Annotated in this window: 48 protein-coding genes (1 of these 48 running past the window's edge); 24 read left to right on the top strand and 24 right to left on the bottom strand. The window is 62.4% G+C overall.

What is annotated here, in order from left to right; translation table 11 throughout:
* The first annotated feature begins 179 nt into the window (after window positions 1-179).
* A complete protein-coding gene (locus ACUXUR_RS12990; protein WP_445502768.1) occupies window positions 180-1193 on the top strand; it encodes an MraY family glycosyltransferase in 1014 nt (337 codons plus the stop codon).
* Entirely contained in the window at window positions 1190-2131 is a 942-nt protein-coding gene (locus ACUXUR_RS12985; protein ID WP_445502767.1) for an NAD-dependent epimerase/dehydratase family protein, read from the top strand. Before ACUXUR_RS12990 ends, ACUXUR_RS12985 begins: the two co-directional genes overlap by 4 nt.
* Here the strand turns inward: ACUXUR_RS12985 and ACUXUR_RS12980 are convergent.
* From ACUXUR_RS12980 to ACUXUR_RS12970, 3 genes are all read right to left on the bottom strand, one after another.
* Window positions 2064-4028 (bottom strand): SDR family NAD(P)-dependent oxidoreductase, encoded by a 1965-nt coding sequence (locus tag ACUXUR_RS12980; RefSeq protein ID WP_445502766.1) that lies wholly within the window; start codon window positions 4026-4028, stop codon window positions 2064-2066. The two genes, ACUXUR_RS12985 and ACUXUR_RS12980, sit on opposite strands and share 68 nt — an antisense overlap.
* An 81-nt stretch (window positions 4029-4109) precedes the next feature.
* Window positions 4110-4904: an ABC transporter ATP-binding protein gene (locus ACUXUR_RS12975; protein ID WP_445502765.1), complete on the bottom strand. Its 795-nt coding sequence runs from the start codon at window positions 4902-4904 to the stop codon at window positions 4110-4112.
* Window positions 4901-5905 (bottom strand): FecCD family ABC transporter permease, encoded by a 1005-nt coding sequence (locus tag ACUXUR_RS12970; RefSeq protein ID WP_445502764.1) that lies wholly within the window; start codon window positions 5903-5905, stop codon window positions 4901-4903. Before ACUXUR_RS12970 ends, ACUXUR_RS12975 begins: the two co-directional genes overlap by 4 nt.
* Before the next feature lie 134 nt (window positions 5906-6039).
* Here ACUXUR_RS12970 and ACUXUR_RS12965 point away from each other — a divergent pair, with 134 nt between their 5' ends.
* The 3 genes from ACUXUR_RS12965 to ACUXUR_RS12955 all read left to right on the top strand — a co-directional run bounded on the left by ACUXUR_RS12965 (window position 6040) and on the right by ACUXUR_RS12955 (window position 9250).
* Complete coding sequence (locus ACUXUR_RS12965; RefSeq protein ID WP_445502763.1) at window positions 6040-7194, top strand: aminotransferase; 1155 nt, start codon at window positions 6040-6042, stop codon at window positions 7192-7194.
* 145 nt (window positions 7195-7339) lie between these two features.
* On the top strand, window positions 7340-8425 hold the full coding sequence (locus ACUXUR_RS12960) for a polyamine ABC transporter substrate-binding protein (protein ID WP_445502762.1): 1086 nt from the start codon (window positions 7340-7342) through the stop codon (window positions 8423-8425).
* Window positions 8426-8515: 90 nt separating this feature from the next.
* Window positions 8516-9250: an SIMPL domain-containing protein gene (locus tag ACUXUR_RS12955; protein ID WP_445502761.1), complete on the top strand. Its 735-nt coding sequence runs from the start codon at window positions 8516-8518 to the stop codon at window positions 9248-9250.
* Window positions 9251-9267: 17 nt separating this feature from the next.
* Here ACUXUR_RS12955 and ACUXUR_RS12950 read toward each other — a convergent pair whose 3' ends face one another.
* From ACUXUR_RS12950 to ACUXUR_RS12905, 10 genes are all read right to left on the bottom strand, one after another.
* Window positions 9268-11256 carry a methyl-accepting chemotaxis protein gene (locus ACUXUR_RS12950; protein WP_445502760.1) on the bottom strand — a complete coding sequence of 663 codons (1989 nt, stop codon included), beginning with the start codon at window positions 11254-11256 and terminating at the stop codon, window positions 9268-9270.
* Window positions 11257-11352: 96 nt separating this feature from the next.
* A complete protein-coding gene (gene ptsN, locus ACUXUR_RS12945) occupies window positions 11353-11811 on the bottom strand; it encodes a PTS IIA-like nitrogen regulatory protein PtsN (RefSeq protein WP_445502759.1) in 459 nt (152 codons plus the stop codon).
* A gap of 82 nt (window positions 11812-11893) precedes the next feature.
* Entirely contained in the window at window positions 11894-12469 is a 576-nt protein-coding gene (hpf, locus tag ACUXUR_RS12940) for a ribosome hibernation-promoting factor, HPF/YfiA family (protein ID WP_445502758.1), read from the bottom strand.
* Window positions 12470-12572: 103 nt separating this feature from the next.
* The gene (rpoN, locus tag ACUXUR_RS12935) at window positions 12573-13991 is read right to left on the bottom strand and encodes an RNA polymerase factor sigma-54 (protein WP_445502757.1); all 1419 of its coding nucleotides are present in this window, start codon (window positions 13989-13991) and stop codon (window positions 12573-12575) included.
* A gap of 175 nt (window positions 13992-14166) precedes the next feature.
* Window positions 14167-15021, bottom strand: coding sequence for an LPS export ABC transporter ATP-binding protein (gene lptB, locus ACUXUR_RS12930; RefSeq protein WP_445502756.1), 855 nt, complete (start codon window positions 15019-15021; stop codon window positions 14167-14169).
* A gap of 39 nt (window positions 15022-15060) precedes the next feature.
* Window positions 15061-15669 carry an LptA/OstA family protein gene (locus tag ACUXUR_RS12925; protein ID WP_445502755.1) on the bottom strand — a complete coding sequence of 203 codons (609 nt, stop codon included), beginning with the start codon at window positions 15667-15669 and terminating at the stop codon, window positions 15061-15063.
* Window positions 15666-16403, bottom strand: a complete 738-nt coding sequence (lptC, locus tag ACUXUR_RS12920) for an LPS export ABC transporter periplasmic protein LptC (protein ID WP_445502754.1) — start codon at window positions 16401-16403, stop codon at window positions 15666-15668. The genes ACUXUR_RS12925 and lptC overlap by 4 nt, the downstream gene beginning before the upstream one ends.
* Before the next feature lie 105 nt (window positions 16404-16508).
* Entirely contained in the window at window positions 16509-17123 is a 615-nt protein-coding gene (locus tag ACUXUR_RS12915; RefSeq protein ID WP_445502753.1) for a ribonuclease D, read from the bottom strand.
* Window positions 17124-17241: 118 nt separating this feature from the next.
* The gene (locus tag ACUXUR_RS12910) at window positions 17242-17742 is read right to left on the bottom strand and encodes a hypothetical protein (RefSeq protein WP_445502752.1); all 501 of its coding nucleotides are present in this window, start codon (window positions 17740-17742) and stop codon (window positions 17242-17244) included.
* A gap of 202 nt (window positions 17743-17944) precedes the next feature.
* On the bottom strand, window positions 17945-18337 hold the full coding sequence (locus ACUXUR_RS12905; RefSeq protein ID WP_445502751.1) for a response regulator: 393 nt from the start codon (window positions 18335-18337) through the stop codon (window positions 17945-17947).
* A 398-nt stretch (window positions 18338-18735) separates the two neighbouring features.
* Between ACUXUR_RS12905 and ACUXUR_RS12900 the strand changes: the two genes are divergently transcribed.
* Entirely contained in the window at window positions 18736-19287 is a 552-nt protein-coding gene (locus ACUXUR_RS12900) for a sigma-70 family RNA polymerase sigma factor (RefSeq protein WP_445502750.1), read from the top strand.
* A 136-nt stretch (window positions 19288-19423) separates the two neighbouring features.
* Here the strand turns inward: ACUXUR_RS12900 and ACUXUR_RS12895 are convergent, their stop codons facing one another.
* From ACUXUR_RS12895 to ACUXUR_RS12885, 3 genes are all read right to left on the bottom strand, one after another.
* Entirely contained in the window at window positions 19424-19798 is a 375-nt protein-coding gene (locus tag ACUXUR_RS12895) for a hypothetical protein (protein ID WP_445502749.1), read from the bottom strand.
* A 75-nt stretch (window positions 19799-19873) separates the two neighbouring features.
* A complete protein-coding gene (locus ACUXUR_RS12890; RefSeq protein WP_445502748.1) occupies window positions 19874-20398 on the bottom strand; it encodes an Hsp20/alpha crystallin family protein in 525 nt (174 codons plus the stop codon).
* 75 nt (window positions 20399-20473) lie between these two features.
* Window positions 20474-20938, bottom strand: a complete 465-nt coding sequence (locus ACUXUR_RS12885; protein WP_445502747.1) for an Hsp20 family protein — start codon at window positions 20936-20938, stop codon at window positions 20474-20476.
* An 81-nt stretch (window positions 20939-21019) separates the two neighbouring features.
* Here ACUXUR_RS12885 and ACUXUR_RS12880 point away from each other — a divergent pair, with 81 nt between their 5' ends.
* The gene (locus ACUXUR_RS12880) at window positions 21020-21331 is read left to right on the top strand and encodes a hypothetical protein (RefSeq protein ID WP_445502746.1); all 312 of its coding nucleotides are present in this window, start codon (window positions 21020-21022) and stop codon (window positions 21329-21331) included.
* On the opposite strand, the gene ACUXUR_RS12875 is transcribed toward ACUXUR_RS12880, so the two are convergent.
* On the bottom strand, window positions 21332-22237 hold the full coding sequence (locus ACUXUR_RS12875; protein WP_445502745.1) for a YihY/virulence factor BrkB family protein: 906 nt from the start codon (window positions 22235-22237) through the stop codon (window positions 21332-21334).
* 93 nt (window positions 22238-22330) lie between these two features.
* The gene (locus tag ACUXUR_RS12870; RefSeq protein ID WP_445502744.1) at window positions 22331-23095 is read right to left on the bottom strand and encodes a HugZ family pyridoxamine 5'-phosphate oxidase; all 765 of its coding nucleotides are present in this window, start codon (window positions 23093-23095) and stop codon (window positions 22331-22333) included.
* A gap of 182 nt (window positions 23096-23277) precedes the next feature.
* Between ACUXUR_RS12870 and ACUXUR_RS12865 the strand changes: the two genes are divergently transcribed.
* The 12 genes from ACUXUR_RS12865 (at window position 23278) to ACUXUR_RS12810 (ending at window position 33445) form a co-directional block, all read left to right on the top strand.
* Window positions 23278-25680 carry a heavy metal translocating P-type ATPase gene (locus ACUXUR_RS12865; protein ID WP_445502743.1) on the top strand — a complete coding sequence of 801 codons (2403 nt, stop codon included), beginning with the start codon at window positions 23278-23280 and terminating at the stop codon, window positions 25678-25680.
* Between the two features lie 202 nt (window positions 25681-25882).
* Window positions 25883-26497, top strand: a complete 615-nt coding sequence (locus ACUXUR_RS12860) for a Spy/CpxP family protein refolding chaperone (RefSeq protein ID WP_445502742.1) — start codon at window positions 25883-25885, stop codon at window positions 26495-26497.
* A 127-nt stretch (window positions 26498-26624) separates the two neighbouring features.
* Complete coding sequence (locus ACUXUR_RS12855; protein ID WP_445502741.1) at window positions 26625-26882, top strand: heavy-metal-associated domain-containing protein; 258 nt, start codon at window positions 26625-26627, stop codon at window positions 26880-26882.
* A gap of 99 nt (window positions 26883-26981) precedes the next feature.
* Entirely contained in the window at window positions 26982-27146 is a 165-nt protein-coding gene (locus ACUXUR_RS12850; RefSeq protein ID WP_445502740.1) for a hypothetical protein, read from the top strand.
* 585 nt (window positions 27147-27731) lie between these two features.
* Complete coding sequence (locus tag ACUXUR_RS12845) at window positions 27732-28052, top strand: hypothetical protein (RefSeq protein WP_445502739.1); 321 nt, start codon at window positions 27732-27734, stop codon at window positions 28050-28052.
* Between the two features lie 78 nt (window positions 28053-28130).
* On the top strand, window positions 28131-28421 hold the full coding sequence (locus ACUXUR_RS12840; protein WP_445502738.1) for a hypothetical protein: 291 nt from the start codon (window positions 28131-28133) through the stop codon (window positions 28419-28421).
* A 308-nt stretch (window positions 28422-28729) separates the two neighbouring features.
* A complete protein-coding gene (locus tag ACUXUR_RS12835) occupies window positions 28730-29536 on the top strand; it encodes a cytochrome c oxidase subunit II (protein ID WP_445502737.1) in 807 nt (268 codons plus the stop codon).
* A 60-nt stretch (window positions 29537-29596) separates the two neighbouring features.
* Window positions 29597-31375, top strand: a complete 1779-nt coding sequence (gene ctaD / locus ACUXUR_RS12830) for a cytochrome c oxidase subunit I (protein WP_445502736.1) — start codon at window positions 29597-29599, stop codon at window positions 31373-31375.
* A complete protein-coding gene (locus ACUXUR_RS12825) occupies window positions 31368-32072 on the top strand; it encodes a cytochrome c oxidase subunit 3 (protein ID WP_445502735.1) in 705 nt (234 codons plus the stop codon). Before ctaD ends, ACUXUR_RS12825 begins: the two co-directional genes overlap by 8 nt.
* Window positions 32073-32086: 14 nt before the next feature.
* Window positions 32087-32809 (top strand): heme-copper oxidase subunit III family protein, encoded by a 723-nt coding sequence (locus ACUXUR_RS12820; protein ID WP_445502734.1) that lies wholly within the window; start codon window positions 32087-32089, stop codon window positions 32807-32809.
* 10 nt (window positions 32810-32819) lie between these two features.
* The gene (locus tag ACUXUR_RS12815; protein WP_445502733.1) at window positions 32820-33167 is read left to right on the top strand and encodes a cytochrome C oxidase subunit IV family protein; all 348 of its coding nucleotides are present in this window, start codon (window positions 32820-32822) and stop codon (window positions 33165-33167) included.
* 32 nt (window positions 33168-33199) lie between these two features.
* A complete protein-coding gene (locus tag ACUXUR_RS12810) occupies window positions 33200-33445 on the top strand; it encodes a hypothetical protein (protein WP_445502732.1) in 246 nt (81 codons plus the stop codon).
* A gap of 22 nt (window positions 33446-33467) precedes the next feature.
* Here ACUXUR_RS12810 and ACUXUR_RS12805 read toward each other — a convergent pair whose 3' ends face one another.
* The 6 genes from ACUXUR_RS12805 to ACUXUR_RS12780 form a co-directional block, all read right to left on the bottom strand.
* Complete coding sequence (locus ACUXUR_RS12805; protein ID WP_445502731.1) at window positions 33468-34454, bottom strand: 2-hydroxyacid dehydrogenase; 987 nt, start codon at window positions 34452-34454, stop codon at window positions 33468-33470.
* 39 nt (window positions 34455-34493) lie between these two features.
* Window positions 34494-35210 carry a ribonuclease activity regulator RraA gene (locus tag ACUXUR_RS12800; protein WP_445502730.1) on the bottom strand — a complete coding sequence of 239 codons (717 nt, stop codon included), beginning with the start codon at window positions 35208-35210 and terminating at the stop codon, window positions 34494-34496.
* A 19-nt stretch (window positions 35211-35229) separates the two neighbouring features.
* A complete protein-coding gene (gene araD / locus ACUXUR_RS12795; protein ID WP_445502729.1) occupies window positions 35230-36966 on the bottom strand; it encodes an L-arabinonate dehydratase in 1737 nt (578 codons plus the stop codon).
* Between the two features lie 51 nt (window positions 36967-37017).
* Window positions 37018-37860 carry an ABC transporter permease gene (locus tag ACUXUR_RS12790; protein ID WP_445502780.1) on the bottom strand — a complete coding sequence of 281 codons (843 nt, stop codon included), beginning with the start codon at window positions 37858-37860 and terminating at the stop codon, window positions 37018-37020.
* A gap of 32 nt (window positions 37861-37892) precedes the next feature.
* Entirely contained in the window at window positions 37893-38654 is a 762-nt protein-coding gene (locus tag ACUXUR_RS12785) for an ABC transporter ATP-binding protein (RefSeq protein WP_445502728.1), read from the bottom strand.
* A 65-nt stretch (window positions 38655-38719) separates the two neighbouring features.
* Window positions 38720-39727, bottom strand: coding sequence for an ABC transporter substrate-binding protein (locus tag ACUXUR_RS12780; RefSeq protein WP_445502779.1), 1008 nt, complete (start codon window positions 39725-39727; stop codon window positions 38720-38722).
* 154 nt (window positions 39728-39881) lie between these two features.
* Between ACUXUR_RS12780 and ACUXUR_RS12775 the strand changes: the two genes are divergently transcribed.
* The 5 genes from ACUXUR_RS12775 to ACUXUR_RS12755 all read left to right on the top strand — a co-directional run.
* Window positions 39882-40604, top strand: coding sequence for a GntR family transcriptional regulator (locus tag ACUXUR_RS12775; protein WP_445502727.1), 723 nt, complete (start codon window positions 39882-39884; stop codon window positions 40602-40604).
* Window positions 40605-40856: 252 nt separating this feature from the next.
* The gene (acnA, locus tag ACUXUR_RS12770; protein ID WP_445502726.1) at window positions 40857-43574 is read left to right on the top strand and encodes an aconitate hydratase AcnA; all 2718 of its coding nucleotides are present in this window, start codon (window positions 40857-40859) and stop codon (window positions 43572-43574) included.
* 55 nt (window positions 43575-43629) lie between these two features.
* Window positions 43630-44595, top strand: a complete 966-nt coding sequence (locus ACUXUR_RS12765) for a Bug family tripartite tricarboxylate transporter substrate binding protein (RefSeq protein ID WP_445502725.1) — start codon at window positions 43630-43632, stop codon at window positions 44593-44595.
* Between the two features lie 131 nt (window positions 44596-44726).
* On the top strand, window positions 44727-45650 hold the full coding sequence (locus ACUXUR_RS12760; RefSeq protein WP_445502724.1) for a GntR family transcriptional regulator: 924 nt from the start codon (window positions 44727-44729) through the stop codon (window positions 45648-45650).
* A gap of 229 nt (window positions 45651-45879) precedes the next feature.
* A protein-coding gene (locus tag ACUXUR_RS12755) for an NAD(P)/FAD-dependent oxidoreductase (protein WP_445502723.1) crosses the window boundary here: on the top strand, window positions 45880-46696 show its 5' portion. The gene runs 545 nt beyond the window's last position; only the first 817 of its 1362 coding nucleotides appear in the window; its start codon is at window positions 45880-45882; its stop codon lies off the right edge, out of view.

Genomic DNA, 46696 nt, shown 5'->3' with positions numbered 1-46696 from the left:
AGACGCGCTCGGCAGGAAGGCGAACCGCATCGACGTGCCGCTGCCGCCGGGCGACGTGCTCGAGACGCGGGCGGACGTGACGGACCTGCGCCGGGATGTCGGCTTTGCGCCTTCAACATCCCTCAAGGACGGCGTCAACCGCTTCGTCCAATGGTACAAAGATTATCATAAGGCTTGAGATGATCATTGCCCTTTCCGTTATTTCAGCGGCAATCCTCTCAGCTCTTCTCACGGTTGCGTTGAAGCCATTGCTGATCCGTTATGCCTTGGCACGCCCCAATGCACGTTCGAGCCATAAGGCACCTACGCCGCAAGGGGCAGGCATCGCGGTTCTGGCCGCTGCCATCTTCGTGACCGGAGGTGCCGCAGTCTTTTTAACCCTGCCCCTTCTCGAGTTCCTGATGATTGTCGGCGGCGCAATAATCTTTGCTCTTGTTGGAATGGCCGACGATATCAAGCCAATGCCTGTGCGGCTTCGCCTCGCTATGCAGTTCACAGGTGTGATCCTCCTGGTCGGTCACCCAGACTCGCGTCTTTTTCCTGAGCCTGTGCCGTTTATTCTCGAATGGGCCCTCATCATCCTCGGCGGCGTGTGGTTCGTGAACCTTGTGAACTTCATGGATGGCTTGGACTGGATGACCGTCTCTGAAATTGTGCCCGTCACGGCATTCATCGCAGGGCTCGGTCTCGTTGATCTTCTGCCGATGTGGATCGCGGTTCTGGCTGCTGCGCTATGCGGCGCTCTGCTTGGGTTTGCCCCTTTCAACAAGCCGGTCGCCAGAGTCTTTCTCGGCGATGTGGGCTCTCTTTCCATCGGCCTTCTCGTCGGTTGGATGCTACTGCAGCTCGCAGGAGCAGGCGCACTTGTCGCGGCCATCCTCCTGCCTCTCTACTACCTGATGGACGCCACCATCACCCTCTTCCGCCGCCTCGCAAGACGCGAGCGGATATGGGAGGCGCATCGCAGCCATTTCTACCAGCGCGCCACCGACAACGGCTTTTCCGTCATGGCTGTCGTCACGCATGTCTTCATGCTCAATCTCGCACTCGCTGCCCTTGCGGCCATGACACTTGTTTGGCCCTCGAGCGTTGTGCAGGTTGCAGCCTTGGCTGCAGGACTTCTTCTCGTCGGCCTGGTTCTCCGGCGCTTTTCCCATCCCCGCGTGATGGCACCTGTGGAGGTTTCCCGATGAATGCACCCCTGATTGCGCTCACCGGCTCAACGGGATTCATCGGCCGTCATCTCCTCAACGCGCTGCCGAAACGCGGTTACCGAATCCGCGTGCTGCTGCGCCGCCCCTCAGACGTGCCGGAGGGCGCATCGAGCGCCGTGATCGGCGATATCGCCTCTCCGCAGAACATGACGGCGGCCTTGCGCGATGTGGACATGGTGATCCATTCCGCAGGTCTCGCGCATGCCATGACGGGGCAACCGGAGAACGATTATCGCAGCATCAACACGGAGGCGACGATCAAGCTCGCCCAGGCCGCGGAGCGCGCCGGCGTGAAGCGCTTCGTGTTTCTCTCCTCCATCCGCGCACAGAGCGGACCGGTGGCGGAAGGCGTTCTCACCGAGGAGATGGAGCCGAATCCCACCGATGCTTATGGACGCTCGAAGCTGGCCGCGGAACAGGGCCTGAGGGAGCTTAACATCGATTGGGCCGCGCTTCGCCCGGTTCTCGTTTATGGGCCCGGCGTGAAGGGCAATATGGCGGCGCTCCTGAAGCTCGCCCATTCTCCCTGGCCATTGCCGCTCGGCGGCTTGAAGGGAAAGCGCTCACTGCTCTCCCTCGACAATCTCACGGCGGCCCTCGACACGCTTCTGAAAGCGCAAGGACCTTTGAGGCGGCCCTTCATCGCAGCGGATCCGGAACCGGTGACGGTGCCTGAAATCATCACGGCTCTTCGCAAGGGCTTTGGACGCGGCCCGGGGATCATCCCCGTGCCGTCCTTCGCGCTGGGCGCTGCTGCTGCACTGATGGGGAAGGGAGAAGCCTATGAGCGTCTCTCAGGCTCGCTGGTGGCAAGCCCGGAATCCTTAAGGAAACTCGGTTGGCAGCCTGTTATCGAGACGCCAGACGGGCTGGCTGAACTGGCACGACAGGCTGCAGATTCTGCTGGCGACGCTTGAATTCGGGAATCGCATCCTCGAACACCCGCTCTGCCGTCGCGCGGTCTCCAGCGGCAATGGCCCTGGCCAGCGTTTTCAGCCATTGATCGACTTTGGCGCGATCCGCGAAAATGGGCTTGGCGGCCATGACGCCGTCGATGCCGATCTCGGTGCGGGGCTCTTCGCGGGCAAACAGGATTTCGTGCAGGCGCTCGCCGGGACGCGTGCCGGTCACGGAGATTTCGATGTCCTCACCAGGCTCATAGCCGGCCAGACGGATCATGCGCTCGGCAAGCTCATAGATGCGCACGGGCTGGCCCATCTTCAGAACATAGACGGAGGCACGTTCGTCGCTGTTCGACGTCTGCATGCGGATGCGGTCCTCGCCCGCATGGGAGGCGGAGGTGAGCACGAGATCGGCCGCCTCGCGCGTGGTCATGAAATAGCGCACCATGTCCGGATGCGTGACGGTGACCGGTCCGCCGCGGGCAATCTGCGTCTTGAACTTCGGCACGACGGAACCGGCGGAACCCAGCACGTTGCCGAACCGCACGGCGATGATGCGCGTCGCACCATTGCGGCCCATGAACTCGGCATCGAGTGCCTGGCCATACATCTCGGCGAGCCGTTTGGTCGCACCCAGCATCGAGACAGGATCGATGGCCTTGTCGGTCGAGATCATGACAATCTCGGAGACGCCAGCCTCGACCGCCGCATCGGCCACGTTCACGGAACCGAACACGTTGGTCTTGATGCCTTCGGCCCAGTTCCGCTCGAGATAGGGAACGTGCTTGAGAGCGGCTGCGTGGAAGACCACGTCGGGACGAAAATCATTCATCACCTCCTGCACCCGCTCGCGGTCGCGCACGTCGGCGATGACGCCGTCGACATGGGTGTCGCTGGAGAGAAGGGTGGGATTTTCCAGGATGTGGTGCAGGGACGGCTCGGAGCTCTCCAGGATCATCAGATCGCTCGCGCCGAAAGCCACGACGCGCATGCAGATTTCCGAGCCGATGGAGCCACCGCCGCCGGTCACAAGAACGCGCTTGCCGCGAATGAAATTTTCAAGCCGCTGCCGGTCGATCTGCACCGTGGGGCGTAAGAGGAGATCCTCGATCTCAAGCGGCGCCAGCTCCGCATCGCGCATGCCTTCACCAAGGCTGGTCACGCGCACTAGCGGAAGACCGAGACGGCGAGCGCGGGTGAGCAGCATGTCCGGATTGGCCTCGGGCACGAGGGCGCTCGGCGTCGCCACGAGACGGCGGATCGATTCACCCCGCTCATGGAAATCCTGCACCACCTGATCGAGATCAGCGAAGGTGCCCAGCACCGGCACGCCGCGAATCGACTGCCCGAGATCATCGATACGGTAGGACAGGATGCCCATAGGGCGCATTTTCTTGACCGTGCCCGTCTCGATGGCGCGTAGGATCACCTCGATATCGGTGCCGCGCCCCAGAAGCAGGATCGGCGTGTTCGAGTCGCGGCCGAGGGTATGGCGCGAGCGGGCATATTTGAAATAGCGGAAGGCTAGGCGGGGGCCGCCCAGCAGAAACATCTGGATCAGCCAGTAGAGGGCGATCGTGATTTTGCCGAAGAAGAACGAGCCGAAGAACTGCGGCGAGAGCACAATATAGTCGGTGATCAGCAACGCCAGCGCCAGGACGGTCGAGGCCCGGAAAATATTGAACAGATCAGGCAGGGAAGCGAAGCGCCATTTGGAGCGGTAGAGATGAAAGAACCAATAGACAGCGCCCGCGAAGGCGATGAAAGGTGGCAGGAAAATCGGCAGATAGACCAGGCGCTCCTGCAGAAGCGACCCCTCAAAGCGCACGCCGAATGTCGCGAGAACGGCAATACCCGTCATCACGAGATCATGCACGATGATAAGCGCTTTCTTGAATTCCTGCCGCTTCATTGCTTTGCCAAACTTTAAACCGGGGGTATCGGCCCGGCTCTCCCCTTTGTCAATGTAATATTATCGCCCGTCTCACGGCCCTCAGCCGCCGCGCCCGGGTTCCGCCAGCGGGCGGTCCGCCACCACGACGAGGTGCCCTCCGTCGTGGGAGACATGCGCCTGGATTCCGAAATTGGCGGCAAGCAGTTCCTCCGTCAAAACCCTTTCCGGCGGACCGGAGGCTGCGACAGTTCCTTGATTCAGCAGGATGATCTCATCTGCGAAGCGTGCCGCCAAGGTCAGATCGTGCATGATGGCCGCAACCGTCGTGCCGGCTCGGGCCTGCTTTTTAAGGACATCGAGAACGATGAGCTGATGGCGCGGATCGAGCGCAGCGACGGGTTCATCGGCGAGGAGAACCCGTGCCTGCGTCGCGAGAGCGCGGGCCAGGAGCACGCGGGCACGCTCGCCGCCCGATAATTCCGTGGCCGGCCGGTTCTCAAAGCCTTCGAGGTCGACCGCGTGGATTGCACTGGCCACAGCCTCTTTGCCCTTGAATGACAGGCCGTCGGGATTTTCGCCATGAGGCATGCGGCCGAGTGCAATGACCTCAGCTACGGGCAGCGGCCAGGCGACGCTTCCGCCCTGCGGGAGATAGGCGATGCAGCGCGACCGCTCCCGGGCGCTCATCCGTGGAACCGGCTGCCCATCGAGGGTCACCTGTCCTGCGGTCGGTTCGAGCAACCCGGCGAGGGTGCGCATCAGCGTGGTCTTGCCCGCGCCGTTGGGCCCCACGATCACGGTGAAACGGCCCGAGGGCAGCGTGAGATCGACGCGCGAGAGCGCATGGCGTCGGCCGAGATCGACGGCGAGCGAATGGGCGCGAAGCTCGGTCATACGGGCATCTCCGCGAGCTCGGCCTTGCGGCGGGCGATCACCCAAAGAAAGAACGGCACGCCAAGAATGGCGGTGAGCACACCGACCTTGATCTCCGTCTGGGACGGGATGAGGCGCACGGCGCAATCGGCGGCGAGCAGCAAGACCGCCCCTGCCAAGCCTGAGGGAACGAGGGTGCGAGCGGGATCATAGCCTGCGAAGGGACGCACCAGATGAGGTGCGACGAGGCCGACGAAACCGATGGAGCCCACGACCGCCACCGAGGCTCCGGTGCCGATGGCGGCCCCCGCCACCAGCAGAAGCCGCAGGCGCATCACGTTGACGCCGAGGCTCCGCGCGGTCTCCTCACCGAGAGCCAGCGCCCGCAAGCCCATCGAGGAGGAGAGGACGAGGACGGAGGCTGCAAGGATGAAGGGTGCGGCGAGCCAGACATGAATGATCGAGCGATCCTCGAAGGAGCCCAGCAGCCAGAACACGATCTCGGTGACGGCGAAAGGATTGGGCGAGAGGCTGATGGCCAGCGAAGTACCGGCACCCGCAAGACTCCCAACGGCGAGCCCCGAGAGTACGAGAACCACCACGGTGGCCCTGCGCCCGGCCACCGTCACCACGAGCGCGACGGAGAGAAGCGCCCCAAGGATCGCCGCAAAGGGCAACGCCCAGGAGAGGGCGCCCACGAGGCCGGAATAGAGCACCAGCACCGCGCCGAAGGCGGCGGCCTGCGGCGCACCGAACACCGCCGTGTCGGCGAGCGGATTGCGCAACAATCCCTGAAGGCCCGCTCCCGTGAGGCCGAAGATCCAGCCGATCAGGAGGGCGAGCAGCGTCCTGGGCAGGCGGATGTCGCGCACGACGATGCTCGTGCTGCCCTGATCCGAGACGAGCGCCGTCAACGCCCTGGAGGGCGTAATCGGGGCAGGCCCGATGACGAGGGAGGCGAGGCTCAAAGCTCCGATGAGGAGGATGAGACCGAGGATGAGAGGCAGCCGGGACGAGCGCATGAAGGAATTCGGTGTTGTCGCATCCGCGATAGCAACAGCATCGTCGGGTGTCACCCTATGTTACGGGTTCAACCCTGGCGCTCTTCCGTGATACGAACGCATTCACGTCATCGCCCACTGCTTGAGGAACCGGCATGAACCGTTTGTTCGCCAACCTGCCCACCACTGTCTTCGAGGTCATGTCGAGCCTGGCTCGGGAAACCGGCGCCATCAATCTCGGCCAGGGCTTCCCGGACGATCCGGGGCCGGAGGACGTGCGGCGCGCGGCGGCGGATGCGGTGCTCAACGGCTACAACCAGTATCCCTCGATGATGGGCATTCCGGAGCTGCGCTCCGCGATCGCTGCCCACTACAAGCACTGGCAGGGCCTTGATCTCGATGCGAACACCGAAGTGATGGTGACCTCCGGCGCGACGGAAGCGCTCGCCGGCGCGATCCTCGGCATCGTGGAGCCGGGCGACGAGGTGGTGCTGTTCGAGCCCATGTACGATGCCTATCTGCCGCTCGTGCGACTCGCCGGCGGCATTCCGAAATTCGTCACGCTCCAGCCGCCCCATTTCCGGCTGACGGAAGAAGCTCTGTCGAAGGCTTTCTCGCCGAAGACCAAGGCCGTGGTGTTCAACAACCCGCTCAATCCCACGGCGACCGTATTCTCGAACGAGGATTTGGGCCTTCTCGCGGAATTCTGCCGTAAGTTCGACGCCATTGCGATCTCGGACGAGGTGTGGGAGCACGTGGTGTTCGACGGTCGCAGGCATCAGCCGGTGCTGGGATTGGAGGGCATGCGCGACCGCTCGGTGAAGATCGGCTCGGCGGGAAAGATTTTCAGTCTCACGGGCTGGAAGGTGGGTTTCGTGGCGGCTGCACCGCACATCATGAAGGTGCTGGCCAAATCCCACCAGTTCCTCACCTTCACCACGGCCCCGAACCTGCAGGTCGCCGTGGCCTACGGCCTGGCCAAGGACGACAGCTATTTCGAGGACATGCGGAAGAATTTTGCCCGCAGCCGCGACCGCTTCACGGAAGGTCTGAGGACGCTCGGCTTCGACGTGATCCCGAGCCAGGGCACCTACTTCCTCAACATCGACATCACGCCGCTCGGCGAGACCGACGATGTCGCCTTCTGCCGCCGCCTCGTCATGGAGCACGGCGTCGCCGCTATCCCCGTTTCTGCCTTCTACGCGGAAGGGGCGGTGAAGAACGTGGTGCGCTTCTGCTTCGCCAAGAAGGATTCCACCCTCGACGCAGGCCTGGAGCGGCTGGCGGACATGGTGAAACGGGCGGCCTGAGAGGTGAAGACAAGCGTCTCCTCCACGTCCGCGCCGTCAACAGGCCCGTTCCGTACGGCCTTGACGCGAGAGAGAATAGGATTTCAAGTAACCGCCTAGCCGAGCACGGCTTTTTCTCTCTTTTCTCGAGGAGTTCCCACCCCTGATGATCCGTCTTCTCGCTTCGGTTGCTCTGGGCCTCGGCCTTGTCACCGCCGCCGCCGCTCAAGAGCGTGTGGTCAACGTCTATAACTGGTCCGACTATGTGGACCCCAAGGCGCTGGACGAGTTTACGAAACAGACCGGCATCAAGGTGGTCTACGATACCTACGACAACAACGAGATCGTCGAGACGAAACTGCTCGCCGGCAAGTCGGGCTACGACATCGTCGTGCCGTCCGGCCCCTTCGTGCAGCGTCTGATCGGCGCCAAGGTATTCCAGAAGCTCGACAAGTCGAAGCTTCCGAACCTCGCCAACCAATGGCCGGACGTCACGCAGCGCCTCGCCGTGTTCGATCCCGGCAACCAATATGCCGTGAACTACATGTGGGGCACCACCGGCATCGGCCTCAACGTCAAGAAGGTGAAGGACATCCTGGGGGACGTCCCGCTCAACACCTGGGATCTGGTGATGAAGCCGGAGATCTCCTCGAAGCTCAAGGCCTGCGGCATCTACATGCTCGACAGCCCCGAGGACCTCTTCCCCGGCGTGATGGCCTATCTGGGCCTCAACCCCGATTCTAAGCGCAACGAGGATCTGACCAAGGCGGGCGACGCCCTGTTCCGCATCCGCGGCAACATCCAGAAGTTCCATTCCTCCGAGTACATCAACGCGCTCGCCAACGGCGATATCTGCGTGGCGGTGGGCTATTCGGGCGACATGATCCAGGCCAAGAAGCGCGCCGAGGAAGCCAAGAACAATGTGGAGATCGCCTATGTGATCCCGCGCGAGGGTGCCCTCATGTGGTTCGACAGCTTCGTGATCCCGGCGGATGCCAAGAACGTGGCCGAGGCACACGAGTTCATCAACTTCATGATGAAGCCCGAAATCGCCGCCATGAACACGAACTACGTGTCCTATGCGTCGGGCAATCTCGCCGCCAAGCAGCATATCGATCCGGCGATCCTCAACGATCCCGGCATCTATCCGGACGAGGCCACCATGAAGCGCCTCTTCACCAACACAGCCTACGACGAGCGCTCGCAGCGCACCGTCACCCGCCTGTGGACCCGGGTAAAGACGGGCCGTTAATCGCCCGCTCAGGATTGATCCTGAATGATGTTACAGCCCACCGAGCTCCGCCCCCGGGCGGGGCTTTTGTTTTTGGAAGGATCTTCGACCATGCGCCTCGCCCTCGCAGCGGCTCTCGGCCTGGCTCTCGGCCTCGCCTCCCCGGCTCTTGCGCAGACCTCGGCTCCCCGTCAGCCGACGATCAGCGTGATGGGGACTGGCGAAGCCGAGCTGAAGCCGGATTTCGCGAATCTCTTCGTGAGTGTGGAAACCGAAGCGCCCACGGTGGCGCAAGCCTCCGCGGCCAACAGCGCTGCCACGGAGCGGGTCCTTGCGCGTATTCAGGGTCTGGGAATCAAGAAAGAAGACATCCAGACAGCCAATTTCCAGGTCTTCAAGATCGAGCCCCCGATGGAGAAGATGAGCCTCTCGAGGGATTCGAAGGATGCGCTGAAATTTGGGGCCACCCATCAGCTGCTAATCAAGACCCGTGATCTCGATGGCGTCGGAAAGCTCGCGGGCGAGATCCTCGCCAGCGGGGATATGACCTTTCAATCCGTGTCCTTCGGCCTCGATCGTCAGGAAGAGGGCGGGGACAAAGCCCGCGAGGCGGCCGTGCGCGATGCCAAGCGGCAGGCAGATGTCTATGCCGCCGCCGCAGGCGTTGCGCTGGGCCGCCTGATCGAAATCCGCGACGGCTCGGCCCAGCCCTTCGAGCCGCAGCCCGAGATGCGCATGCGGATGGCCGCCGCCAAGAGCGCTCAAGCCATTCCGCTCGTGCCCCCGGCCACGCTCCGCTACACCGCCAACGTGCAGCTCGTCTGGGAGCTGGCGCAGAAACCCTGACGAAGCTCCCGCCGGCGTCAGGCAGCCCTGACGCTGGCGAGGAACTGGTGGATCTCGCGGCCGAGGCGCTCGGCCTGTTGGTCCAGCGCGGCGGAGAGATTCGCCACGGCGCGGGCCGCATCGAGAGAGCGGATGGCGACCGTCTCGGTGGTTTCGATCGCCGAGGCTCCAGCCTGCGCTTCCGTCGACACCTGAGCGACGGAACGGGCGATGTCGGAGACCGCCACCGTCTGCTGGCTTACGGTGCCTGCGACCGTGGAGACCACGCCCGCAAGATCGTCCACGGAGGCCTGTACGGAACCGAGCGCCACGAGCGTCTCGCGGGAAGCGGCCTGCACCGCCTCGATCTGCCGTGCGATCTCCTCCGTCGCCTTGGATGTCTGGCCCGCCAGATCCTTCACTTCGCTTGCCACGACGGCGAAGCCCTTGCCGGCCTCGCCGGCGCGCGCCGCCTCGATGGTGGCGTTGAGCGCCAGCAGGTTCGTCTGCGAGGCGATGGTGCGGATGAGATCGGCCACCTGCCCGATATGGGAGGTCGCCTCCGCCAGAACCGTCATGCTGCTGGAGGCCTCGCGCGCCTCCGCTACGGCACGTTCGGAAGCCTGAGTCGAGGCGCTCGTCTGGGCCGCCACTTCGGCCAACGACGCGTCGAGCTCTTCCGCGGCGCTCGCCACGGCCGCCATGTTCTGCGACGTGCGCGACGAAGCCGTGCCGGCGACCTGTGCCTGCTGGGTGACCTGATTGGCTGACCCCTCCAGTTCTCCGGAAGCCGTCGTGAGATCACCGGTCGCACGGCGGACCTCGCCGAGGATCTGCTCCACGGACGCATCGAAGCTGGCGATCGCCTCGGCGATGGTCTGGGCGCGCCGCGCCTCGAAGGCAGCCTGCCCTTCACGCTCCTGCGTCAGCCGCTCGCGCTCGCGGGCGTTGTCGCGGAAGACCAGAACCGTGCGCGCCATGGCACCGATCTCGTCGGACGCGGTGGTCGACGGAACCTCGACGCTCGCATCGCCATCGGCCAGGCGCTTCATGGCCTGCTGCAAGCGAGAGAGAGGAAGGGAGATGGATCGGCCGACGAGGAAGTTCAGGGCCAAGCCCAGCAGCAGCGTGATGCCCATGGCCCAGAGAATCAGGGTGAAGGTGCGCTGCTGCGACGCCGTGAGAGCCTCAGCGGTTCTCTGTGCTTCGGTGTGAACCTTGGCCAGGAGCTGGTCGAGCACGGGCACGAGCAGATCGAACTGACCTTTCAGGCGCTCGCCCTGGCCTGCAACCTGCTGCTCCAGCTCCGCCCAGGAACTGAAGGCCTTCTGGTAAGCGTCGCCGGCTCCTTGAATCGACGCTTTTTCGGTGGCGATCTCCTCGGGAAGCTGCGCCAAGGCGCGGGTGAAGCGGCCCTGATCGACTTCGAAGGCGCCGAGCAGGCTCTCATCCATCACGAGACGGAAGCGGGCCTCCTGCCTGAACAGGCCCAGGGTCGCCGCCCATAAACGCAAAGAGGCCGCTTCGCCGTTTCCGGCAAGCGGCCTGACCAGTTTCTCCAGGTTCTCTTCCGCAGCCAGGAGGCTCCCCAGCGCCCCTTCATCCACCTTGTAGCCGATACCGGCATAGAGCTTGTCGAGGGCGGTGCCCTGCTCGATCAAAGTCGCTGAGCGGCCTTTAAGCTCCTTCACCTCCGCCTCGATCAGGGCGGCTCCTGAAGCGGAGCCCATTTCATCGAGTTGGGCAGCAAGAGCCTTGTGCTGGTCGAGAAAGGCTTGTCCATGATGGCCCTGGCGGGTTGCCGTCCATTCCAGGGTGACGGCCTTCAGAGCATCGGCCCGGCCGCGGAACTGATAGGCCTTCTCGGCCAGGGCCACGTAAGTCTGCTGCGTCTCAAGAGCCGCCTCCACTTCGCTCCGGCCCGCTTGAAAAACGGCGCCGATGACCGCGAATCCAACCACCATGACGCCGCTCAGGGTCGCCACACGCACCCTGACAGACGGCCAACGCAAGCCAACAAGAGACATTGTCCCGGTTCTCCCCCATTATTGGGGACACCCTAGCGAGGCTTGCTTGCGCGAAATTGGCGTCGCGGAATGAATACCTGACGATTGAGGGTGAGATCAGGCTGCCTTCGGCAGCTCGGTCATGATCGCGTAGAGCGCAGCCGCATCCTTCGTGGCGCGGACCCGCTCGATGAGACCGGGCTCGCGCAGCACCCGGGCCACGCGGGCGAGAGCCTTCAGGTGGTCCGCGCCTGCTCCTTCGGGCGCCAGGAGCAGGAACAACACATCCACCTGCTGGCCGTCGAGCGCCTCGAAATCGATTGGCTTCTCAAGCCGTGCCACCAGGCCGAAAATGCGAGTGAGGCCCGGAAGCTTACCATGGGGAATGGCAATTCCCTCGCCGATCCCGGTGGAACCGAGACGCTCGCGCTGGAGAAGGGCCTCGTAAATGGTGTTCTCAGGTAAGCTCGTGAGCCTGGCCGCATGGAAGGCCAACTCCTGGAGAGCCTGCTTTTTGCCGCTCACGCGCAGGGCGGGCAGAACGGCCTGAGGGTCTAGAAAATCCAGCAAGGGCATCGATCACGCTGCATTAAGATGAGAAGCCTCATGGCCTCACACCGTTCCAGGCAAAAACCAGGCCAAGAGGGGGTAACCCCCATCAAGGCTGAGCGGGCGGTGGGTCGACCCAACCGATCGCCCCGTCGCCGCGGCGGTATACGACGTTCACGCGGCCGGTGCTAGCGTGGATGAACACGAGAGCAACCGCTCCCGTCAGATCGAGCTGCATCACCGCATCGCTGACGGACAAGCGATGAAGCGGTTTCGTGGTTTCCGCAATAACGACAGGATGATAGCCCTCCTCCTCGACAGCCTCGTCGGTCGGCGATTCGAGCACCGAGTAGGGTGCCTCCAGACCGGTTTCGCGCTCATTGCCGGGAGCGGCATGCTCCTTCAGCCGCTGCTTGTAGCGGCGCAGGCGCTTTTCGATGCGAATCGCGGATTGATCGAAGCTGGAATAGGCGTCCTGAGCCGCACCCGAAGCCTCGATGGTCATGCCCGAGGTCAGATGGAGCACGCAATCGGTCCGAAAGCCGGTGCCGTCGCGAGCCACCGTCACATGGCCGGAATAGCCGCCATCGAAATATTTCGACATAGCTTCCGCCACACGCGCCTGAACCTGGGATCGAAGGGTCTCACCGATATCGAGATTCTTGCCCGAAACCCTCAGCGTCATGGCGATCTCCCTTAGAAGCGCCCATTTTTATGGGACTGGCTTTGAAGCCATCATGACCTTAACCTAGGGCAAAGCAAGCGCCATTGCAGGATGTCATGAGGTTCTAGAAGCGATGCCGTCTCCGGCGCTCCGCCGAAGAAGGAATACGCAAGGCTTCCCGGTATTTGGCGATGGTCCGGCGGGCGACATCGATGCCCTCGGCTTTCAATACTTGTGCAAGTGCCTCATCCGAGAGCACCTTGTGCGGCGCCTCGGCTTCGATCAGCTGCCGGATGCGGTGGCGGACGGCCTTGGCCGCATGCTCCCCCTCGCCTGTCGCTGCGTTCAGGAAGAACTTCATGGGATACGTGACGCCACCCGCGCCGATGGCCTTATTGGCGACGACGCGCGAGATCGTGGATTCGTGCATCCCAATGGCTTCGGCCACGCTTTTCAGGGTCATGGGCCGTAAAGCCGCGATACCTTCTCGAAAGAAGCCCTCCTGCTGGCGCACGATCTCGGTCGCCACCGTCAGGATGGTCTTGGCCCTCTGGTCGAGGCTGCGGGTCAGCCAGCTTGCCGTCTGCAGGCAATCGGAGAGAAAGCTCTTGTCCTCGGCCTTGCGCACGGCTTTCGCCACTTCCGTATAGTAGGTGCGGTTGAGCAGGACGCGCGGCAGGGTATCGGGGTTGAGCTCCACGATGAAGCTGCCATCGGCGGCCGGGCGCACGAGCACGTCGGGCACGAGTACGTCGATGGGTGCGACCGTGAAGGCAAGGCCGGGCTTCGGCTCCAGGTGGCGGATCTCGACGAGCATATCGACGAGGTCCTCGCGATCGACGCCGCAGAGTTTCTGGAGCGCTGCGAAGTCCTGTTTCGCCACGAGATCGAGACGCGAGAGAAGAATCTGCATGGCCGGATCGAGCCGGTTCCGCTCTCGCAGCTGGATCTCAAGGCACTCTCGTAAGTTGCGCGCACCGATTCCCGAGGGCTCGAAGTTCTGGATCAGTTTCAGGGCAGCTTCAGCCTGCTGCGGAGATACCTGAAGCCGATCGGCTACATCCTGAAGAGCCTCGGTGAGGTAGCCGGCCTCGTTCAGGTTATGAATCAGATGACGGCCGATCTCGCGCAGGGTGTGATCGGCAGAGGCGAGGTCGAGCTGCGCTTCGAGATGATCCGTCAGGCTCTGCGCACCAGCGAGCGTTGCTTCGAGCTCGGGCTTCAGCTCGGAATGAGCGGAAGCCGAAGCCTGAGACGAGGCTCCGGCAACGACCTCTCCCTGCGCCGGCGGCGAGCCGGGGATCATGCGCCCACCGGCATCGGCATATCTCTGCTTGGCACGCAGGAAATCGGCGAGGCTTGGAAGCCGCGCATCTCCATGCGCCTCCGCCTCCTGCAGGAGCGGATTGCGCTCGAGCTCCGCCTCCACATAAGCGGCAAGCTCCGCATGGGAGAGCTGCAGCAACTTGATGGATTGAACGAGCTGGGGAGTCATCGTCAAGGACTGGCCCTGGCGCAACTCAAGCCGTTGCATTGAACTCATGACGGCACCCAACGCATTTCAGGCACGTTTCTTGCATGCCTAATTCTTTTACTGCGATGTCTGCCGTGACGTCAAAAGGCAGATCGTCCTAGCGCATCGTGCGGAAAAGCGGACCCGGTTTTCCGCCCGAACGATAGGCTGCTCGAAAAGGGAGCACCTGCCTTCCGTTTGAGTTTTAAAGACGGAAATCTTCGCCGAGGTAGAGACGACGCACATCCTCGTTGGCAACGATTTCGTCCGGCGCGCCTTCCGTGAGCACGCGTCCGGAATGGATGATGTAGGCGCGGTCGATGAGGCCCAGCGTCTCGCGCACGTTGTGGTCGGTAATGAGCACTCCGAGGCCGCGGCGGGTGAGGTGCCGCACGAGGTTCTGAATGTCTCCCACCGCAATGGGGTCGATGCCCGCGAAGGGTTCGTCGAGGAGCATGAAGGTGGGTTCGCCCGCAAGGGCGCGGGCGATCTCGCAGCGACGGCGCTCACCGCCCGAAAGTGCGATGGAGGGCGCCTTGCGCAGGCGCGTGATGTTGAACTCGTCGAGCAGCGCGTCGAGCTTGCGTTCTCTCTCCTTGCGGCTCGGCTCCACGATCTCGAGCACGGCGCGGATATTGTCCTCCACGCTCAGGCCGCGGAAGATCGAGGCTTCCTGCGGCAGGTAGCCGATGCCGAGGCGCGCGCGGCGATACATGGGCAGGCCCGTCACGTCATGGCCGTCGAGACTGATGACGCCGCGATCCGCCGAGACGAGGCCCGTGATCATGTAGAAGATCGTGGTCTTGCCCGCGCCGTTGGGACCGAGAAGACCGACCGCTTCGCCGGCGCGCACATTCAGGCCCGCATCCTGCACCACCGTGCGGCCACGGTAGCTCTTCTGCAGACCCTTGACGGCGAGAATGCCCGGACCGCCGAAGACGCCCGTATCGTCCACGCGGCCGAACACATGCGGCACAGGCCCCGCCGGATGGCGGCCTAAGGTCGTCGTGTCCGCCGGAGCGGATTGGGGACGGTTGAAAAGAGTCTTCACGGAATCCATCGCCAAAAAGGAAAGAGAGGGCTGGCTCAGCCCAGGAACTTACTGCTTGGGCTTGGCATTGCCGGCACCTGTCGGAGCCGGTGCCCCATTGCCGGGCACGAAGAGCGCCCGCACGCGGCCGCCGGGCTTGGTGTCTATGCTCGCCACGCCCGTATTGATGTCATAGACCACGCGCTCGCCCCGGGTCACGTTGGGGCCGTCGCTCAGAGCGGCGTTGCCGGTGAGCAGGATCCTGTTGGCGCCCCGGTCAAAGGTGGCATTGTCGCCGGTGGCCACCTGCGTCTTGGAGACGATCGTGACCGGGCCCTTGCACTCGATCTTCTTGATCGCGCTCTCGCTAGGCCCCTGCGCTGTCGCGGCAGCGGGCTGTGCGCCGCCTTCACGGTTCTGCTGCTCGTAAAACACGGTCATGGCCGTGCACTTCATGGTGCTCTCGCCCTGGACGGCCACCACCTCGCCGGAAAAGACCGCTCGCCCTTCCTTGTCGAACACGTCCAGCTTGTTGGCATCGATCTTGATCGGCTCCTTGCTGGACCCGAAATTGCCGAAGCCGACCGCCCGCTCCTTCGAGGCCTGAGCCCAGGCAGCGGATGTCGCTGCGGGAAGGAAAAGCGCGAGAACGAGCGCGTGACGTGCGAGACTCATCATGGACGAACACTTGTCGGTTGGGCCGCCTTGGCGGCATCGGGAGAAGAAGCAGGAGCGGACGGGTCGGAGCTGCCGCCGGGCAGGAAGGTGGTGCGCACGCGCCCCTTGAAGCTCATGACCTTGCCATTGTCGGTGACCCTGAGGCCCTGAGCCTCGATCTGGCCATTGTCGCCGAGAATCACGGTGACAGGCTCGTTGGACGTCACCAAGCCAGCCTTGAAGTCCACGAAGGCGGAACGCATCTGGACCTCCTGGCCTGCATCGGTCCTGACCCGGACGTTCTGCTGCAGGTTCATCTGCTCCTTCTGGGTATCCAGCACGCCGACATTGGCCTCAAGCCTGGCAGCGCTGCCTTTGTCATCCGTGACAACGCGGGCTCTGAGGTCCTTCAACTCGACGAAATTCGGCTTGCGCACATCCTGCGTTGCCGCGCTGGCTGTTACCTCATAAGGCCGGTTGTCGTTCTTGAACCCGGTGAGCTTCGGGGCTTCCATGGTGACGTTGGTGCCGTTGACGCCAATGGAGCCGAAGCTCAGGTTCTGGATCTTCTTGAAGGGCTCGAAATAGGCGAAGAAACCCACGACCGCGATCGACAGGACAGACCCTAGTGGAATCGCGACCTTGGCAAAGCGCACCCAGCGGGAATGGCGCCGGGCCTTCTTGAAGGCGCGCGTACGCGCAGCCGGCCGTGATGCCGGGCCACCCTGTATCGTGGTGCCCTGAAGTCCCGCCACGTTCAATCCAATCCCTTCCGTCTCACTGCGGTCTGGCGCCATGCCTAGCGGTGATGGCGATGTTATGACGGACATGGGTTTTATGCGGGAAAGTTTAAGCCTGCGTCAACTATGCGCAAAAATATCGGTCTCGGACCAGCCAAGAAGGTCGAGCTGCGCCCGGGTCGGCAGGAACGAAAAGCATTGATGGGCAATGCCGAGGCGGTTTTCCCGCTCCAGCCTCTGATCCAGTTTTTCCTTCAGGGCATGCAGGTACAGAACGTCCGAGGCGGCATAATCGAGCTGGGCCGGGGTCAGCGTCTCCGCACCCCAATCGGAGGATTGCTGCTGCTTGGAAATCTCCACCCCGATGAATTCCCGCACGAGGTCCTTGAGGCCGTGCCGGTCCGTATAGGTGCGCACCAGTCGTGAGGCCACCTTGGTGCAGTAGACGGGCCTCGGCATTACGGCGAAGGCATGGAAGAGTGCGGCGAGGTCGAAGCGGGCATAGTGAAAGATCTTGAGCACGCTTTCGTCGGCGAGCACGCGGATCAGGTTCTCCGGCCGGGGGCCGTCTTTGAGGATCTGCACCACATCGGCCGTGCCGTCGCCCTTGGAGATCTGCACCACGCAAAGCCGGTCCCGGTGCGGGTTGAGGCCGAGGGTCTCGGTATCGATCGCAATCGCGGAGCCGGGCTGATAATCCGCGGGCAGATCGCCGCGATGAAAGCGCGCTGTCATGGAAAGCAAGTCACCTGAATAGGACGTTATCTTGGCTTAACCCGTCTCGGAACAGGCTTCAACGATCAAGAAAAGCCCCGCCGGAGAGCGGGGCTTTTTTGATGATGGATGGTGCGCCTCAGTAGCAGACCTCAACCCGCCGCCGGACATAATGGCCGTAGCGGTTGATCACGCGCCTGCGCTCGATCACGCACCGAGGCCCATAATAGGCGGGCCTGTAATAGGCAGGCCCGTATCCGTAGTAGGGATTTGCCAAGGCTCCGAGGGTCAAGCCTCCGATAAGTCCCGCAACGACAGCGCCGCCTCCATAGCCGCGACGATAGTAATGGCGGTAGGGATACCGGTAGTAACCGTAGCGGGGACCGTAGTAGCCATAGCGGCGAGGATAGTAAGCGTGACGGTAGCCGTAGTAGCGAGGGCCGAAATAAGCGCGGCGATAACCACCGTAATAGCGATTACCGTAGTAGCGGTTGCCGTAATATTGAGCAGCACGGTGGCGAGGGCTTGAAAAATAGTAGTCCCGCTCGCCGGTCTGCGCCGAAACCGTGCTCGGCTGGATCGCTGCGGCACTGCCAAAGATCAAGACCGCAGCCAGCAGGGTTTTGAACGATGCACGCATGGCACCCTCCAGGATACACTTTGCGAGACAACAGCAGAATGTATCCTGATGTTCCGCTTTTACCCCATGCCCCGGATGCCAAGACGCCATTCAATGAAAAGGGTTCTCAGCCTGCGGCAGGCTGCGGCGCAGTGATTCATCTAGAAACGAGGGTGCTCCATGCAGCTTTCGGGGGCTCTCATAGTCCACAGAGGCTTTTCGGCTATCCGCCAAGACAAATTTCGGTTTCCAGCACTGGAGGGCAATGCGGTCGGGCCAAAAGCTCCTCGAGAGTGGCCGCCAAGGTTTCGCGGCTGATCGGTTTCTCGAGCCACGGCACATTCTGCAGCTCGGCAGGGCCATCTTTTCTCGGGGGTAGCCCCGAATAGACTGCGAAGGGGATGCCCCGGCTCTTCAGCTCACGGGCGATCTCCAGCGATGTGCCATCCTTGATCATGATATCGAGCAGAGCAATGTCAGGCGCATCGTTTTCAAGCCAGCGCAAGGCTTGCGCGTTGCTCATGAAGGGGCCTTCCACCGCAAACCCGGCCTCTTCAAGAGAGGCCTCAAGCGACATCCCGATCAAAGCCTGGTCTTCAACAATCATGCAGCGCATTTGAGGCATCGAATCTGCTTTCGTGTCACGTTGCTTTGGGCGAGGGGCCGAGATCGAGGAAAGGGAGAGTTCTGCTCAGGAAGAGCGAATCATCCCGCCTGTTTGCGTGAGAAATATGCTTCAATGCGACCTGCCTCTCATTCACTCATGTAAATCTTGGCTTTACGGGGAAATTTAAGTTTTCGGTGACCGTTACTTTCGTAAGGTCAGCCATGTCATATTAGGCACTAAGGGAATTTTTATTACCATTATCCATCTGGGCCTTGCCGGGCTCGATTAGTGGACACAAATTCCTAGCCCGCAATTCCTCTGGGAAAGCTGTCCAGCTTCACATAGGTTAATGCGCCAGCCACTCAGGAGAGGTCTGCTGTTGTGTTCAGGATTCTGAAGGGATGCAAATGGCGGCTGAAACACCCTTGAAAGAGCAGATGCTGACCGCCATCCCTCATCTGCGCGCCTTTGCCATCTCTCTTTGTGGCAATGTGGACCGTGCCGACGACCTGGTGCAGGGCGCTCTCCTGAAGGGCCTGAGCAATCTCGACAAATTTCAGCCCGGCACGAGCATGCAGGCTTGGCTCTTCACCATCCTGCGCAACGACTTTCTCACCCAAGCTCGCCGCAGCAAGCGCGAGGTCGAGGATCCTGAAGGCGCTTGGGCCGAGCGCGTGGCCGTGCTGCCTGAGCAGGGATCGCGGCTCGACTTCGATGACATGCTGAAGGCGCTCAGCCAGCTTCCTCTCGACCAGCGCGAGGCGCTTCTTCTCGTGACGGCAGAGGGTCTGACCTATGAGGATGCTGCGCGAATCTGCGGCACCAATATCGGCACCATCAAGAGCCGCATCAATCGTGCGCGCCGTCGCTTGGCCGAGCTCATGAACTTCGACGCTCACGATGACCTCGGCCCCGACCGTCTCGTCAAGGCCGCTCTCTTCATGCACATGTCGGCTTAAGGCGAAACGCTAGAGCATCGGACGGAAAAGTGGACTTGCACTTTGGGATTGACCCGATGCTCCCATTCTAGAGAGCGCGTCGTGCGGAAAGCCGGGTCCCCATTTCGCTGACGCGGCCCTCGGTTCCGCACGTGCTTTAGCCACGACAAAACGGCCTGTGCGCCCGGATCGAGGCGATAGCAGCACGATACTCGGCAGCGGCCTGAGGATCGACCCGCGAAAGAGCGGCAATCACCCCATCGATCTGCGATTTTGGTTTCAGCTCGGGCAAGACGCCGTTGGCCACGCGCTCGAGCATGATCTCGTCCCGCGCCCAGGAAATCAGGATCGCGCGCTTTTCTTGCCCTGAGAGCAAGGGATGAGTGACGACCTGGGCAGGATGTTGGAATGCGCTTCTCGGATCGGCCAAGGCGTCTGCGAGCGCCGGCATGGAAAGGCAGGATGAATTGTTCGGCAGGGAATGCGTGTTGTGTTGGATATGATCGACATCATGAGCAATCGTCTGATTCATCGGACATCTTCTCCCGTGAACGGAAGTGAGCGCCCGGAGAACCGGGCGCCCTGCCATTGCGATGCGGTTTGAGATTTAGTGCTTCGTCGAATCCGCGTTGGCGTTGACGGCGATACGCTTCACATTCGGCTTGGCTTCAGCCGATTTGGGCATCGTGACCGTGAGTACGCCATTTCTGAAGGAAGCGTCGATCTTGTCCTCCTCCACGTCCCAGGCGAGCGGGATGCGGCGTTCGAAGCGACCGTAATAGCGCTCGCTGAAGGCGCGGTCCTTGTCCTCGATCTCGGATTTCTTCTCGCCGCGGATGGTGAGGACGCCGTCGCCCATCAGCACCTCGACGTCCTTGTCCTCCATGCCCGGCAACTCGGCCGAGACGCGCACGTCCTTGTCGGTTTCAATGACTTCCACATGCGGCCAGCCGCCCATGCGTCCCGCGCCACTGAACGAGCCGAATGGGGCGATCTCGAAATTGCGGAAGGCATCGTCAAAGAGCCGGTTCATCTCGCGATGAAGGGTCATGAAGGGATCGCCCTCCTCGCGGAAGCGGCTTGGGGTCATTTGGCTTTGGCGGCCCCAGGGGATCAAATCGCGCATGTTCATCGCTCAATCCTCCTTGTCTGCACAGGATTGGTGTGGTGCCGGTTCCCAACCGGCACCACGTCCGTCATTCATGCCTTAAGCGGCCTTGCTGTGTTCGATCTGCTGCGGCTGGGACTTAGCCGTCGTGATCTCGATCCGGCGCGGTTTCAGGGCCTCGGGCACCTCGCGCTTCAGGTCGACCGTCAGCAGGCCATTCTCGAGGCTTGCACCAGTGACCTTGACGTGGTCGGCAAGGTTGAAGGTCTGCTTGAAGGCGCGGGTCGCGATGCCGCGATGCAGATATTGCTTGCCTTCCTCCGAGCCCTTCCTCTGGCCCGAAACGACAAGCTGATTCTCTTTCTGCGTGATCTCGATCTCATCTGTCGAGAAGCCGGCAATCGCCATGGTAATGACGTACTGGTCCTCGCCCGCCTTCTCGATATTGTAGGGCGGCCAGTTCGTCATGGTGTCGATCTGCGAGGATTGATCGAGCAGATCGAACAGACGGTCGAAGCCGACCGTCGAGCGGTAGAGAGGAGAAAAGTCGAAAGCCGATCTCATAGCTACATCCTCCATATGAGCAACGTAACCATAAGGGCACCGGACACCTCCCGGCGCCCGTACGACCAAGCCTGAAAGGCCTTGGCAATCATGATGTTAGGTATTGCCTCTGGGATTTTCAAGAGGGCGCGGCAGACGTTTTTCAATCACGCGATTGCCATCGAAACGGACTGGCCACACCGCTCCCGCACCGCTAGCATCATGGCATCGATGAAGGAAGGACAGATGATGCTGCGCACAATCGCCCTCACCGTTTTGACGATCCTCTCCGCTCCGTCGTCAGCCATGCAGCTATCGGACGAAACCATCCTCGCCCAACAGCAGCAACAGCCGCCGCAACAGACCCCGAAGCGCGATTGCGAGAGGAATCGGGATGAGGGCGTCAGCGCCTGATCAGAGCTGAGGAGCGGAAGCAGGTTCCGTCGCCAGCGCCGGCAGGATCTGCTCACCCTTCATTGGCCTGCGCCGGCGCAGAGCGGCATTGAGTTCGGCGCCAAAGATGAAGATCGCGGAGGAGATCTGCAGGAAGATCAGCGCCGTAAGAATTCCGGCCAGCCCCGCATAGGTGGACTTGATATGGGCGACATTGGCCAGGAACTCGCCATAGAGCGTCGCCCCCGCAAGCCAGAGGACGAGCGTCGCCACGACGCCGGGAAGAACGTCCCTCAAGCTCGGGCGCGTATCCGGCAACCAGAGATGCGTAGCCGCCAGCCCGACGACGAGCACGATGGAAGCCAGCGCGTAGCGCACGAGATCGTAGGTAAGGCGTAACGATTTCAGATCCGTCATGTACGACACCGTGGTGCGCCAGATCGAGGGCCACAGCACCACGAGAACGGACGCCGCCACCAGCGCGCCCGCCCCCATCGCCACGAAGCCGATGCCGATGAGCCGCGCCTGCCACCAGGGCCTGAACCGCGCGACGCCGTAGGCGCGGCAGAGCGCAATGCGCAGGCTCTCGACGCCGTTCGTCGCAACGAGCAGCGTGATGATAACGGAGATGGTCAGCACATTGCGCTTCGGGATGAGAACCTTGCCGGCCTCGCTCGCCAGCGGACCCGCCACGCCTTCGGGCCAGAAATCGAAGAGCAGGTGGACGATGTGCGTGGAAATGCGCCCTGCGCCGAGAAAGGCCGCCAAAGCCGCCACGCAGATGAGAAACGGAAAGAGTGCGATGACGAGGGAAAGAGCCACATGGCTCGCCATGGCCAAGCCGTCGTTGCGGGCGAAGCTCACCCCGGCATCGGCAATGGCCGCGAGGATGGAGCGAGGGCGGGCAGGAAGGACGGCAAAGGGCATCGGGGCAAACGCTGGGATGGATCGGTCGACCGGGCCAGAGGTTTTGCGCGACCCTAATCTCTTGATGCTATCCGAGCTTGTCCATGGCAAGGCCTAAGATGCCTCAGCCGTTTTGCCCCGTGCTTCCCGGACGAGTTCCACGAGCCTCGGGCGCAGCTCCTCAGGGCCTTTCAGCGGCTGCGGGAAGGTGAGGCGCAGCAATTCATCGCCAAGCGCCAGCTGCAATCCTTCCGGATCGATGCCGATCAGCCGCCACGCCCCCTCCCGCGCCCCGCACAGCTTCGTTGCATAGAGCGCCACCGCCTCGGCATGGTCCTCGTTCATGTGCTCGACGGCTCCTGCCTCCAGCTCGGCAAAGCCGGGGAAGGTGGAGAGATCGGCGAGCAGATCCCCGGCAGCCATGCGATAGGCGCGGCCGAAGCCGCCGTTGAGGCTGCCTGAGGAGACGTTCAGTCGCCAGAATGCAAAATCGGGAAAGTCCACGTACAGAGCAGCCTTGGGGTGCTGCAGCAGGTAGCGCCGGCGCACGGCTTGAGCCTTGTCCGATCCGGGCTCCAGCCGCTCGGCTCGCGCCAGCAGGGTGAGACGGGGATGGGCGAGGGGATCGCCCTTGCCGATGGCGGAGAGCAGCAGCGAGCAGCGCGGGTCCATGCTGAGCAGGCGGGTATGGATCGAGAGCTGAGAGGTGAGGATCACGGGCGAGCCGTCAAGATCGGTACCGACCGCCACGAGGCTGGCGAAGGGCATGCCGTTCTCGGCTCCGTTCGTCGCCAGCGCCCCCGAGCGGGCAGTGCGCATCAGCGTCTTGGCGAGATGCCGTGCCTCGTCATCCACCGGCAAGGTCGGGTCTTTCGTCATGAATACGAACCTCTTCTCAGCACAGCCCTTATCCTTACACGCTCTCCATGGGTCACGCGACCATCAGGCAAGAGGCGCGTTTAAGGCTGCTCAAGCCTTCCTCATCCGAGACATGGGCTTGACCTTGCCACCATGGGAAGGTGGAGCATTCATTTCCTGCAAGAGTAAGGGCGAGGTCCGCCATGGCCGACAACCACACTGGCGACCCTCATCTCCGTGAGGGACAGGGGGGTCATCAAGCGCATTATGATCATGGTCATGAGCATCATCATCCGGACACCGCCGTAGATGCCGGGAAGATCAAGGACCCCGTCTGCGGAATGATGATCGACCCGCACGCGACACCGTACCGGACGCATTATCAGGGCAAGCCCTATTACTTCTGCTCCTCCGGCTGTCAGGCGAAGTTCCAGGCGGAACCTGCCAAATATGTCGAGCCGAAACCCGCCATGAAGGCGGAAGCCGTTCCCGAGGGCACGATCTATACCTGCCCGATGCATCCGCAGATCCGCCAGGTGGGGCCGGGTTCCTGCCCGATCTGCGGCATGGCGCTCGAACCCGTGCTGGCGACGGCGGAGACGGGACCCAGCCACGAACTCGTCGACATGAAGCGCCGCTTCTGGATCGGGCTTCTGCTCACGATTCCGGTTTTTGCCCTGGAGATGGGCAGCCATCTCATCGGGCTCGATCATCTCGTGCCGCGCGGGTCGTCCAACTGGATCCAGATGGTGCTCGCGACCCCGGTCGTCCTCTGGGCCGGCTGGCCCTTCTTCGTGCGCGGCTGGCAGTCGCTCGTGAACCGCAGTCTCAACATGTTCACGCTGATCGCGATGGGCACAGGCGTGGCCTGGCTCTACAGCATGATCGCAACATTCGCGCCCGAGATCTTCCCGGCGGCGTTCCGGGGGCATGACGGCTCCGTCGCGGTTTACTTCGAAGCCGCCTCCGTCATCACTGTGCTCGTGCTGCTGGGCCAAGTTCTGGAGCTGCGCGCCCGCGAGAGCACGAGCGGGGCGATCCGCGCCCTGCTCGATCTGGCGCCCAAGACGGCCCGCAAGATCCTGCCCGACGGCACCGAGCAGGAGGTGCAGCTCGATACCGTACAGGTCGGCGACCGCCTGCGCGTGCGTCCCGGCGAGAAGGTGCCTGTCGATGGCGCTGTGCTTGAGGGCCGCAGTGCGGTGGATGAGGCGATGGTCACCGGCGAGTCGATGCCCGTCACCAAGGAGGTGGGCGCGAAGGTGATCGGCGGCACGATGAACCAGTCGGGTGCGCTCGTGATCGAGGCGCAAAAGGTCGGGCGCGACACCATGCTGTCGCAGATCGTGCAGCTCGTGGCGGAAGCCCAGCGCAGTCGCGCGCCGATCCAGCGCCTGGCCGATCAGGTCTCCGGCTATTTCGTGCCGGCGGTGATCGGCGTGGCAGTGCTCGCCTTCATCGCCTGGGCGGTCTGGGGGCCCGAGCCGCGCTTCTCCTACGGTCTCGTGGCCGCCGTGGCCGTTCTGATCATTGCCTGTCCCTGTGCGCTCGGCCTCGCCACGCCGATGTCGATCATGGTCGGCGTCGGGCGCGGCGCTCAAGGAGGCGTGCTGATCAAGAACGCGGAAGCGCTCGAGCACATGGAGAAGATCGACTCGCTGGTCGTCGACAAGACGGGAACGCTGACCGAGGGCAAACCGGCCGTCACCGCTGTCGTGCCTGCACCGGGCTTCACGGAAGCGGACGTGCTGCGCCTGTCCGCGAGCGTGGAACGGGCGAGCGAGCACCCGCTGGCGGCGGCCATCGTGGCGGCGGCCGAGAGGCAGAACATCGCAACCGTTCCGGTCACCGACTTCGACTCTCCAACCGGCAAGGGCGCGCTGGGCACGGTGGAGGGCAAGCGCATCGTGCTCGGCAACAAGGCCTTCCTGGCCGAGCACGGCATTGACGTCTCTCCCCTGGCGCGGCAGGCCGACATGTTGCGCGAGGATGGCGCGACGGCGATCTTCGCCGGGATCGACGGACGCGTGGCCGGCGCCATTGCCATTGCCGATCCGGTGAAGGCCTCGACGCCCAAGGCGCTCGCCGGCCTCAAGGCTGAGGGCGTGCGCGTCGTGATGCTCACCGGCGACAACTGGACGACGGCGCGGGCCGTCGCTAAGCGCCTCGGCATCGAGGAGGTGGAAGCCGAAGTCCTGCCCGATCAGAAGAGCGCCGTGGTGGACAAGTTCAAGCGCGCGGGCCGGATCGTCGCCATGGCGGGCGACGGCGTGAACGACGCGCCTGCTCTTGCGGCGGCGGATGTCGGCATTGCCATGGGCACCGGCACCGATGTTGCGATGGAAAGCGCGGGCATGACCCTGCTGAAAGGTGACTTGACCGGGATCGTACGGGCGCGGCGGCTTTCGGCGGCAACCATGCGCAACATCCGCCAGAACCTGTTCTTCGCCTTCATCTACAACGCGCTCGGCGTACCTGTCGCGGCAGGGGTGCTCTATCCGATCTTCGGCATCCTGCTCTCGCCGATCATTGCAGCCGCCGCCATGGCCCTGTCATCGGTGAGCGTAATCGGCAACGCCATCCGCCTGCGCACCGTGAAGCTTTAACGTCCAGCAGGCCGGTATCCTTCGTTGCCGACCCTGCTCCAAAGAGCAACGCTGTCCATGAAACGGAAAACGTCTTCGCCGGTTGTTCAATCTCAGTGCACCCTGTGAAACCGGAGGGCCGCGTCAGCGAAAAATGGATCCGGTTTTTCCGCGCCAAACGATGAGACGCTCTAGCGGACCTCGTGCACCAAGGAGAATTGCCATGAAGATCTCTGCTCTCGCTGCGGCCCTGATCGCTTTCTCCGCTCCGGCGCTGGCTCAGACATCCCCGGCTCAACCAGGATCTCAGATGCCCATGGGCCAGATGATGCAGACCATGCCTCAGTCCCGCATGGACATGATGCACGGCCCCATGATGGGCGGGCCCGGCGGAGGCATGATGGGCCGCTTTTCGGCCGAGGATATGAGCGCCTTCGCCGACGCCCATATTGCGGCTCTCCGGGCCGGGCTGAGGCTTTCCGCCGAGCAGGAGAAGCTATGGCCTCCCGTTGAAGATGCATTGAGAAGTCTCGCCCGCCTTCACATAGCTCATATGCAGGTCATGCGGCAGAACCGGGACATGATGAGAATGGACCCTGTCGGCACGCTTCGCGCCATGGCCGACCACATGAGCCAGGGAGCCGATGCCATGCGAAAGCTGGCCGATGCGGCTGCTCCGCTCTATGCGACGCTGGATGAGGCTCAGAAGCGGCGGCTCCATATTCTCGTTCGATTAATGCCGCGAGCCATGATGGGTCGAGGGATGATGGGACCCGGCCGCCGGGCCATGATGCGTGACTGGGACGATGACGACGATGATGATCAGGACAATCGCTGATCCGGAAAATCCGATCTCATCCAGCATGCCCGTGGAACGATTTTAGCAACCTGCCTATGACACGCTTGACCTTGTCATGATGGGAGGGTGCATCGTCTGCTCATCGATACCCATCGGAGTTCGTCTCATGTGCGGATGCAGCATTCATCAGTCCCAAAACAGCAAAGCCGTCGAGCATGATTCCAATGCCTTGGCTCTCAAGGTGAAGGACATGACCTGCGGCCATTGCGTCAGCGCCATCACCAAAGCGATCGAAGGCGGCCTGCCAGGAACCAAAGTCGAGGCGGATCCGGCCTCGAAAATCGTTCTCGTTCGCGGCATCGCCGACCTCGCGGCGATCAACGCCCTCGTCATCGAGGCTGGCTACACCCCGAGCGCTGCCTGAACCACCCATGCTGTGCCCTCGAGCTGGGCGGAGCGTGGCTTGCGCTCCATCCATCCGCTCACGTGAAAACATTTCGGGATGAGAAGAGCATCGGGAATCATGGCGGAACGCAGGAAGCGAGGGTCGAAGGGGCCGCTCATCATCGGCGGCGGCGAGGACAAGGAAGGCGGTCGCACCATCCTCCGCGAGGGAGCCAAGCGCCGCCCCGCCGAAGTGCCGGACGTCACGAAAAGTCATGCCATCGAGATGCAGACGATAGGGTGATGCAGAAATTCACCCCCCGCTTTTTTAAAGCCAAGTTTTACCCAAGTGAATGAGGGATCGGCTCTCCAGCTATAAAAGGGTCGGTGGATGGTGATTGCATGTCATCATGCCTCCCTGGGAGCTCTGCCGGCTGTCTCCTCCGGCAGGGCTCTTTTGTCCTCAAGCCCTGGAGATCCGAGGAATGACCTCTCCCTGTTGCATGATCGTCGAAGACCAAGCACTGATTGGAATGTCTCTCGAAGCCTTCCTGGAGGAGGCCGGGTTTGCCGCGGCAGGCCCCTTTCTGTCCTGCGCCGATGCCCTCCGATGGCGAGAGCACAACACGCCTTATGTGGCTGTGCTTGATATATCGCTTCGGGATGGGACATCCTGTCTCTTGCGCACGCATTGAAGGAGCGCAACACACCTTTCGCCGTTGACTTAGGCCTTCCCCACACCAAAAGCATGCCAGCAGAATTGCAGGATGTGCCTTGGCTTGAAAAGCCGGCTCCTCGCGAGGAGCTGACCGAGACCATTGCGCGTTTAGAAATAGCTGATGCTGAATGACGGCTGCCGGACCAGGCACAAGGACAGAGGGTAACAATCATGTTTACTCTTGAGATCGGCGGCAAAGCCATTGCCGTCGTCGACGCAGACGAAGCTCGCGCACGTGCTGTTTTTGAAAGCGATGTTTTCAAGCAGGATCTGACGGTGATGACCAGTCAGGGGACCCCGCTGTGGGATGGAGCGACGCAGCTGAACATTCGCCCGGCTTCGCAGCAGGAGCGTGCAGCCTCCGAGACGTTGGGCCCGGATCCCGATGAATTCGATGATGAGGAAGACGACGGCCTGTTTGTCGTCTTCCTCGTGCCTATCGACCATGATCACGAAGAAGTGTCAGGAGTTCCGCCGGAACTTCAGAGTTGAAGCCGCCCCTTCAGGGAACAGCAGGAAATCGCGCTTGTTTTCCTGCATCGCTCAGAATAGACACCAGGAAGCAGCAGTATGAGACGCGTTCTTGCGTCCTTTTTCTTTGCCAGCCTGTCGGCGGGCGCCATGGCGCAATCGTCAGCCACGACCCTGGCGATGACCTGCCGGCAAGCCAGACAGATCGTCGCGTCGCAGGGTGCAGTGGTGCTGCGGACCGGCCCCACGACCTATGACCGTTATGTTCGCGACTCCAGTTTCTGCGGGCGCTCCTTGACTGCCGACCCGGCATGGGTCAGGACCGCTGACACAGCGCAATGCCCCGTTGGAGGTATCTGTCGCTCGATCGAGATCGACAACGGGCAGTAAGCTCTCCGGGCGCTCATCCGCGGGGCGACTCCGTCACCAGCAGGCCTGCATCCGGCGTGTCCCGGCTCTGCTACGCTCAGCCTCTCGTTGACCAACTCAGCCGTTAGGTATAGCTTTGAGCGACCTTAACAGGTCGTCTTCATCGTCTTGGGCGCGTGAAGGTTTTTCCTGGGAAGCGCAGTGTTGTGCGCGTCGTCGCGTAGTGCCGACTAAAGCGATTTCGACTTTTTCTTGAGAGATTGCTTTAGCCGAGAAGTTATCGCCTTCTGTTTCATGCCAGCAGCCTCTTAAGGCAAGGGTGAACGGGGATGGCTGTAGCGCTTATACTGGTTCTAATCACCGTCGGCTCGGTGGTTTTCCATCTTGTGAGCCCCTGGTGGTGGACGCCCATTGCCTCGAACTGGGGCTATATCGATTCCACGATCGTCATCACCTTCTGGATCACGGGCGCGGTCTTCGTCGCGGTCGTTTTCTTCATGGCCTATTGCGTCTACCGCTTCCGGCATCAGCCGGGCCGGCAGGCTCATTATGAACCGGAAAGCAAGCGCCTGGAGCTATGGCTGACCGTCATTACAGGTGTCGGCGTCGCGGCCATGCTGATGCCGGGCCTGTTTGTCTGGCGGCAATTCATCACCGTTCCCGAGGACGCCACCGATATCGAGATTCTCGGTCAGCAATGGCAATGGGCCTTCAGGCTGCCAGGCCCGGATGGCAAGCTCGGCATGAGCGACACGCGCCTCGTCAGTCCCGACAATCCATTAGGCATCAGCCGCGATGACCCGAAGGGGCAGGACGACGTGATCATCGAGGGCGGCGAGCTGCGGCTGCCCGTGGACAAACCCGTCAAGGCACTGCTGCGCTCCGTCGACGTCATCCATAATTTCTACGTGCCCGAAATGCGGGCCAAGATGGATCTGCTGCCGGGCCAGGTCTCCTATATCTGGTTCACGCCGACGAGGACCGGAACCTTCGAAATCCTATGCGCGGAACTCTGCGGCGTCGGACATCCGCAGATGCGGGGGACGGTCGTCGTCCAGGAGCAGAAAGACTACCAGGCATGGCTTGAGGGACAGGCGTCGCGGAGTTTCGCGCGTCTTGCGCCTGCAGCCCAATAAACGAACCGTCGGACAGCGACGGGCAAAGGGGCAGAGGAAACGGTCAGGGAGAGGATCCTGATGGTTGATGTTCCACTCGGTCACATCGGGCCGGCACACGCGGCCGATGTCGACGATGTCGAGCTCTATCACCCGCATAGCTGGGTCACGAAATACGTCTTCAGTCAGGACGCGAAGATCATCGCCATCCAATATTCCGCCACGGCTCTGACGGTTGGCCTCATCGCCCTTGTGCTGTCGTGGCTGATGCGCCTGCAACTCGGCTTCCCGGGCGTCTTCTCCTTCATCGACGCCAACGCCTATTACCAGTTCATCACCATGCACGGCATGATGATGGTGGTCTATGTGCTGACCGCCCTCTTCCTCGGCGGCTTCGGCAATTACCTCATCCCCCTGATGGTCGGGGCGCGCGACATGGTGTTTCCCTATGTCAACATGGTGAGCTTCTGGGTCTATCTGCTCGCCGTGCTGATCCTGGTCGCGAGCTTCTTCGCGCCGGGTGGCCCCACGGGCGCAGGCTGGACGCTCTATCCGCCTCAAGCCATCCTCTCGGGCACGCCGGGAGGACAGGACTGGGGCATCATCCTGATGCTCGTCTCGCTGATCGTCTTCATCATCGGCTTCACGATGGGCGGCTTGAACTATGTGGTGACCGTGCTGCAGGCGCGAGCGCGCGGCATGACCCTGATGCGCATGCCCCTGACGGTCTGGGGAATCTTCACCGCGAGCTTCATGGCGCTCCTTGCCTTCCCGGCCCTTTTCGTCGGTGCCGTGATGATGCTGTTCGACAGAGCGCTCGGCACCAGCTTCTTCATGCCGGCCATTGTCGAGATGGGCCAGCCCCTGGATCGCAGCGGCGGGAGCCCGATCCTCTTCCAGCACCTGTTCTGGTTCTTCGGCCATCCGGAGGTCTACATCGTCGCGCTTCCCGCCTTCGGCATCGTCTCCGACCTGATCAGCACCCATGCACGGCGCAACATCTTCGGCTATCGCATGATGGTCTGGGCGCTTCTGGCGATCGGCGCACTCAGCTTCATCGTCTGGGCGCACCACATGTATGTGAGCGGCATGAACCCTTACTTCGGGTTCTTCTTCGCCACGACGACGCTCATCATCGCCATCCCGACGGCGATCAAGGTGTATAACTGGATTTTGACCCTCTGGCGCGGGGACATCCACCTCACCGTCCCCATGCTGTTTGCGCTCGCCTTCATCGTCACCTTCGTGAATGGAGGGCTTACGGGCCTTTTCCTCGGCAATGTCGTCGTGGATGTTCCGCTCTCGGACACGATGTTCGTGGTCGCCCACTTCCACATGGTCATGGGCGTCGCGCCGATCCTCGTGATCTTCGGCGCGATCTATCACTGGTATCCGAAGATCACGGGGCGCATGCTGAACGATCCGCTCGGAAAGCTCCATTTCTGGGTCACGTTTCTTGGTGCCTACGCGATCTTCTTTCCCATGCATTACCTCGGTCTGATGGGCGTTCCGCGCCGGTACTACGAAATTGGAGAGATGAGCTTCGTTCCGCCCTCGGCCCATACGCTCAATGCCTTCATCACCATCGTGGCGCTGATCGTCGGCGCGGTTCAGCTTGTCTTCGTCTTCAATCTGTTCTGGAGCCTGCGCTACGGAAGACCCTCCGGCGGAAATCCCTGGAAGGCGACGACGCTCGAATGGCAAACGCCCGAAACACCGCCTCCGCACGGCAATTGGGGCGCGAGGCCGCCGGTGGTCTACCGCTGGGCCTACGATTACAGCGTGCCGGGCGCGGCCGAGGACTTCGTGCCGCAGAACCAGCCGAGCGCACAACCAGCATCAGGAACGATCCATGGGTAGCATCCTCGTCTTCCTGACTGCGCTGCTCATCATCGCCACATGGTGGCTCTCGCGGCAGGGCCTGATGTCGAAGCCCTGGCTCGAACAAGGCGCTGCCATCGACTGGCGCCCGACCAGACAAACTCCTTCATCGACCGCGAAGGTCGGCCTGGGCGTCTTTCTGGCCGTGGTCGGCTCACTCTTCGCTCTCTTCATCAGCGCCTATGCGATCCGGATGCAGATGCCGGATTGGCGTGCGCTGCCGCTTCCGCAGATCCTGTGGCTGAATACGGGAATGCTGGTCTTGAGCAGCATCGCATTGCATGGAGCCCGAAAAGCGGCCCGCCGCGGAGAGGACGTTGAACTGAGGCTCGGCCTTCTCGCGGCCGGCGTGACGGCCCTGGCCTTCCTGTCCGGTCAGCTTCTGGCCTGGCGGCAACTGACGGCCGATGGCTATCTCCTGGCGTCCAACTCGGCCAACGCGTTCTTCTACGTGCTGACGGGAATCCATGGCCTGCATCTCTTGGGAGGCCTGATAGCCTTGGGAAGAACCATCGCAAGAGCGTGGCGAGGCATCGCGCCGGAGCGCCTGCAGCTCAGCGTGGAGCTGTGCGCCACCTACTGGCACTTCCTGCTTTTCGTCTGGCTGGTTCTTTTGAGCATCCTGACCGGCTGGGCCGGGAATGTGATCGATATCTGCCGACAGTTGCTGGTGTGAGAGGAGCTCTGGTCATGACGGAGCACACGTTTTCCAACTTCGAAACAGCCCATACCGACAGCTCCGGCCTGCGCAGCATCGCCACCGATTTCTCCTCCGACAGGAGCGTGTTCAAGAACGTGTCCTGGGGCAAGGCGATGATGTGGATCTTTCTGCTGAGCGACACCTTCGTCTTCAGCAGCTTTCTCATCTCCTACATGACGGCGCGAATGTCCACGACGATACCGTGGCCCAACCCCAGCGAGGTCTTCGCGCTCACCATCGGCGGCACGACGCTGCCGCTGATCCTGATCGCCATCATGACCTTTGTGCTCATCAGCAGCAGCGGAACCATGGCGATGGCGGTGAATTGCGCCTATCGCCGCGACCGCAGGAAGACCGCAGCCCTGATGCTCCTGACGGCACTCCTAGGCGCCACCTTCGTCGGCATGCAGGCTTTCGAGTGGACCAAGCTGATTCATGAGGGCGTGCGGCCCTGGACCAATCCGTGGGGCGCGGCTCAGTTCGGCTCCACCTTCTTCATGATCACGGGCTTTCACGGCACGCACGTGACTTTCGGCGTGATCTTCCTTCTCATCATCGCCAGAAAAGTCTGGCGTGGCGATTTCGATCATGAGCGAAAGGGCTTCTTCACCAGCCGGAAGGGCAACTACGAGGCCGTCGAGATCATGGGTCTCTACTGGCACTTCGTCGATCTGGTGTGGGTCTTCATCTTCGCCTTTTTCTATCTCTGGTAAGGGGCCGGTCATGGCACAGGCAGCGGCACATTCTTCCACCCACGCGCACGGACAGCAGCATCCGATCAAGCTCTACCTCGTGGTCTGGGCGTGGCTGTTCATCCTGAGCACATGCTCGTATCTGGTCGATTACTTCCAGCTCGAAGGTTTCCTGCGATATTCCCTCATCCTCCTGTTCATGGTGCTCAAGGCAGGTCTCATCGTCGCCGTGTTCATGCACATGGCGTGGGAACGTCTGGCGCTCGTCTATGCCATCCTGGTGCCGATGGGCGCCGTGCTGGTTTTCGTCGGCATCATGGTGCTGGAAGCAGACCACACGCTTTTCTCGCGCATCTCGTTCTTTGTACCCGGTCTGTGAGCTTTGGATGAGAGAAGAGCAGGGAGAGTTCCATGGAAGCGGGCTTTCTCCTCACCTGGATCGGCGCATTGCTCGTCATCATCGGTGTGCTCTACGGAGCCGCTCGAGCTCTTTGGCCAGGACGACTGAGCGACGCAAAACCAGGCGGAAGGACCGGGACGAAGGCGAGTCTGGAGCCGAGACAGAGCCCGCAAGCATTCAGCTTCAAGACGCATTGGCCCGCCTTCGTCATGATCCTCATCGGCGGCATTCTCATCCTGACGGAGACCGCATTCTGACCATCGAGGCTCGGCCGAGATTTTACGCCATTGATCCCAGCATGATCTCGTTCTGTACCGGACGCCCGTCGAAGAAGGCTTCGATGTTGGACAAAACGGAATCCATCTTGCCCACGAACGAATCCCAGGTTCCTGCCGCGATATGAGGCGTCAGAACCGTGTTGGGCAGCATGGCGAGCGGGTGATCGGCCCGCATCGGTTCCGTTTCGAACACGTCGACGCCGGCGGCGCCGGGCCGACCCGCTTTCAAAGCCTCCACAAGAGCCGCCTCATTCACGATCCCGCCGCGTGCGGTGTTGATGAGGATGGAGTTCGGCTTCATCAGAGCGAGCTCGTCGCGTCCGATGAGGTTGCGCGTTTCCGCGGTGAGCGGAAGATGGAGAGTGACGATATCGGCCTCACGCAGAATATGCTCCAGGGATGCCGGCTCGAGCCCGAGGGCCGCTTCGCGCTCCGGCGGCAGGCGCACGTTCGGATCGGAATAGAGCCCGCGGGTCTGGAACCCTCTGAAACGCTCAGCCGCGGCCTGGCCGATGCGGCCCATGCCGACATATCCCACCGTTTTGCCGGCAAGCTCGATGGAGACCGGGCGCAGGCTGTTGGCGTGCCACTGCCCGCGCCGCAGTTCCGGATCCGCGAATGTCAGCCGTCTTGCGGCGGCAAGGGCCAGCATCACGGCATGCTCGGCAACGCCGATGGTGCCGGCAGTGCTCACTGCAAGGCGGATGCCTCGCTGGACCAGAGCCGGCACATCGACCGTGTCGTGATAGCCGACACCCTGGTGCTGGACGAAGCGCAACCGGGGAGCAGCCGCGATGGTTCTGCGCGTCAGCGGCGTTGCGGCGGCAATGATCGCTTCGCAGTCCCGGACCTTGGCGATCCGCTCCTCGTCGTCGTCCTTCTCCAGGAGCACCAGCTCCAGGGATGGGGATTTCAGTCGCTGCATCAACGCGTAGATCTCGGGCGTACCGAGGCTGTTGTAGAAGACTTTGACGGCTGAAGACGCCATGATCGCGTGCCCCTGGAACGATAAATTGAACGACGCCGATCAGCGCCTGTTGGCTTCGCGCCATGCGGCGAAATCGGTGAGCGTCTGCGGATCCGTCGCAGGATAGAGGCCGAGAATCGAGCGGCCTTTCAGCACCTCCTCCTGAACGAAATCCTCGAACGCCGTCATCTCGACGGCTTCGTTCGCGATCTCGTCGGAAAGATGCGCCGGGATCACCACCACGCCCTCGCCGTCGCCGACCACCACGTCCCCCGGCCAGACCGGCACGTCGCCGCAGCCGATCGGCACATTGATGTCGAGCGCCTGATGATGGGTGAGGTTGGTGGGAGCCGAAGGTCGGTTGTGATAGGCCGGGATATCGAGCCGTGCGATCTCCGGCGAGTCGCGGAAGCCGCCATCGGTGACAACGCCCGCCACGCCGCGTTTCATGAGGCGCGAGACCAGGATGCCGCCGGCCGACGCCGCACGCGCATCCTTGCGGCTGTCGATGACCATCACGGCGCCGGGAGGGCATTCCTCGACGGCCTTCCGCTGCGGGTGAGCACGATCCTGAAACACGCTGATCGGGTTCAGATCCTCGCGCGCCGGGATGTAGCGCAGGGTGAAGGCCTCGCCCACCATGTTGCCGAGGTTTGGGTTGAGCGGTCGCACGTCCTGGATGAACTGGTTGCGCAGGCCGCGCTTGTAGAGGGCCGTGCAGAGCGTCGCGGTGCTGACGGTTTTGAGCTTCTCGCGGGTTTCGGGGTGAAGTGCCATGATGGTTGTCTCCAATCGTCTAAAAGATGGCGGGCTCGCCCACGGGCGCGCCGAAGCTCGTTTCCAGGAAGTCGAAGTCGCAGCCCTCATGGGCCTGCTTGATGTGGCGCGTGAACATCCAGCCATAGCCGCGCTCATAGCGGGGCTCCGGCCTTACCCAGGCGGCGCGACGGCGCTCCAGTTCCTCGGCGGGCACGTCGAGATTGATCGTACGCGCAGCCACATCGAGCGAGATCATGTCGCCGTTCCGCACCAGGGCCAAAGGTCCGCCCACATAAGCCTCCGGCGCCACATGCAGGATGCACGCGCCGTAGCTCGTGCCGCTCATGCGTGCATCCGACAGGCGTACCATATCGCGCACGCCCTGCTTCACGAGCTTCTTGGGGATCGGCAGCATGCCCCATTCCGGCATGCCCGGTCCGCCTTGGGGACCCGCATTGCGGAGGATGAGGACGTGATCGGCCGTGACAACCAGGTTCTCGTCCTCGATGGCGGCTTTCATCGACGGGTAATCGTCGAACACCAACGCCGGACCCGTATGCTTCAGGAAGCGCGGATCGCAGGCGCTCGGCTTGATCACGCAGCCGTCGGGCGCGAGATTGCCTTTCAGTACCGCCAGCGCACCCTCGGCATAGATTGGGTTGTCGACGGTCCGGATGACATCGTCATTGTAGACTTCCGCCTGCGCAATGTTCTCGCCCAATGTCCGGCCGTTCACGGTGAGAACGTCGAGATGGAGATGATCCCTGATGCGGATCATCAGGGCAGGCAGGCCACCCGCATAGAAGAAATCCTCCATCAGGTACTTGTCGCCGCTCGGACGGATATTTGCGATGACGGGGACCTTGCGGCTCGCGGCCTCGAAATCGCCAAGCCCGATATCCTGTCCGGCACGACGCGCCTGCGCGATGAGGTGGATGATGGCATTGGTGGAGCAGCCCATGGCCATCGCGACCGCGATGCCGTTCAGGAATGCGTCACGGGTCTGGACCTTGTTCGGCGTCAGATCCTCCCACACCATCTCGACGATGCGGCGACCGCATTCGGCGCTCATGCGAATATGGTTGGCATCCGCGGCCGGAATGGAGGATGCCCCCGGCAGCGTCATGCCGATGGCTTCCGCAATCGCCATCATCGTGCTGGCGGTCCCCATGGTCATGCAGGTGCCATAGCTGCGGGCGATGCCGGCCTCCATGTTGAGCCAATCCGCATCGGAGATGTTTCCGGCACGGCGCTCGTCCCAGTATTTCCAGGCGTCGGAGCCGGAGCCCAGGATCTTGCCCTTCCAGTTGCCGCGCAGCATCGGGCCGGCCGGCAGATAGATGGCTGGCAGGCCGGCGCTCGTGGCTCCGAGCAGGAGGGCGGGCGTGGTCTTGTCGCAGCCGCCCATGAGCACCACGCCGTCCACGGGATGGGAACGCAGCAGCTCCTCAACATCCATGGCGAGCAGGTTGCGGTAGAGCATGGTGGTCGGCTTCACATATTGCTCCGCCAGAGAGATGCCGGGCAGCTCGATGGGGAACCCGCCGGCCTGCAGCACGCCACGCTTGACGTCGTCGACGCGCTGCTTGAAATGCGCGTGGCAGGGGTTGATGTCGGACCAGGTGTTGAGGATCGCGATGACGGGACGTCCGGCCCAATCCTCGGGGGCATAGCCCATCTGCATCATGCGGGAGCGGTGGCCGAAGCCGCGCAGATCGTCGGGCGCGAACCAGCGTGCGCTGCGCAGCGCATCAGGTGTCTTCTTGGGCGACATGAGTGATACCTATTGAATGGATCGGGTCGGATGGAAGAGCCAAGCGACAGCTCAGCTCTGGAGCCCCCATTTCCGAATGGTCTTGCGCTCGACCGTCCTGAAGATCAGGTTCTCAACGACGAGACCGATGATGATGACAGTGAGCAATCCGGCGAAGACCGACGGGATGTCGAGCAGGTTGCGGTTCTCGAAGATGAACCAGCCGAGACCGCCCTGTCCCGACGACACGCCGAAGACGAGCTCCGCCGCAATCAGGGTGCGCCAGGCAAAGGCCCAGCCGATCTTCAATCCGGTGAGGATCGACGGGAAGGCTGCCGGCACCAGGATCTTGAACACGTAGGACAGACCTTTCAGTCCGTAGTTGCGCCCGACCATGCGCAAGGTCTGCGACACGCCGAGGAAGCCCGAATGGGTGTTGAGAGCCACGGCCCAGAGAACGGAGTGGATGAGAACGAAGACGAGGCTGCCGTTGCCGAGGCCGAACCAGATCAGCGCGAGCGGCAGAAGCGCGATGGCCGGCAGCGGGTTGAACATGGCCGTCATCGTCTCGAGGAAGTCCGTGCCGATGCGCGTGTTGATGGCAAGGATCGTCAGAATCGACGCGATGGCAACACCCGAGGCGTAGCCCATCAGCAGGACTTTCAGCGATGTCCAGGCACGCAGCGGAATCGTCCCGTCCGCAACCCGGTCGACCATGGTCGACAGGGTGTCGAGAAGGGTCGGGAAGAGGAGCGGGTTGTCGAGATAACGTCCGTAGATTTCCCAGATGATCCCGAGAAGAATGATGATCACCGTCTTGCGGACGAAGCCGTTTCCCCATGCGAGCTCCAAGGTGCTGAGCTTACGCTCCACCTCGCTCGTCGAAGTCTGCGCCGATGTGGTCTCGGCGCGCATCACGATCTGTGCATTGCTCATGAGCGTCATCCCTAATGTGCGCCTTCTTCCGCGAAGAGGAGTTCGTGGATGTGTTTCTCGAGCTGGCCCGCGCTGCCATCGGTCGGCGAGACGCGGTCCACGTCGTTGACCTCGGCCTTCACGCGGCCGGGATGAGGCGAGAGAAGCAGGATGCGGTTGCCGATCTTGATCGCTTCCGCAATCGAGTGGGTGACGAAGAGCACGGTGAACTTCGTGTCTTCCCACAATTGTAAAAGCTCGTCCTGACAGGTCCGGCGGGTGAGCGCGTCGAGCGCCGCGAACGGTTCGTCCATCAGCAGGATGTCCGGCTCCATCGCCATGCCGCGGGCAATCGCCACCCGCTGCTTCATGCCGCCCGAAAGGGTGTGCGGATAGGCGTTGACGGCACGGGTGAGATTGACCTTCTCGATATAGGCCTTTGCCCTGTCCTCCGCCTCCTTGCGCGGCAGCTTGCGCGCCACGAGAAGCGGGAACATCACGTTTTCCAGCACCGTCTTCCACGGCAGAAGCTGGTCGAATTCCTGAAAGACCATCATCCGGTCCGCGCCGGGCTCCGTGACCTCGCGGCCCTTGATGCGGATCTTGCCTTCACTCGGGTGCAAATAGCCGCCGACGGCCTTGAGAAGCGTGGACTTGCCGCAGCCGGAGGGCCCGAGCAGAACGAAGCGGTCCGATTGGTTGACCTGAAAGCTGACCCTGTCGGTCGCCGTCACGAGCACGCTGGGCGTTTTGTAGCGCAGCGTCACGCCATTGACATCGAGAAGAACGGACATGAATGAAGACCTGAAATGAAATGGTGGCGATGCGCCCCGCCGTATCGCAGGGCGCACGGGCTCAATCAGTTGCCGTTCAGATCATGCGCGATCGGCAGGTAAAAATCCTTCCAGGACGAAGGCTTCGTCTTGAGCGTGCCGATCTTGTAGAGATGCTCGGCGAACTTCATCGTGCCCTGCGGCTGGAGATTCCACTCCATCATGCCGGGCTCCTTGAGCCACGCGAGCAGATCCTCGGCACTCGTCTTGTCGCCGGTGATCTCCTTGTAGATGTCGACGGCTTCCTTGGTATTGGAGCGGATGAAATCCTGCGCCTCCTTCGACGCGGCGCGAACCGCCTCGATCACCTTCGGGTTGGCTTCGGCGAACTTGGTCGTCGTGAAGAACTGGCCCTGGGTCAGCGGCCCGCCGATGATGTCAGGCGATTGCAGAATGATACGCGCATTCGGCACATTCTTCATCTCGATGTACTGGAAGGGCGGCGCGGCGAAGTGGTTCTTCACCTCATGCTGTGGATTGGTCATGGCCACAACCGCGTCCGGATGGCCGAGCTGCACCGTGTTGGCGTCGAGCTTCGACCATTGATCCTCGCCGAATTCCTTTGCGCTCGCCATCTGCAGCAGAATGGCCTGGGTCGAGACCTTCACGGTCGGCACCGCGATCTTGTCACCAGGTCCGAAATCCTTGAGCGATTTGATCTTGGGATCGTGCGTGACGAGGGCCAGCGGCTGCGCGGATGTCGCCACGATGCCCTTCACGCCACCCTTAGTGCGATCCCATAGGAGGAGCAGGTTGCCGACACCGGTATTCACCATGTCGACGCCGCCGGACAGGAGCGCATCGGTCTGCGCACCGCCGCCGCTGAAGGTCACCCACTTGGTCTTGAGCTCCGGCAGGCCGAGTTTCGCTGCGTGCTTCTCGATCAGCTGCTGCTTTTCGATGACGTGCGTCGGCAAATAGAGAATGCCGGGCTGGCGGGTGATGGAGATTTCGCTCTTTTGCTGAGCTTGAGCCGCGCCTGCGAGAGCAAGCAATCCAACGGCAGCCGCAATACCGGCGCCAAGGCGCCTCATCTGCTTCTTCATGGTATTTCCTCAGGGTGGCCCCTCTTCGCGGAGGCTTCGGGATGATCCGGCACTTCCGTTCCGGCAACTCATACACTAATGCATTAGTGCACGACCCGCAAGTGTGCTATAGAAGCTCAATAGATAAGTCAGGTTGTCCAGAATGTCGCTGTCCAAGCCAGCATTGAAGCAGCAAGCCCCCCTTCAAAGCCCGGAGCGTCTGGAGCGTGGCCGTCAGGCGGCGCCTCAGGTTTTCGAGCGCTTGAGGGAGGCGATTCTGTCCTTGGAGCTGACGCCGGGCACCACCCTGTCGCGGACGACGCTTGCTGCGCAGTTCGGGGTCAGCTCCACGCCCATCCGCGACGCTCTGATGCGGCTCGAGGAGGAAGGCCTTGTGGACGTCTTTCCGCAGCATGCGACGGTGGTCAGCCCCATCGACCTGACCCTGGCCCATCAGGCTCATTTCCTGCGACGCTCCCTGGAACTTGAGATCGTGCGCAGTCTGGCCCTGAACCCGGACCCAAGGCTGGTCGCGCGGCTCAAGGGGATCGTCGCACAGCAGCAAGCCTTGATGGAGGCCAACGATCTGCAGGCTTTCGAGGTCGCGGATCAGGACTTTCACCGAACTCTTTACGAAGCCGCCCAGATGCAGGATCTCTGGCTGCTCGTGCGCAGCCGCAGCGGACATATCGACCGGCTGCGCCGTCTCAACCTGCCGACGCCGGGCAAGATCGAAGGCATCGTGCGGCATCACAAGCTGATCGTGCAGGCCATTGCCGACGGCAAGCCCGACGAGGCGCAGCAGCATCTGCGCGATCACCTCTCAGGCACCCTCTCCCATGTAGACGAGATCAGCGCACGCTATCCTGGCTACGTAAGGCGGTAGAGCGATCCGCCTGGTCTGATTTTCAAAATCGCTAGATCGCTGACGCGAGAAGGCCGGTCGGGGCTTGGCTACCCCGATTCGAAAACAGGCGATCTTCGACAGCTTAGCATCTTATGTCCGGAGCTTTCGATCTGCGCGCAGCCAGTCGCAGACTAAACCGGATTGGGCTGGCATACACTCATTTAGCATATTCTACCTTGAAAATACAATTATTGCTTTGCATTTAGCGTTTGTATTATGCAATTGTGAGCTATGAATCATGAACCGGAAACGCGAGAAGCTGCAGCAACCATTGCCCTCGATGGGCGGCGATATTGCATTGTCGATCTCCCCACGGCAGCGGGAGACAGCCTTCAGCGGCTGCCGCATATCCTGCGGATCATGCTTGAGAATGTCCTGCGCAGTGCGGGCGACGATGCCCCCAGGGCCAGGGACGCGATCCTGAATTGGCTGGAGAGCGGACGCAGCGAAGAGGAGATCCCCTTCCTGCCCGGCCGTGTCCTGATGCATGACACGACCTGCGGGCCAGCGCTGGTGGATATCGCCGGAATGCGCGCATCGCTCGCGGAAGCAGGGCACGATCCGCGCCTGCTCAATCCCGTCCTGCCGGTGGATGTCTCCACGGACCATTCCGTCGCCGTTGACGTGTTCGGCACCTCCGATGCGCTTCTGCGCAACATGGAGCGCGAATTCGGGCGCAATGCCGAACGCTACCGCTTCATGAAATGGGCCACACGGGCTCTCACGGGCGTTCGCGTGCATCCACCCGGCACGGGCATCATGCACACGCTCAATCTCGAGCGGCTGGCAAGCGTCGTGACCACGTCCCAGCGCGATGGCGTGTCAGATGGCGTATCATGGGCGATGCCGGATACGTTGATCGGCACGGACAGCCATACGCCGATGATCAACGCCATCGGCGTGCTCGGTTGGGGCGTCGGCGGGCTTGAGGCGGAAAGCGTTTTCTTCGGCATGCCCGTGATGATCCGCGTGCCAGATGTCATCGGCGTGCGCCTGAAGGGACGCCTGAAGCAGGGCGTGCTCGCGACCGATCTGGCCTTGACGGTCACGGAGCGGCTCCGGCGCATCGATCTGGCGGACCGCTTCGTCGAGTTTTATGGCGAGGGCGTTTCGACACTCTCCGCAGGCGACCGCGCCGTCATCGCCAACATGACGCCGGAATTCGGCGCCAATTCCGGCTTCTTCCCCATTGACGAACAGACGCTGCGTTATTTACGCGAGACAGGCCGCTCTGCGGAGCATGTCCGCTTCGTGGAGGACTATGCCAAGCAGCAGGGTCTCTGGTTCGATCCTAAAGGCTGCCCACGCTACACGGATAGCATCGAGATCAATCTCGACGAGGTCGAGGTCAGCCTTGCAGGACCACGCCGTCCGCAGGACCGCATTTCGGCAGGCAAGACTGTCGAAGCGCTCGCTCCCATGCTCGCGGGGCGTCCGGCCTCCGACACGAACCCCGGCCATGGTTCGGTTGCCATTGCGGCGATTACGAGCTGCACCAACACCTCCGATCCGAGGCTCCTCGTCGCTGCAGGCCTCGTCGCCCGCAAGGCGCGCCGTTTCGGCCTCACGCCGCCTGCATGGGTGAAGACATCGTTGGCGCCCGGTTCGCCGACGGCCGAGCTTTATCTCCACCGCGCCGGCTTGCTGGACGATCTTGAAGCGGTGGGCTTCGGCATCGTCGGCTATGGCTGCACCACCTGCATCGGCAATTCGGGTCCGTTGCCTGCGATCATCGAGCAGGCCATGACGGAACGCGGCATTCTTCCCGTCGCCGTTCTGTCCGGCAACCGCAACTTCCCGGGACGCGTTCATCCGCAGCTCGAAGCCGGCTTTCTGGCCTCGCCTCCGCTCGTGGTTGCGTTTGCGCTCGCAGGCGATGTGAACCGCAACATTCTCGTCGAGCCGATCGGGCGCTCGGCGTCGGGCGAAGAGATCAGGCTCGCCGATCTCTGGCCGAGCGGCGATGAGATCGATGCGGCTCTCAGCATGGCGATGAATGCCGGCGATTACGACATCTCCTATGAGAAGGCCGAGGCCAGCGAGACATGGCGGGTGCTCGATGCTCCCGCCACCGATCTCTTCCCTTGGGATCCGGGCTCGACCTATATCCGCCGCCCGCCCTTCGCGGGCTTCGGCAAGGGCACGCTTCTCGGCACTTATGCGGCGCATCCGCTGCTCGTGCTGGGCGACGACATCACCACCGATCACATCTCACCCGCCGGACAGATTCCGCAAACGGGCGAAGCCGCCGAGTACCTCGTCGAACGCGGCGAGAATCGACGCGACCTCAACGTCTTTGCGTCCCGACGCGGCAATTGGGAGGCGATGGTCCGAGGCCTGTTCACCAATAAGTCCGTCCGCAACCTGCTCGATCCGCAGATCGCGCCGGGCTTCACGCTTCATGTGGATTCGGGCGAGCATTTGCCGCTTTGGCGTGCCGCCGAACGCTATGTGCGCGAAGGAGCCTCCGTCGTCGTTGTGGCGGGCGAGCGCTATGGCATGGGTTCATCGCGGGATTGGGCCGCAAAAGGCGTAGCACTTCTTGGGACACGCGCCGTCCTGGCCTCGAGCTTCGAGCGTATTCACCGCTCGAACCTGATCGGCATGGGTGTTCTGCCTCTGCGCCTTCCGGCAGATCTGCATCCCGGCAATCTGCACCTGCGCCCAGGCGATCAGATCTTCATCGAAGCCGATCCCAGCCGGATCATCCCACGCGGCTCTGTGCCGGTCACGATCCGGCGCGCGTCGGGAGCAAATGAAACATTCATTGCCATCACTGCCATCGAGACCAGTCTCGAGATCGAGATCCTGCGCAGCGGCGGCATCATCCCGCTCATCCTGCAGCGCGTCGTCAACGCGCAGGCCACAGGCCGCGCGACGCCTGCACCAGAGTTCACCGGCAACGGTGAAAGGACCCGGCGAGAGGCTTCGCCGACCATCAGACGCTGAGAGGCAACGTCCACTTTGCGTTCAACACCTCACGCAACCTTAAAGGGAGGAACTCGTGAGCCACTTCACCAAGACAATCCGCGGCGTTGCCGTTGCAGCCCTGACCCTCGTCGCCTCGTCGGCCTTCGCGCAGCAGGAACTTAAGATCATGGCTCCGGCGGGACCGGGCGGCGGCTGGGATTCGGCGGCCCGCTCGATTCAGCAGGTGCTCACCCAGACGGGTCTCGCCAAGAGCGTTCAGGTGACCAATGTCACCGGTGCAGGCGGAATGGTCGGCCTGGCCCAGTTCGTCAACCAGGCGAAGGGCGACCCGAGCCAGCTCATGGTCAACGGCATCACCATGGTGGGCGCGATCCTCACCAACAAGTCGCCGGTCACTCTCGATCAGGTGACGCCGATCGCGCGTCTCACCGGCGATCCGCTCGTGATCGTCGTGCCCGCCAACTCGCCGATCAAATCGGTCAAGGAACTGGCTGATGCCGTGAAGGCCGATCCGGCGAAGGTCACCTGGGCCGGTGGTTCCGCGGGCGGCGCCGACCACATCCTCGCGGCGCTCTTCGCCAAGGCTGCCGGCTCCGATCCGTCGAAGGTCAACTACATCGCCTTCTCGGGAGGCGGCGAAGCCCTTGCCGCGATGCTCGGCGGCCGCGTGACGGCCGGCATCTCCGGGTACGGCGAGTTCGAGAGCCAGATCAAGACCGGCAAGCTGCGGGCGCTTGCGATCTCGTCCGGCAAGCGCCTGGCGAACGCCGACGTTCCGACTCTCAAGGAGCAGCGCATGGATGTCGAAGTCGTGAACTGGCGTGCCATCATGGCGGGCCCGGACATCACGGCGGACCAGAAGAAGGCTCTGACCGACACCATGGACAAGCTGGTCAAGTCCAAGGAATGGGCCGAGATCCTGAAGCAGCGCGGCTGGGAGGACTTCTATCTGGCCGGCGAGCCCTTCAAGGTCTTCCTCAAGGAAGAGCAGGTGCGCGTCGGCGACGTCCTGCGCTCGGTCGGACTCGTGAAGTCCTGATGACGATCGGCTGGGAGACGGGTCGACCACCTCCCGGCCACGCCCCTGCGAAATTCGAACCGCGATGCTATACCTGACGGGAATCGCATAAAAGAAGAGAGCCGTTTCCAAGGGCGAGGTCAGGTTTTTTGATGAATGTCTCAGTCAGTGATCGCGCACCCGGCAACAAACGGGAAATGACCGAGGGGCTCGCCGCGCAAATCCTGGAGCATATTCGCGGGTCCGGGCTGGCAATCGGGACGCACGTCACGGCGCAGGAGCTCGCCGAACGCTTCAGCGTCTCCCGCTTTCCCATCGGCCAAGCCCTGCAATTGCTCGCCACGAAAGGCGTTCTCACCCATGAGCGCAACCGCGGCTACTTCGTGTCGGAAGCCAAGGACGCCTCACCGGAAACACTCGGTCTCGTTGCAAGGGATGAGACCTCTGACATCTATTTCAGGATCGCCGAGGATCATCTCCATGGTCGCCTGCCGGATCCGGCCTCCGAGGCTTATCTGAAGGAAACCTACGGAGCCACGAAGGCGCAACTGAACACGGTCCTGGGTCGAATCGCCCAGGAAGGCTGGGCTGAGCGCCGGCCCGGCTATGGCTGGTCCTTCTCGCCCATGCTCACCACGCCCGAGAGCCTGGAGCAAACCTACCGCGTCCGCTTGGCTCTCGAACCTGCCGCCCTGCTCGAGCCCAGTTACCACCTCGACCCCGAGACGGCCGCGCGGTGCCGCGAGGCGGAGTTGCGGCTCCTGGGCGGCGCCATTGAAACGGACAGTGCGGATGCGCTGCACGAACGCGGCGTGCGGTTTCACGAGGCGATTATCGGGGCGTCCGGCAATCCGTTTTTCCTGGAGGCGGTCCGGCGCATCAACCGCGTCCGCCGTCTGCTGTCATACCGCTCGATGGTCGACCGCAAGCGCTACCGCCAGCAATGCGAAGAGCATCTCCAGATCCTCGATCTGCTGGAACGCGGGAAAAACGAGGAAGCCTCGCAGGCACTGCGCCACCACCTGGAGCACACCATTGAGAACCTTCAAGAGATCAGGCCGATCCTGGAGCGCTAATCAGGAAGGCTCGGATAGGAGAGATCAGCGGTTGAAGGCGAGGAGCGATTGCACCATCCGTTTGTCTCAATCGGGCAGCCTTGGCTCTCAATCTCCGAGGCGATCGTGCCTCCGTCATTATCCCTGCAAAAGCGCTTCGATTGGGAACATCCCTGATCGGCATTGATTGGCAGGCAGGCGAAATCCTCATGCGGGGCGCCGCCCCTCCTGCAACAACAGCGAGAGCACCATGGCTGCCAACATGCCGAGGGTCGTGATCATCGGGGCCGGGTTCGGTGGAATAACGGTCGCACAATCCCTGGCGGACGCTCCGGTCGATGTGACTGTCGTCGACCGCCACAACTTCCATTACTTCCAGCCTCTGCTCTATCAGGTCGCCACCGCCGCCCTGTCGCCTGCGGACATTGCCTGGCCGATCCGAGGCATACTCAGGCGGCAGACGAACACAACCGTCCTGATGGCAGACGTGACGGGCGTCGATACCGATGCGCGGCTCGTCCATGCCGGATCCGTGACCATTCCTTACGATTATCTTGTCCTCGCCACAGGCGCCACGCATTCCTATTTCGGCCATCCGGAATGGGCTTCCGTTGCGCCGGGATTGAAGCAGATCGAGGATGCGACTGCCATCCGCCGCAGGATTCTGATGGCGTTCGAGAAGGCGGAATTGATCGAGGACGCGGCAGACCAGCACCGTCTTCTCACGTTCGTGGTGGTGGGGGGCGGCCCTACAGGCGTCGAGATGGCCGGGGCCATTGCGGAAGTGGCGCATCATGCGCTGCCAGCCGAGTTCCGCCGGATTGATCCGCACGCCGCTCGGGTGATCCTCATTGAGGCCGGGCCCAGGCTCCTGCCCGCCTTTCCCGCCGATTTGTCAGACTATGCGCGGCAGGCACTGGAACGGATGGGCGTAGAGGTCCAGACTTCGGCCCGAGTTATCAAATGCGATGAGCAAGGAGTCGATCTGGAGGACACGCGGATCGAGGCAGGCACGATCGTATGGGCTGCAGGTGTCGTCGCTTCCCCGGCGGCCGAGTGGATCGGGG

This window comes from Microvirga medicaginis, assembly GCF_052658925.1.
This window is presented reverse-complemented; position numbering and strand designations above follow the sequence as displayed.

Coding starts and splice junctions, on each gene's coding strand:
- ACUXUR_RS12905 (WP_445502751.1), bottom strand. CDS start 18,337: ATGCGCTGCATGATTGTTGAAGACCAGGCTTTGATCGGGATGTCGCTT.
- ACUXUR_RS12875 (WP_445502745.1), bottom strand. CDS start 22,237: ATGCCCTTTGCCGTCCTTCCTGCCCGCCCTCGCTCCATCCTCGCGGCC.
- acnA (WP_445502726.1), top strand. CDS start 40,857: ATGAATCATGAACCGGAAACGCGAGAAGCTGCAGCAACCATTGCCCTC.
- ACUXUR_RS12890 (WP_445502748.1), bottom strand. CDS start 20,398: ATGAACATGCGCGATTTGATCCCCTGGGGCCGCCAAAGCCAAATGACC.
- ACUXUR_RS12910 (WP_445502752.1), bottom strand. CDS start 17,742: ATGCGTGCATCGTTCAAAACCCTGCTGGCTGCGGTCTTGATCTTTGGC.
- ACUXUR_RS12805 (WP_445502731.1), bottom strand. CDS start 34,454: ATGGCGTCTTCAGCCGTCAAAGTCTTCTACAACAGCCTCGGTACGCCC.
- ACUXUR_RS12760 (WP_445502724.1), top strand. CDS start 44,727: ATGAATGTCTCAGTCAGTGATCGCGCACCCGGCAACAAACGGGAAATG.
- ACUXUR_RS12900 (WP_445502750.1), top strand. CDS start 18,736: ATGGCGGCTGAAACACCCTTGAAAGAGCAGATGCTGACCGCCATCCCT.
- ACUXUR_RS12885 (WP_445502747.1), bottom strand. CDS start 20,938: ATGAGATCGGCTTTCGACTTTTCTCCTCTCTACCGCTCGACGGTCGGC.
- ACUXUR_RS12870 (WP_445502744.1), bottom strand. CDS start 23,095: ATGACGAAAGACCCGACCTTGCCGGTGGATGACGAGGCACGGCATCTC.
- ACUXUR_RS12895 (WP_445502749.1), bottom strand. CDS start 19,798: ATGAATCAGACGATTGCTCATGATGTCGATCATATCCAACACAACACG.
- ACUXUR_RS12835 (WP_445502737.1), top strand. CDS start 28,730: ATGGCTGTAGCGCTTATACTGGTTCTAATCACCGTCGGCTCGGTGGTT.
- ACUXUR_RS12965 (WP_445502763.1), top strand. CDS start 6,040: ATGAACCGTTTGTTCGCCAACCTGCCCACCACTGTCTTCGAGGTCATG.
- ACUXUR_RS12975 (WP_445502765.1), bottom strand. CDS start 4,904: ATGACCGAGCTTCGCGCCCATTCGCTCGCCGTCGATCTCGGCCGACGC.
- ACUXUR_RS12985 (WP_445502767.1), top strand. CDS start 1,190: ATGAATGCACCCCTGATTGCGCTCACCGGCTCAACGGGATTCATCGGC.
- araD (WP_445502729.1), bottom strand. CDS start 36,966: ATGTCGCCCAAGAAGACACCTGATGCGCTGCGCAGCGCACGCTGGTTC.
- ACUXUR_RS12980 (WP_445502766.1), bottom strand. CDS start 4,028: ATGAAGCGGCAGGAATTCAAGAAAGCGCTTATCATCGTGCATGATCTC.
- ACUXUR_RS12915 (WP_445502753.1), bottom strand. CDS start 17,123: ATGACAGCGCGCTTTCATCGCGGCGATCTGCCCGCGGATTATCAGCCC.
- ACUXUR_RS12815 (WP_445502733.1), top strand. CDS start 32,820: ATGGCACAGGCAGCGGCACATTCTTCCACCCACGCGCACGGACAGCAG.
- lptB (WP_445502756.1), bottom strand. CDS start 15,021: ATGGATTCCGTGAAGACTCTTTTCAACCGTCCCCAATCCGCTCCGGCG.
- ACUXUR_RS12925 (WP_445502755.1), bottom strand. CDS start 15,669: ATGATGAGTCTCGCACGTCACGCGCTCGTTCTCGCGCTTTTCCTTCCC.
- ACUXUR_RS12970 (WP_445502764.1), bottom strand. CDS start 5,905: ATGCGCTCGTCCCGGCTGCCTCTCATCCTCGGTCTCATCCTCCTCATC.
- ACUXUR_RS12810 (WP_445502732.1), top strand. CDS start 33,200: ATGGAAGCGGGCTTTCTCCTCACCTGGATCGGCGCATTGCTCGTCATC.
- ACUXUR_RS12840 (WP_445502738.1), top strand. CDS start 28,131: ATGAGACGCGTTCTTGCGTCCTTTTTCTTTGCCAGCCTGTCGGCGGGC.
- ACUXUR_RS12865 (WP_445502743.1), top strand. CDS start 23,278: ATGGCCGACAACCACACTGGCGACCCTCATCTCCGTGAGGGACAGGGG.
- ACUXUR_RS12785 (WP_445502728.1), bottom strand. CDS start 38,654: ATGTCCGTTCTTCTCGATGTCAATGGCGTGACGCTGCGCTACAAAACG.
- ACUXUR_RS12790 (WP_445502780.1), bottom strand. CDS start 37,860: ATGCGCGCCGAGACCACATCGGCGCAGACTTCGACGAGCGAGGTGGAG.
- ctaD (WP_445502736.1), top strand. CDS start 29,597: ATGGTTGATGTTCCACTCGGTCACATCGGGCCGGCACACGCGGCCGAT.
- ACUXUR_RS12775 (WP_445502727.1), top strand. CDS start 39,882: ATGTCGCTGTCCAAGCCAGCATTGAAGCAGCAAGCCCCCCTTCAAAGC.
- ACUXUR_RS12855 (WP_445502741.1), top strand. CDS start 26,625: ATGTGCGGATGCAGCATTCATCAGTCCCAAAACAGCAAAGCCGTCGAG.
- ACUXUR_RS12820 (WP_445502734.1), top strand. CDS start 32,087: ATGACGGAGCACACGTTTTCCAACTTCGAAACAGCCCATACCGACAGC.
- ACUXUR_RS12990 (WP_445502768.1), top strand. CDS start 180: ATGATCATTGCCCTTTCCGTTATTTCAGCGGCAATCCTCTCAGCTCTT.
- hpf (WP_445502758.1), bottom strand. CDS start 12,469: ATGACGCTGAGGGTTTCGGGCAAGAATCTCGATATCGGTGAGACCCTT.
- ACUXUR_RS12960 (WP_445502762.1), top strand. CDS start 7,340: ATGATCCGTCTTCTCGCTTCGGTTGCTCTGGGCCTCGGCCTTGTCACC.
- ptsN (WP_445502759.1), bottom strand. CDS start 11,811: ATGCCCTTGCTGGATTTTCTAGACCCTCAGGCCGTTCTGCCCGCCCTG.
- ACUXUR_RS12950 (WP_445502760.1), bottom strand. CDS start 11,256: ATGTCTCTTGTTGGCTTGCGTTGGCCGTCTGTCAGGGTGCGTGTGGCG.
- ACUXUR_RS12860 (WP_445502742.1), top strand. CDS start 25,883: ATGAAGATCTCTGCTCTCGCTGCGGCCCTGATCGCTTTCTCCGCTCCG.
- ACUXUR_RS12850 (WP_445502740.1), top strand. CDS start 26,982: ATGGCGGAACGCAGGAAGCGAGGGTCGAAGGGGCCGCTCATCATCGGC.
- ACUXUR_RS12780 (WP_445502779.1), bottom strand. CDS start 39,727: ATGAGGCGCCTTGGCGCCGGTATTGCGGCTGCCGTTGGATTGCTTGCT.
- ACUXUR_RS12825 (WP_445502735.1), top strand. CDS start 31,368: ATGGGTAGCATCCTCGTCTTCCTGACTGCGCTGCTCATCATCGCCACA.
- ACUXUR_RS12845 (WP_445502739.1), top strand. CDS start 27,732: ATGTTTACTCTTGAGATCGGCGGCAAAGCCATTGCCGTCGTCGACGCA.
- ACUXUR_RS12955 (WP_445502761.1), top strand. CDS start 8,516: ATGCGCCTCGCCCTCGCAGCGGCTCTCGGCCTGGCTCTCGGCCTCGCC.
- ACUXUR_RS12800 (WP_445502730.1), bottom strand. CDS start 35,210: ATGGCACTTCACCCCGAAACCCGCGAGAAGCTCAAAACCGTCAGCACC.
- rpoN (WP_445502757.1), bottom strand. CDS start 13,991: ATGAGTTCAATGCAACGGCTTGAGTTGCGCCAGGGCCAGTCCTTGACG.